The organism is Campylobacter sp. CFSAN093260, assembly GCF_012890095.1.
In the GTDB taxonomy this organism is placed as follows: Bacteria; Campylobacterota; Campylobacteria; order Campylobacterales; family Campylobacteraceae; genus Campylobacter_D; species Campylobacter_D jejuni.
Map to the genome: position 1 here is coordinate 690,700 of NZ_CP040618.1, position 57,671 is coordinate 748,370.

45 protein-coding genes, 2 tRNA genes, 3 rRNA genes and 3 pseudogenes (2 of these 53 only partly in view) are annotated in these 57,671 nt (G+C 31.6%); 36 read left to right on the forward strand and 17 right to left on the reverse strand.

All coding sequences use genetic code 11. From position 1 onward, the window contains the following. The 3 genes in view from FBF22_RS03570 to FBF22_RS03580 are tightly spaced (at most 3 nt apart) and all read left to right on the forward strand, a layout consistent with a single transcriptional unit that may run on beyond the window. Positions 1–355, forward strand: partial view of an ABC transporter permease gene (locus FBF22_RS03570; protein WP_002781812.1) — the 3' end only. Its footprint begins 425 nt before the window's first position; the window shows 355 of its 780 coding nt (coding positions 426–780); its start codon lies beyond the left edge, outside the window; its stop codon occupies positions 353–355. 3 nt (positions 356–358) lie between these two features. Continuing rightward, positions 359–1,348 carry an ABC transporter ATP-binding protein gene (locus tag FBF22_RS03575; protein WP_002776579.1) on the forward strand — a complete coding sequence of 330 codons (990 nt, stop codon included), beginning with the start codon at positions 359–361 and terminating at the stop codon, positions 1,346–1,348. Next, positions 1,345–1,983: an HAD family phosphatase gene (locus FBF22_RS03580; protein ID WP_165433243.1), complete on the forward strand. Its 639-nt coding sequence runs from the start codon at positions 1,345–1,347 to the stop codon at positions 1,981–1,983. The genes FBF22_RS03575 and FBF22_RS03580 overlap by 4 nt, the downstream gene beginning before the upstream one ends. A 23-nt stretch (positions 1,984–2,006) precedes the next feature. On the opposite strand, the gene FBF22_RS03585 is transcribed toward FBF22_RS03580, so the two are convergent. Further along, entirely contained in the window at positions 2,007–2,762 is a 756-nt protein-coding gene (locus FBF22_RS03585) for a basic amino acid ABC transporter substrate-binding protein (RefSeq protein WP_002874569.1), read from the reverse strand. 596 nt (positions 2,763–3,358) lie between these two features. On the opposite strand from FBF22_RS03585, the pseudogene FBF22_RS03595 reads away from it, so the two are divergent. From FBF22_RS03595 to FBF22_RS03650, 16 genes and pseudogenes are all read left to right on the forward strand, one after another. Then, positions 3,359–5,656, forward strand: a pseudogene (locus FBF22_RS03595) (hypothetical protein). An 11-nt stretch (positions 5,657–5,667) separates the two neighbouring features. After that, positions 5,668–5,841, forward strand: coding sequence for a hypothetical protein (locus tag FBF22_RS08480; RefSeq protein ID WP_237914587.1), 174 nt, complete (start codon positions 5,668–5,670; stop codon positions 5,839–5,841). A 72-nt stretch (positions 5,842–5,913) separates the two neighbouring features. Further along, the gene (locus FBF22_RS08485; RefSeq protein WP_237914591.1) at positions 5,914–6,087 is read left to right on the forward strand and encodes a filamentous hemagglutinin N-terminal domain-containing protein; all 174 of its coding nucleotides are present in this window, start codon (positions 5,914–5,916) and stop codon (positions 6,085–6,087) included. 1,178 nt (positions 6,088–7,265) lie between these two features. Continuing rightward, a pseudogene (locus tag FBF22_RS08385) lies at positions 7,266–8,198 on the forward strand (hypothetical protein). Between the two features lie 474 nt (positions 8,199–8,672). Then, entirely contained in the window at positions 8,673–8,810 is a 138-nt protein-coding gene (locus tag FBF22_RS08490) for a hypothetical protein (protein WP_285895013.1), read from the forward strand. A 40-nt stretch (positions 8,811–8,850) separates the two neighbouring features. Beyond that, complete coding sequence (locus FBF22_RS08495; protein ID WP_237914589.1) at positions 8,851–9,006, forward strand: hypothetical protein; 156 nt, start codon at positions 8,851–8,853, stop codon at positions 9,004–9,006. 251 nt (positions 9,007–9,257) lie between these two features. Next, a complete protein-coding gene (locus FBF22_RS08500; protein WP_079264898.1) occupies positions 9,258–9,575 on the forward strand; it encodes a hypothetical protein in 318 nt (105 codons plus the stop codon). 153 nt (positions 9,576–9,728) lie between these two features. Beyond that, positions 9,729–9,983 (forward strand): hypothetical protein, encoded by a 255-nt coding sequence (locus tag FBF22_RS08505; protein ID WP_002867991.1) that lies wholly within the window; start codon positions 9,729–9,731, stop codon positions 9,981–9,983. Between the two features lie 510 nt (positions 9,984–10,493). After that, a 16S ribosomal RNA gene (locus tag FBF22_RS03620) occupies positions 10,494–12,006 on the forward strand. A 102-nt stretch (positions 12,007–12,108) separates the two neighbouring features. Next, a tRNA-Ala gene (locus FBF22_RS03625) sits at positions 12,109–12,184 on the forward strand. A gap of 8 nt (positions 12,185–12,192) precedes the next feature. Continuing rightward, a tRNA-Ile gene (locus FBF22_RS03630) sits at positions 12,193–12,269 on the forward strand. A gap of 536 nt (positions 12,270–12,805) precedes the next feature. Continuing rightward, a 23S ribosomal RNA gene (locus tag FBF22_RS03635) occupies positions 12,806–15,712 on the forward strand. A gap of 256 nt (positions 15,713–15,968) precedes the next feature. Then, positions 15,969–16,085, forward strand: a 5S ribosomal RNA gene (gene rrf, locus FBF22_RS03640). Together the 16S, 23S and 5S rRNA genes with 2 tRNA genes alongside form the textbook arrangement of a ribosomal RNA operon. A gap of 1,063 nt (positions 16,086–17,148) precedes the next feature. Beyond that, positions 17,149–17,243: pseudogene (locus FBF22_RS03645) on the forward strand (hypothetical protein). A 432-nt stretch (positions 17,244–17,675) separates the two neighbouring features. Further along, positions 17,676–17,939 (forward strand): hypothetical protein, encoded by a 264-nt coding sequence (locus FBF22_RS08510; protein ID WP_002780047.1) that lies wholly within the window; start codon positions 17,676–17,678, stop codon positions 17,937–17,939. Positions 17,940–17,943: 4 nt separating this feature from the next. Then, the gene (locus FBF22_RS03650) at positions 17,944–18,489 is read left to right on the forward strand and encodes an RNA-guided endonuclease TnpB family protein (RefSeq protein WP_002874194.1); all 546 of its coding nucleotides are present in this window, start codon (positions 17,944–17,946) and stop codon (positions 18,487–18,489) included. 100 nt (positions 18,490–18,589) lie between these two features. Here FBF22_RS03650 and FBF22_RS03655 read toward each other — a convergent pair whose 3' ends face one another. Further along, entirely contained in the window at positions 18,590–19,273 is a 684-nt protein-coding gene (locus FBF22_RS03655; RefSeq protein ID WP_002859789.1) for an energy transducer TonB, read from the reverse strand. 323 nt (positions 19,274–19,596) lie between these two features. On the opposite strand from FBF22_RS03655, the gene cfrA reads away from it, so the two are divergent. The 11 genes from cfrA (at position 19,597) to FBF22_RS03710 (ending at position 34,616) form a co-directional block, all read left to right on the forward strand. Then, a complete protein-coding gene (cfrA, locus tag FBF22_RS03660) occupies positions 19,597–21,687 on the forward strand; it encodes a TonB-dependent ferric enterobactin receptor CfrA (protein WP_002874193.1) in 2,091 nt (696 codons plus the stop codon). Positions 21,688–21,987: 300 nt separating this feature from the next. Continuing rightward, positions 21,988–22,782 (forward strand): HrcA family transcriptional regulator, encoded by a 795-nt coding sequence (locus FBF22_RS03665; protein ID WP_079263663.1) that lies wholly within the window; start codon positions 21,988–21,990, stop codon positions 22,780–22,782. Continuing rightward, the gene (gene grpE, locus FBF22_RS03670) at positions 22,779–23,309 is read left to right on the forward strand and encodes a nucleotide exchange factor GrpE (RefSeq protein WP_002874191.1); all 531 of its coding nucleotides are present in this window, start codon (positions 22,779–22,781) and stop codon (positions 23,307–23,309) included. The genes FBF22_RS03665 and grpE overlap by 4 nt, the downstream gene beginning before the upstream one ends. Positions 23,310–23,331: 22 nt before the next feature. Beyond that, positions 23,332–25,203: a molecular chaperone DnaK gene (gene dnaK, locus FBF22_RS03675; protein WP_002856760.1), complete on the forward strand. Its 1,872-nt coding sequence runs from the start codon at positions 23,332–23,334 to the stop codon at positions 25,201–25,203. A 138-nt stretch (positions 25,204–25,341) separates the two neighbouring features. Further along, positions 25,342–27,252 carry an N-6 DNA methylase gene (locus FBF22_RS03680; protein WP_002869373.1) on the forward strand — a complete coding sequence of 637 codons (1,911 nt, stop codon included), beginning with the start codon at positions 25,342–25,344 and terminating at the stop codon, positions 27,250–27,252. Continuing rightward, positions 27,249–28,517, forward strand: a complete 1,269-nt coding sequence (locus FBF22_RS03685) for a restriction endonuclease subunit S (RefSeq protein ID WP_002856872.1) — start codon at positions 27,249–27,251, stop codon at positions 28,515–28,517. Before FBF22_RS03680 ends, FBF22_RS03685 begins: the two co-directional genes overlap by 4 nt. Positions 28,518–28,544: 27 nt before the next feature. Beyond that, entirely contained in the window at positions 28,545–29,210 is a 666-nt protein-coding gene (locus FBF22_RS03690) for a DUF4145 domain-containing protein (RefSeq protein ID WP_002869344.1), read from the forward strand. Between the two features lie 15 nt (positions 29,211–29,225). Beyond that, positions 29,226–30,215, forward strand: a complete 990-nt coding sequence (locus FBF22_RS03695; protein WP_002857153.1) for a DUF4917 family protein — start codon at positions 29,226–29,228, stop codon at positions 30,213–30,215. 16 nt (positions 30,216–30,231) lie between these two features. Continuing rightward, positions 30,232–33,147, forward strand: a complete 2,916-nt coding sequence (locus tag FBF22_RS03700; protein ID WP_002856920.1) for a DEAD/DEAH box helicase family protein — start codon at positions 30,232–30,234, stop codon at positions 33,145–33,147. Positions 33,148–33,173: 26 nt separating this feature from the next. After that, positions 33,174–34,205 carry an MBL fold metallo-hydrolase gene (locus FBF22_RS03705; RefSeq protein ID WP_002869342.1) on the forward strand — a complete coding sequence of 344 codons (1,032 nt, stop codon included), beginning with the start codon at positions 33,174–33,176 and terminating at the stop codon, positions 34,203–34,205. Between the two features lie 69 nt (positions 34,206–34,274). Continuing rightward, positions 34,275–34,616: a cupin domain-containing protein gene (locus FBF22_RS03710; RefSeq protein WP_002857179.1), complete on the forward strand. Its 342-nt coding sequence runs from the start codon at positions 34,275–34,277 to the stop codon at positions 34,614–34,616. A gap of 49 nt (positions 34,617–34,665) precedes the next feature. On the opposite strand, the gene FBF22_RS03715 is transcribed toward FBF22_RS03710, so the two are convergent. From FBF22_RS03715 to FBF22_RS03785, 15 genes are all read right to left on the reverse strand, one after another. Continuing rightward, positions 34,666–35,835, reverse strand: coding sequence for a pyridoxal phosphate-dependent aminotransferase (locus FBF22_RS03715; protein ID WP_002857062.1), 1,170 nt, complete (start codon positions 35,833–35,835; stop codon positions 34,666–34,668). Positions 35,836–36,006: 171 nt separating this feature from the next. Then, a complete protein-coding gene (cysE, locus tag FBF22_RS03720) occupies positions 36,007–36,645 on the reverse strand; it encodes a serine O-acetyltransferase (protein ID WP_002857174.1) in 639 nt (212 codons plus the stop codon). Then, positions 36,646–38,481: a biosynthetic arginine decarboxylase gene (speA, locus tag FBF22_RS03725; RefSeq protein ID WP_165433288.1), complete on the reverse strand. Its 1,836-nt coding sequence runs from the start codon at positions 38,479–38,481 to the stop codon at positions 36,646–36,648. It lies immediately after the preceding gene. After that, positions 38,478–39,704 carry a histidine--tRNA ligase gene (gene hisS / locus FBF22_RS03730; RefSeq protein WP_002885130.1) on the reverse strand — a complete coding sequence of 409 codons (1,227 nt, stop codon included), beginning with the start codon at positions 39,702–39,704 and terminating at the stop codon, positions 38,478–38,480. The genes speA and hisS overlap by 4 nt, the downstream gene beginning before the upstream one ends. Then, a complete protein-coding gene (tmk, locus tag FBF22_RS03735) occupies positions 39,701–40,279 on the reverse strand; it encodes a dTMP kinase (RefSeq protein ID WP_002852526.1) in 579 nt (192 codons plus the stop codon). The genes hisS and tmk overlap by 4 nt, the downstream gene beginning before the upstream one ends. Continuing rightward, positions 40,270–40,746: a pantetheine-phosphate adenylyltransferase gene (gene coaD, locus FBF22_RS03740; RefSeq protein ID WP_002852633.1), complete on the reverse strand. Its 477-nt coding sequence runs from the start codon at positions 40,744–40,746 to the stop codon at positions 40,270–40,272. Before coaD ends, tmk begins: the two co-directional genes overlap by 10 nt. A 39-nt stretch (positions 40,747–40,785) precedes the next feature. Next, positions 40,786–41,349: a UbiX family flavin prenyltransferase gene (locus FBF22_RS03745; protein WP_002885129.1), complete on the reverse strand. Its 564-nt coding sequence runs from the start codon at positions 41,347–41,349 to the stop codon at positions 40,786–40,788. Beyond that, on the reverse strand, positions 41,346–42,008 hold the full coding sequence (gene flgA, locus FBF22_RS03750; protein WP_002885127.1) for a flagellar basal body P-ring formation chaperone FlgA: 663 nt from the start codon (positions 42,006–42,008) through the stop codon (positions 41,346–41,348). The genes FBF22_RS03745 and flgA overlap by 4 nt, the downstream gene beginning before the upstream one ends. Before the next feature lie 83 nt (positions 42,009–42,091). Continuing rightward, entirely contained in the window at positions 42,092–42,868 is a 777-nt protein-coding gene (locus FBF22_RS03755; protein ID WP_165433287.1) for a MetQ/NlpA family ABC transporter substrate-binding protein, read from the reverse strand. A gap of 9 nt (positions 42,869–42,877) precedes the next feature. Then, a complete protein-coding gene (locus tag FBF22_RS03760) occupies positions 42,878–43,648 on the reverse strand; it encodes a MetQ/NlpA family ABC transporter substrate-binding protein (RefSeq protein ID WP_052777769.1) in 771 nt (256 codons plus the stop codon). A gap of 47 nt (positions 43,649–43,695) precedes the next feature. Then, complete coding sequence (locus tag FBF22_RS03765) at positions 43,696–44,469, reverse strand: MetQ/NlpA family ABC transporter substrate-binding protein (protein WP_002872575.1); 774 nt, start codon at positions 44,467–44,469, stop codon at positions 43,696–43,698. Between the two features lie 189 nt (positions 44,470–44,658). Continuing rightward, positions 44,659–45,570: a methionine ABC transporter permease gene (locus FBF22_RS03770; RefSeq protein ID WP_002852518.1), complete on the reverse strand. Its 912-nt coding sequence runs from the start codon at positions 45,568–45,570 to the stop codon at positions 44,659–44,661. Next, complete coding sequence (locus FBF22_RS03775) at positions 45,567–46,577, reverse strand: methionine ABC transporter ATP-binding protein (protein WP_052777768.1); 1,011 nt, start codon at positions 46,575–46,577, stop codon at positions 45,567–45,569. Before FBF22_RS03775 ends, FBF22_RS03770 begins: the two co-directional genes overlap by 4 nt. Before the next feature lie 3 nt (positions 46,578–46,580). Further along, the gene (locus FBF22_RS03780; RefSeq protein WP_002885164.1) at positions 46,581–49,193 is read right to left on the reverse strand and encodes a valine--tRNA ligase; all 2,613 of its coding nucleotides are present in this window, start codon (positions 49,191–49,193) and stop codon (positions 46,581–46,583) included. A 22-nt stretch (positions 49,194–49,215) separates the two neighbouring features. Beyond that, positions 49,216–50,235, reverse strand: a complete 1,020-nt coding sequence (locus tag FBF22_RS03785; protein WP_002885166.1) for a hypothetical protein — start codon at positions 50,233–50,235, stop codon at positions 49,216–49,218. Positions 50,236–50,363: 128 nt separating this feature from the next. On the opposite strand from FBF22_RS03785, the gene FBF22_RS03790 reads away from it, so the two are divergent. The 6 genes from FBF22_RS03790 to napH all read left to right on the forward strand — a co-directional run. Continuing rightward, on the forward strand, positions 50,364–52,394 hold the full coding sequence (locus tag FBF22_RS03790) for an ATP-dependent helicase (RefSeq protein WP_002885168.1): 2,031 nt from the start codon (positions 50,364–50,366) through the stop codon (positions 52,392–52,394). Positions 52,395–52,434: 40 nt separating this feature from the next. Further along, complete coding sequence (gene peb2, locus FBF22_RS03795) at positions 52,435–53,175, forward strand: AcfC family adhesin PEB2 (RefSeq protein WP_002867970.1); 741 nt, start codon at positions 52,435–52,437, stop codon at positions 53,173–53,175. Positions 53,176–53,273: 98 nt separating this feature from the next. Continuing rightward, positions 53,274–53,801 (forward strand): thiol peroxidase, encoded by a 528-nt coding sequence (tpx, locus tag FBF22_RS03800; RefSeq protein ID WP_002856712.1) that lies wholly within the window; start codon positions 53,274–53,276, stop codon positions 53,799–53,801. A 246-nt stretch (positions 53,802–54,047) separates the two neighbouring features. Continuing rightward, entirely contained in the window at positions 54,048–56,822 is a 2,775-nt protein-coding gene (gene napA, locus FBF22_RS03805) for a periplasmic nitrate reductase subunit alpha (protein ID WP_002852404.1), read from the forward strand. Between the two features lie 17 nt (positions 56,823–56,839). Then, the gene (gene napG, locus FBF22_RS03810; protein WP_002852504.1) at positions 56,840–57,580 is read left to right on the forward strand and encodes a ferredoxin-type protein NapG; all 741 of its coding nucleotides are present in this window, start codon (positions 56,840–56,842) and stop codon (positions 57,578–57,580) included. Beyond that, positions 57,577–57,671: the 5' portion of a quinol dehydrogenase ferredoxin subunit NapH gene (gene napH / locus FBF22_RS03815; RefSeq protein WP_010891886.1), read on the forward strand. It continues 688 nt past the right edge of the window; the window shows 95 of its 783 coding nt (coding positions 1–95); its start codon is at positions 57,577–57,579; its stop codon lies beyond the right edge, outside the window. The genes napG and napH overlap by 4 nt, the downstream gene beginning before the upstream one ends.

Below are 57,671 nucleotides of genomic sequence, written 5' to 3' on the forward strand. Positions count from 1 at the left end.
TACTATAGCTTTGCCTTTTATATATAGGGCTTTAGATAATGCTATGTCTAATGTCAATTTAAATGAACTCATCGCATCTAATGCTATGCTTGGAGGTTCTTTAATGGGAGCGATTTTTAAGCTTGTCTTGCCTAATTTAAGAAATGGAATTTTGGTGGCAGTTTTTTTAAGTTTTTCTTTTTTAATAGGCGAATTTTTATACGCAAATATTCTTGTAGGAAGTGCTTATGAGACTTTGCAAGTTTATCTTTATAATATCAAAAATCAAAGTGGGCATTATTCTAGTGCTTTGGTAATAGTTTATTTTGTGTTAATTTTTATAACAACTTTTATAGCTAGTTTGATTAAGGAGTAAAAAATGGCTTATTTAAAGATTAAAAATTTTAAAAAAGCTTATGGGGATAAAATTATTTTTGAAGATATTAATTTTAGTGCTAAAAAGGGTGAGTTTATAACCCTTTTGGGCCCAAGTGGCTGTGGAAAATCCACTCTTTTAAGGTGTATAGCAGGGCTTAGCCAAATTAATGGAGGAAAAATTTCTTTAAATGATAAAGATCTTACTAAATTAAGTCCTCAAAAAAGAAATATAGGTATGGTTTTTCAAAATTACGCTCTTTTTCCAAATCTTAACGTTTTTGAAAATGTAGCTTTTGGTTTAAAGATCAAAAAAATGGATAAAAAGGACATAGAAAAAAGAGTGAAAAAAATGTTAAAACTCGTCGAGCTTGAAGAATACGCTAAAACTTATCCACATAAGCTTTCAGGCGGACAAATGCAAAGAGTGGCTTTAGCAAGATCTTTGGTGACTAAACCTGATTTACTTTTGCTTGATGAGCCTTTATCGGCACTTGATGCTAAAATTCGTAAGCATTTAAGGGTGCAAATTAAAGAAATTCAAAAAGAACTTGAACTCACCACTATTTTTGTAACGCACGATCAAGAAGAAGCTTTAGAGTTATCCGATAGGATTATTTTAATGAATGAGGGTAAAATCATACAAAATTCCAACGCAAACAATCTTTATCTTTTGCCAGAATCTCATTTTGTGGCTAGCTTTATAGGAAATTACAATATTTTAAGCCCTAAAGAGCTTGATAGCTTGGGTTTAAAACACGATTTTAAAAAAGATATAGCCTTGCGTCCTGAAACCATAGAAATTTCTAACGAAGGCTTAGAGGCTAAGATCAAAGAAAAATCATTGCTAGGTAATATCATACGCTATAGGGTTAGAGTGCAAGAAATTGAATTTAAGGTAGATACTTTAAATTTTAGCACTCATAGTACTTATGAAGCAGGTGATAAAATCGCTTTAAAATTCAATCTTTCTTTAGCAAAAGAGTTAAAATGAAGCTTGTTTTATTTGATTTAGATGATACTTTAATACAAGGCGATAGTGCTAAACTTTGGCTTAAATTTTGTGTTGAAAAAGGTTTTTTACCTCAAGAATATTTAGAAAAAATCATTTTTTATCAAAAACAATATCAAGAAAAAAAGCTTAATATGGATGAATTTATGACTTTTTTTCTTCAAAGTGTTAAGGGTAAAAATGAAGATAGAATTTCATCTTTAGTAGATGAATTTATAAAAATTTATATAAAACCTTATGAAAAAGCTAAAGAACTTATAATCAAATATCAAGACCAAAGGTGTATTATAATTTCAGCTACGGCTGATTTTTTAGTTAGAAAAATCGCCTCTTTTTTGGGAGTGAGAGAAAGCATAGCTATAAAATGTGAGCGTGTGGGTAATAAATTTAGCGGAAAAGCTTATGGGATTTATAGCTTTAATGAAGGCAAGGTTTTAAGACTTAAAGAATATTTGGGTAAAGATTATCAAAAATGGATGAAAGATTCTTATTTTTTTAGTGATTCTATCAATGATTTACCTTTACTAAAGTCTGTTAGCAAAGCCTTTGTATGTAATGGTGATGAAAAAATTTTAAAAATTGCAAAAGAGAGAAAATATGAAATTTTAACTTTTTAAGCTATAAGCGTGAAAATTCACGCTTATTCTAATTCATATTTTTTAATTAAAGTATTATAAAATCCATCAGTTTTTGCTTCATCTATGCCTTTGTTAAATATTTCAATAATATCTTTTTGTTTATTTTTATCAAAAGCAAAACTAAAGCCTTCTCCTCCATCTGTTTCTTGGTAGAAACTTACCAATTCTGGATTTTCAGCTAAAAAACCTTTAGCAGTATCTTGATCAGCTACAATAGCATCGATTTTGTTGTTTTTTAGTGCTAAAACAGCTATGTTTAAATCTTTATTACTTTGTACTTGTGCATTTTTGATAGCTTTTGCAGTATTTTCTTGTAAAGTTCCTAGTTGAACTCCTATTTTTTTACCTTCTAAATCATTTTTCGTTTGAAGAGAGTCGTTGTTTTTTAGCTTAAGATAAAGATTTTTACTCATATAGTAAGGTTTGGTAAAATCAACACTTTGTCTTCTTTCTTCAGTTGCGCTCATAGCTGAGGCAATCATATCGATTTTGCCAGCTTTTAAAGCAGGAATCAATCCATCGAAATTGGTTTCAACCCAAACAATTTTAATACCATTTTTTTTGGCAATCTCTTCAACCAAATCAGTATCAAAACCTGTAAGTTTTGAGTTTTCTTTATAATTAAAAGGTTTATAATTTGGAGCAGTTCCAACCTTTAATTCTACACTTGCATTTGATTCTTTATTTTTAGAATCACTACAAGCACCTAAAAATAAACCAACTAAAGCAACTAGAGCAATGCTTAATATTTTTTTCATTTTTTTCCTTTGATATAAAATGTTTTAAAATTATACTTATTTTAAATTTATATTTAATTAAGTCTGGATCAATTTTTAGAAAAGTTATATTAATGTTGTGCTTTTAGATAATATTTAAATAATTATAAAAGTATTTTTTTAATATTTAAAATAAAATTTTATTTAAGAATATATTAATATAAAATTTGTTAAATTTTCATTAAATTTAAATATTGAAAAATAAAATATCAAATTAATATTTTATTTTATAATCAACTCAGGACATACGGGATAGTGTTGCAAATAATCAATTTGCGATAAATCAAAAGGATTTATTTTAGTGAGAAATGAGATGAAAAAATATTTTAATATTTTTAAAAATTTTTACAAATAAGACAAATGCAAAATTTGGATTGGGCGTTTGTAGTGTGGTTTTATCTTCTTCGGTTTGTTTTGCGGCGGTTCAGGCTACAAGCAAGGATGGAAAAATTTTTTATATTTCTGAACATTCTTTTAAGGATAATCAAGTTTATGATCTTCAAGCAGAAATTTTTAAAAAAATTAATGGAAAAAATTTCTATGCTTCTAAGTCAAAACACCCTATATTAAATTTAACTATGATTTATAATAACCCTAAATCTGGAAATAAAAATTTATCCAAGCTTGAAATTTTAACTCCGGATATTTCAAAAGAAGAGATCATAACAGCTTTTAGCACTTTAGGAACCGTATCTTCAGATACTCAAGCCGTTCCTAGTTCTTTTATACCTTTTATTGTAACAGCTTATGCTCAAAATACAAATGCAACAAATAATAAACTTATATTAGAAAATGGAGAATTATCTTCTGTGTATTTTTGCAAACCAAGCATAGGGGATTGTGGAGTGCCTAATAATTCTCAAAAAGGTGATCGTTTTAAGTATTTAATTACTGCGGCGTTTACTGACGAGGGCGGGGGATTTAACAATCAAACCATTTTAAAAGAAAACCCCTATATCAATATGGGTGTAGAAAATATCTACACCTTGCCCTTAAATGGAGCTCCTTATATTTCAGGATCTTTAGCTTTTGATGGTGAAGCTAAAGACAATAAATTAATCTTAGAGTCAAATACAAAAATTGACCTTCATAATTCCCAGTATTTTTCAGATGAAGAAGGTAAGGATATTTATGATGAAAGAATTACTCGTTTAATGGGAGTTTTTGGCATAAATTCTAATTTACAAAACAATAAAGTTCTTATCGATTCAGCCAATATCGTCCTTCATGGGCCAGATGGTGAGTATACAGCTCGTTCGACCTTTGAAATTTTAGGTGCTTTAGCTGATGTAAATAATCTTAAAAAATACAATGCAAGCAAAAATTCTGTAATAATTAAAAATTTAAATTTAGATTTAATGGTGAATTCGCAAAATAAAATAACTTTTTATGATGCTGTTTTATTTGGAGAAATTTATGGTGGAAGAACATTACAGGGTAATGCAGAGAAAAATTCTATAGAAGTTTATCATTTTAACTCATTAGATCATCTTAATAAAAACATTAAAACACATGCATCGTTAAACCTCTATGGTGTGTATTCTAATGATGGTGAAGCTAATGGAAATAAAATTGTATTTCGCCTTAAAAAACCTTTAAAAATCAGTGATAATTTTTATGGAAAAAATTATCACAATCTTTACGGAGGTTTTGCTACGGAGGGTGCGAATTTTAATGTTATTGATATACAAAATGATTTAACCTATGAAAAAGTTCCACAAAATTATTCTGATAAATTTACCGTATATGTGGCAAGAACTTTAAGTGGAAAAGCAAATAATAACACCTTAAGTATAAAAGATTCTGTTATTTCATTGCCTTTATATGCTTTTATTACAAGTGAAATTACGCTAGATGGTATAGACTATATCGCTGATGAATCAAACAATAATGAAGTAAATTTTGAAAATATTAAATCATCTAAAAATTTAAGTTTGATGATCAATGCTAAAAATGTTTCAAATAATAAAATAAATTATAATCTCATTCAGAGTCTAATCGAAGCGAGTTCTTTAGGAAAGGGTTTAAAAATTATTTTAAAAGCAGCTCAAAATGCAAATAACAACCTTATAAAGCTTAAAGATTGTTCTTCTGGAAAGTTCGTGCATCATAAAAGCAGATAAAGAAAGTGCTTTTAATAAAATCATCATCAACAACACAGTTTTTAGTACTGCCTCAGATAAAAGACAAGGTTATGCGGAGTTGATAGCTGGAGTGTCTGCAAATTCTCATGATAATATCATGGAATTTGTTAATTTAAATATAGATGAGTATAAAAATCAAGATGCTATATTTTTAGCTCCATCTGGAAGATATTTCAAATTTTAAATCTTATAACAATACTTTATATTTAGGCGGAGAGTTAAATTTCTTTAAAGATGTAAATATCGATTTGCTTTCTGGTTCTGTTTTTCATGAAGTAAATAAAAAAGGCAAAATAATCACTCAAATTCTACCGCATCAAGAAGATTTTTCTAAAAATAATCGTTTGATTATAGATACTCAAGATGTCAAATCAGAAGTGGTAAATAACTTTGAAAATTTTACTTATTTTACCAAATAAAATAAAAAATCCTATCTTGACTATAGAAAAACTTATCAATCTTCCTGCAAATGGAAGTATGGAAATTTTTACTAAAAATAAACCAACAAAAGGAAAATATATTCTCATACAAAGTGATGTTGGAATTTATGATGGTGACAATGGATTGTTAAATCAACAAGAATTAGAAAATTTGTTAGAAAAAATGAAAAATAATAAAAATAAATTTAATTACAACAAGATAGAAAAGTTGGCTAAAAGTACATTGAAAAATGTAAATTTTAGCTTTGAAGTTTCAGATGATGCAAAAATAATTTATATCAACATACTTTAAAGGAGAGTAACATGAAAAAGATGAGTAAACATATAGTTTTATCATTTGCGGTGGGTTCTTTGCTCTTTTCTCAAGCTTATGCTGTACCACGAGGAGGTAAATTTACTCATGGTACAAGTGGGACTATCCACACCTCTGGAAATATTGTAATGATTACAGGAAAAGGACAAAATCATGTTATCTAATGGGGTGGTGGTTTTAATATAGCTCAGGGGGAAAGTGTAAATTTTACAACTTCTGGTAAAAACTACCTAAACATTGTTTATCACAAAGATGCTTCTAAAATAGATGGAGCTTTAAATGGCGGGAATAACAATATCTTTTTAGTTAATCCTATGGGAGTTTTGATTGGTCAAACAGGAACTATTACTGCGGGAAAATTTGTAGCTAGTACGACGCCTTTAAATGATGAGAATGTTAAAACTTTTTAAAGCAAGGAGCTAGTTTTTCTCCAGCATTTGATGTAAGCAAGCAAGGAAATATTATAAATCTTGGAAAGATCAATGCAGATAATATTGTTTTAATAGGAAATAAGGTTGAAATCAATAAAGGAAAAATTACTTTGGATGTATTAAAACTTGAAGGTAATAAAGTTTATGTTGATGCTGGAGTGGTAAAAGATACAAAAAATATCGTAGCCAAAGCAGAGCAAGAAGTTATCATTCAACAAAGCATAACAAGTTTTGAAGAAGATGGAGCTTTATTGGGTAATTCTAGTAGTAAATTTAGTTTTGATGATAGTAGTAAAGTTAAAAACTGGACTAAATATGGAAGTATTGCGGATGCAACAGAATGGAATAAATTTGCTGATTTTTGGAATGTAAATAAAGAAAAATTTAGAACAGCTTTTGATCGTTTTCGTTTGATTGATGATATTGATGCTAGTGGCGTGAAAACATACATAGTAGGTGATAATACAAGCAATGCTTTTGCTAAATCTTTCGATGGTTCTGGTTATGCTTTAAAAAATGTTAATATTAATTCATCAAATCAATATGTAGGAATTTTTGGAGTTGTTCAAAATAGCTATATAAGAAACCTTAATATTCAAGGATTGAAAATTGCTTCAACTGGTTATGATGCTTATGTTGGAGGTATAGTAGGGCAAAATATTGCAAACAGTTATACGGGTTTTGAAAATGTGACTGTTAATGATCTCGTTATTAATACAGCTGTAAATACTAAAGTTGGCGGAATAATAGGCTGGGGAAATGGTAGTGGAGGGAATAACACTATCAATTTTACAAATGTTGCTATTAATAATATAAGTATAGTAGCAAAAGAAGGTTCTTATGTGGGTGGCATAGGCAGACAAATTGATGGTGGTAATTTTAATAATGTTGTGGTTAATGACATAGAAAAACTTATAACTTCTGGGAATGATAGTAAAACAGGAGGATTTACTGGAAAAGTTGGAAATTTAAAGATTAATAATGCTTACTTATTTTATAAAAATGGAGCAATTTTGAGTGCTGGAAACTATAAAACACAAGCTGGAAAAGTTATTGGTGATCCTGGAATTAGTGTAAATAATAATTTTAGTAATATTTATGTTTATCATAATTTAGAAAATGGTTACATTGATGAAGGACAGAATTTTTTTAAGTCTGTGCAATATAATAATGAAGTAACAGGAAAAAAAGATTTTGATAGCGCTGTAAGAAAGAAATTTAACGATATAAAATATCTTGATAATAATTCTTATGCTTTTGCTGATTCTTTTACCAAGGTAACAGATGCTGTGAAATTATCCAAAGACGACTTTGACCCTAAGTTGCTTCAAAGAATTTTAGATGATTTGATGAATGGAAAATACACTTATGATTTTGATACCAAAACTTGGACTTACGCAGATAGCAAGGGTGTGGCAGGGGAAAATGAAGCCAGTGAGATCACTCAAAGTTTAAATTTCTTAAATGCATTTAAAGATACTGGAGTAGAACAAGAATTTTTAAAGTTATGGCAAGGTTCGCAAGAACAAAGTTATAAAAATTATACCAATCTTTATGAAAAATGGACGCAAAAGAAAACTGCTATGGATAAAATCAAAACCGGCAAAGGTTGTTTCGCTAGTTTTAAAGAAGAATTATAAAAATACCAAGAAGCCTTAGCTCAACTTGACAAAGAAAATAAAAACTATGAAAAAATCAAAGAATCAGGCTTAGTTAGCGATGAAACGCTTAGAGTTATGTATGCAAAACTTTTAGAACAAAAAGAAGCTCTTGAAAAGCAGTTTGCGGATCTTAGTGGAAATGAAGGATTTCACTATAAGCTTGAAAATGAGATTCTAAATTCTCAAGGTTTTGCTATAAATGGAAGCGATGTAGATGGTAAAGTGTACACTGGAAAATATAATTTTGAAGGAAAATTAGCCTCATTGCCAGAAAAATCAAATATATCTATCTATGAGCCAGATAAACAAAAAAAAGAGGGAGGGGGTGAAGATCCAGACAAACCTTCTGTATTACCGCCTGAAATTCCTGAAAAGGTTGTAGAAGCTCCTATAAAAATTCAAACTAAAGTAGACACAAAAAAAAGATGATGATCAAGTGGACATAGGAGAAGCAGATGCTAGAAGTAGTGGTTTGCGTTGTATTGTAAGTGATAATTTTAAGACAATGAACATTTGTGTAAATGCAAAATAGGAAATAAAAATGAGAAAAATTTTAGTTATTTTAATCTTATTGTAAGTATTTTCACATGCTGAAGAGCTAAATAATAATAAAATAAGAGAGCTTATAGAAAGCTCTTCTGAAGCAAATGGACCACAAAATAAAAATTAAAAAATACATTAAAAAATCAAAAAAGCCCTGTAAATTTTAAAGAGCAAAATACTACAAATATTGCAAATTTACAAACTGATCAAAATGAAGCTAAGGTTTTTGTAAGAGAGTATGTTTTGCATATCGATAATAAAGATTTGACATTTAAAAAATTAAGAATTAGCGAAAAATAAATTCAAGATGCAATAGCTGAATATCGCAACCAAGAATTAAGCTTACAAAATTTAAAAGATATAACAAACATTATAGTTTATTATTGTCAATTAAGTAGCCATCCTTCGGCAACTGCTTATATACCACCGCAAGATTTAAGTTCTAACAAAGTGCAAATTAACATAGTTTTTGGAACTTTTAGGAAAAGTAATTATTAAAAACAACTCAGGTGTCAGAGATTATGCTTTAGAGAGTAAATTGAACAAAAATCTTAAAGGGAAAGTTATCACAACTAAAAATGTGGAAAATGAAATATACGGAATCCAAACCAATGCTAATTTACAATCAGGTGATGGTTGTGGAGAAAGCGATGTTATTATAGAAGTAAACAAAGGTGAGATAGTGCAACTTTAACTTTATATTCTAACAACTATAGGGCTAAAGAAACAGGTCGTTTTAGAGCAGGAATGAGTCAAAGTTTAAACAATATAGCAAGATAAGGGGATAACTTAAATTTTTATCTTCAAGATAGTGATGAAAATCAAACAGATTATGGGATTAATTATAGTACTTTTATAGGGAATTTAAAAATTACTCCATTTGCAACTCAAGGACATTATGTTCCTGGCAGAATTTATAGAAATCTTAGTTTTTATAGGGACTCTATGAATGTTGGAGTAAATTTTTCTTATCCTGTGTTTTTATATACTGAGTATTCTTTATATCTTGTTTCGGGTTTTACTCATAAAAAGATTAAAGATTATTATCTTGATGGTTTAGTAAGCAATGAAAAAGCGAGAAATAGTGTAAATTTGGGCATAGAAAGAACTTATAAAGGTTTGGAGAATAATGTCCTAAGTTATACTTTAAATTTTATATATGGTAATGTTGAAAATGATGGTAATTTTTCTGGATTTAATGGAGTAAATTTAGGAAATTTTGGAAAAATGAATTTAAATTTAAGCAACAAATATCAATTCTAAGAACGCTTAACTCACATTTTTCAACTCAATTATCAAAAAGTTATCAGCGATGCTGTTTTAGATAGTAGTGAATCCGTATCTTTAGGTAGACCTTGTGGTGTATGTGTTTGTTTAGAAGGTGAGGGAAGTACGGATAATGTTGTTTCTGGCACCTTGGGAATAAGGTTTCAAACACCTTTAGAAGGGCTTTACTCGACTCCTTTTTATGATATAGGGTATTCTTGGTATGAAAATAAAGAATATCAAAGTGAAAATCATTATCTTATGGATGCAATGGGTATACAAATACTCTATACAAGAAGTGCTAATTTTTATGTAAAAATGGATGCTGCAAGAGCTGTTCATCGGTTTAAACACGATGGAGAACATCGAGCAAGAGTTTATGCAAGCCTAGAAAAATACTTTTAACTTTGGGGTGATTGGAAAATTCCCCCCCCCCCTCCCCCATTTTTAAACCCACCAAATACTTATATAAATACTTACACAAATATTTATACTATTTAATCCTTTGTTTAATCCCCTTTTAAGTTTAATTGGTTATACTTTCATTTCCTTTTTTTGAAAAAAGGACTTAAAATCTTTTAAATTATAAAGTTTCACTAGCTTAGTAGATTTTATAAATTAACTCTTTTGGTTTTTATCTTATAAACTAAAAGCTTTTTTATAAATCTTGTTTTTTAATTTAAAAACTTTTCTTTTAAAAATGATTTTTTGTTTTGTTCTTTTAACTTAGTATTGTTATTCAAATCTTATTAGTCAATCTTTGAAATCTAAATAAGTGATCGATTGAGCCAGAAAGATTTAGGCATAAGTAATTATGTAAAATCTATTCAATCTAATAATTAAAAAGATTAAAAGTTTTTCTTTTAATCTTTCATAACTTTTTCTTTGAAGAAAAAGATTAAACTATCTATAATTTTTATGGAGAGTTTGATCCTGGCTCAGAGTGAACGCTGGCGGCGTGCCTAATACATGCAAGTCGAACGATGAAGCTTCTAGCTTGCTAGAAGTGGATTAGTGGCGCACGGGTGAGTAAGGTATAGTTAATCTGCCCTACACAAGAGGACAACAGTTGGAAACGACTGCTAATACTCTATACTCCTGCTTAACACAAGTTGAGCAGGGAAAGTTTTTCGGTGTAGGATGAGACTATATAGTATCAGCTAGTTGGTAAGGTAATGGCTTACCAAGGCTATGACGCTTAACTGGTCTGAGAGGATGATCAGTCACACTGGAACTGAGACACGGTCCAGACTCCTACGGGAGGCAGCAGTAGGGAATATTGCGCAATGGGGGAAACCCTGACGCAGCAACGCCGCGTGGAGGATGACACTTTTCGGAGCGTAAACTCCTTTTCTTAGGGAAGAATTCTGACGGTACCTAAGGAATAAGCACCGGCTAACTCCGTGCCAGCAGCCGCGGTAATACGGAGGGTGCAAGCGTTACTCGGAATCACTGGGCGTAAAGGGCGCGTAGGCGGATTATCAAGTCTCTTGTGAAATCTAATGGCTTAACCATTAAACTGCTTGGGAAACTGATAGTCTAGAGTGAGGGAGAGGCAGATGGAATTGGTGGTGTAGGGGTAAAATCCGTAGATATCACCAAGAATACCCATTGCGAAGGCGATCTGCTGGAACTCAACTGACGCTAAGGCGCGAAAGCGTGGGGAGCAAACAGGATTAGATACCCTGGTAGTCCACGCCCTAAACGATGTACACTAGTTGTTGGGGTGCTAGTCATCTCAGTAATGCAGCTAACGCATTAAGTGTACCGCCTGGGGAGTACGGTCGCAAGATTAAAACTCAAAGGAATAGACGGGGACCCGCACAAGCGGTGGAGCATGTGGTTTAATTCGAAGATACGCGAAGAACCTTACCTGGGCTTGATATCCTAAGAACCTTATAGAGATATGAGGGTGCTAGCTTGCTAGAACTTAGAGACAGGTGCTGCACGGCTGTCGTCAGCTCGTGTCGTGAGATGTTGGGTTAAGTCCCGCAACGAGCGCAACCCACGTATTTAGTTGCTAACGGTTCGGCCGAGCACTCTAAATAGACTGCCTTCGTAAGGAGGAGGAAGGTGTGGACGACGTCAAGTCATCATGGCCCTTATGCCCAGGGCGACACACGTGCTACAATGGCATATACAATGAGACGCAATACCGCGAGGTGGAGCAAATCTATAAAATATGTCCCAGTTCGGATTGTTCTCTGCAACTCGAGAGCATGAAGCCGGAATCGCTAGTAATCGTAGATCAGCCATGCTACGGTGAATACGTTCCCGGGTCTTGTACTCACCGCCCGTCACACCATGGGAGTTGATTTCACTCGAAGCCGGAATACTAAACTAGTTACCGTCCACAGTGGAATCAGCGACTGGGGTGAAGTCGTAACAAGGTAACCGTAGGAGAACCTGCGGTTGGATCACCTCCTTTCTAGAGTACAAAGTAATAAGTCTCACAACTATTACTTCAATATATAAACTCAATTGATTCTTGTTTAGATTTCAAAGATTGATGATAAAGCTAATTGTTTATGGGGAATTAGCTCAGCTGGGAGAGCGCCTGCTTTGCACGCAGGAGGTCAGCGGTTCGATCCCGCTATTCTCCACCATTTATTAAGGGCCTATAGCTCAGCTGGTTAGAGTGCACCCCTGATAAGGGTGAGGTCACAAGTTCAAGTCTTGTTAGGCCCACCATAAAAAAGATTTGAATAAAGAAGCTTTAAAATCTAAAGCAAGTATATAAAATAGATTAAATATAAAATATAAACTCTATACTTAGATTTATTTTTTATCTTTAACTATAAAAGAATATACTTTAATAGATATAAGTAGCATATACATTATGCATTTATATTTATAATGAATTATGTTAATATATATACTTCCTTTAGGTTTTAAACCTAAATGTTCTTTTTAATTATCATTGTTAAGAGTCACAAGCAAGTTTTAATAAAAACAATTTTACAGGACTTGTTAAAGGATAAAACCTATTTATCTTTTCTTTAGTTTAACTTAACTTTTAGCTGTCTTTATTTCTATAAATAAAGAGAATATTAGATTTAAGGATTATAAATTAAAGACAAGTTTCAAACTCACAGCTTAGTTGAGACTAAATCATTTAGTTTTATATTAAGTGTTTGAATGCTTTCCGTCTTAAGATAAAGAAGTCTTATCATAAAAACTTTAACAAGGAAGTGATGCGTTTTAGAATCAATAATAAAAGGTAAAAAAGGTAAGCTACTAAGAGCGAATGGTGGATGCCTTGACTGGTAAAGGCGATGAAGGACGTACTAGACTGCGATAAGCTACGGGGAGCTGTCAAGAAGCTTTGATCCGTAGATTTCCGAATGGGTCAACCCAATGTATAGAGATATACATTACCTATATAGGAGCGAACGAGGGGAATTGAAACATCTTAGTACCCTCAGGAAAAGAAATCAATAGAGATTGCGTCAGTAGCGGCGAGCGAAAGCGCAAGAGGGCAAACCCAGTGCTTGCACTGGGGGTTGTAGGACTGCAATGTGCAAGAGGTAAGTTTAGCAGAACATTCTGGAAAGTATAACCATAGAGGGTGATAGTCCCGTATGCGAAAAACAAACCTTAGCTAGCAGTATCCTGAGTAGGGCGGGACACGAGGAATCCTGTCTGAATCCGGGTCGACCACGATCCAACCCTAAATACTAATACCAGATCGATAGTGCACAAGTACCGTGAGGGAAAGGTGAAAAGAACTGAGGTGATCAGAGTGAAATAGAACCTGAAACCATTTGCTTACAATCATTCAGAGCCCTATGTAGCAATACAGGGTGATGGACTGCCTTTTGCATAATGAGCCTGCGAGTTGTGGTGTCTGGCAAGGTTAAGCAAACGCGAAGCCGTAGCGAAAGCGAGTCTGAATAGGGCGCTTAGTCAGATGCTGCAGACCCGAAACGAAGTGATCTATCCATGAGCAAGTTGAAGCTAGTGTAAGAACTAGTGGAGGACTGAACCCATAGGCGTTGAAAAGCCCCGGGATGACTTGTGGATAGGGGTGAAAGGCCAATCAAACTTCGTGATAGCTGGTTCTCTCCGAAATATATTTAGGTATAGCGTTGTGTCGTAATATAAGGGGGTAGAGCACTGAATGGGCTAGGGCATACACCAATGTACCAAACCCTATCAAACTCCGAATACCTTATATGTAATCACAGCAGTCAGGCGGCGAGTGATAAAATCCGTCGTCAAGAGGGAAACAACCCAGACTACCAGCTAAGGTCCCTAAATCTTACTTAAGTGGAAAACGATGTGAAGTTACTTAAACAACCAGGAGGTTGGCTTAGAAGCAGCCATCCTTTAAAGAAAGCGTAATAGCTCACTGGTCTAGTGATTTTGCGCGGAAAATATAACGGGGCTAAAGTAAGTACCGAAGCTGTAGACTTAGTTTACTAAGTGGTAGGAGAGCGTTCTATTTGCGTCGAAGGTATACCGGTAAGGAGTGCTGGAGCGAATAGAAGTGAGCATGCAGGCATGAGTAGCGATAATTAATGTGAGAATCATTAACGCCGTAAACCCAAGGTTTCCTACGCGATGCTCGTCATCGTAGGGTTAGTCGGGTCCTAAGTCGAGTCCGAAAGGGGTAGACGATGGCAAATTGGTTAATATTCCAATACCAACATTAGTGTGCGATGGAAGGACGCTTAGGGCTAAGGGGGCTAGCGGATGGAAGTGCTAGTCTAAGGTCGTAGGAGGTTGTACAGGCAAATCCGTATAACAATACTCCGAGAACTGAAAGGCTTTTTGAAGTCTTCGGATGGATAGAAGAACCCCTGATGCCGTCGAGCCAAGAAAAGTTTCTAAGTTTAGCTAATGTTGCCCGTACCGTAAACCGACACAGGTGGGTGGGATGAGTATTCTAAGGCGCGTGGAAGAACTCTCTTTAAGGAACTCTGCAAAATAGCACCGTATCTTCGGTATAAGGTGTGGTTAGCTTTGTATTAGGATTTACTCCGAAAGCAAGGAAACTTACAACAAAGAGTCCCTCCCGACTGTTTACCAAAAACACAGCACTCTGCTAACTCGTAAGAGGATGTATAGGGTGTGACGCCTGCCCGGTGCTCGAAGGTTAATTGATGGGGTTAGCATTAGCGAAGCTCTTGATCGAAGCCCGAGTAAACGGCGGCCGTAACTATAACGGTCCTAAGGTAGCGAAATTCCTTGTCGGTTAAATACCGACCTGCATGAATGGCGTAACGAGATGGGAGCTGTCTCAAAGAGGGATCCAGTGAAATTGTAGTGGAGGTGAAAATTCCTCCTACCCGCGGCAAGACGGAAAGACCCCGTGGACCTTTACTACAGCTTGACACTGCTACTTGGATAAGAATGTGCAGGATAGGTGGGAGGCTTTGAGTATATGACGCCAGTTGTATATGAGCCATTGTTGAGATACCACTCTTTCTTATTTGGGTAGCTAACCAGCTTGAGTTATCCTCAAGTGGGACAATGTCTGGTGGGTAGTTTGACTGGGGCGGTCGCCTCCCAAATAATAACGGAGGCTTACAAAGGTTGGCTCAGAACGGTTGGAAATCGTTCGTAGAGTATAAAGGTATAAGCCAGCTTAACTGCAAGACATACAAGTCAAGCAGAGACGAAAGTCGGTCTTAGTGATCCGGTGGTTCTGTGTGGAAGGGCCATCGCTCAAAGGATAAAAGGTACCCCGGGGATAACAGGCTGATCTCCCCCAAGAGCTCACATCGACGGGGAGGTTTGGCACCTCGATGTCGGCTCATCGCATCCTGGGGCTGGAGCAGGTCCCAAGGGTATGGCTGTTCGCCATTTAAAGCGGTACGCGAGCTGGGTTCAGAACGTCGTGAGACAGTTCGGTCCCTATCTGCCGTGGGCGTAAGAAGATTGAAGAGATTTGACCCTAGTACGAGAGGACCGGGTTGAACAAACCACTGGTGTAGCTGTTGTTCTGCCAAGAGCATCGCAGCGTAGCTAAGTTTGGAAAGGATAAACGCTGAAAGCATCTAAGCGTGAAGCCAACTCTAAGATGAATCTTCTCTAAGCTCTCTAGAAGACTACTAGTTTGATAGGCTGGGTGTGTAATGGATGAAAGTCCTTTAGCTGACCAGTACTAATAGAGCGTTTGGCTTATCTTTAATAAAGCATCACTTCCTTGTTAAGGTTTTTAAGAAGACTTTGAATATAGATAATATTTAGAGTTTAATAGAAATCTTTCAAGTAGAGTTTGTATTAGAACTTGCTCTTAACATTGTTTTTTAAGTATTCTATATAAAAACTTATCAAAGATAAAAGATAAGAAAAGAAGAAAGAGAATAAAGAAAAAAGTAAAGAAATAAAAGATTAAGCTTTATTTTTTAAATTCAATCTTTCAAAGAATATTTAAATAACAATGTCCGTGATTATACAGATGTGGAAACGCCTTGCTCCATCCCGAACCAAGAAGCTAAGCACATCGTGGGTGATGATACTACGCCTTACTGGCAGGGGGAAAGTAGCTCATTGCGGACTTGTTAATTCTGCTTTATCTTATTCTTATAGATTTAAAATCTTAGTTTTTATATGTCAATCGTTGTTTTTATATTTAATTATTTTTTTATGTTTATAGGTTTAATTAGCTTGGGTTGATTTAATTTGTAGTTTTATATTTAAATTGATTTGTTGTATTGTCAGCTTAGCTATGGTTGTTGATTGGCTTGGGTTAATTTAATGGTTGTTTGAGTTGTTTAGTTTATATGTTTTTATATCTCAATTATTCTTTTTATTTATTGAATCTTTTGTATCAATAATTAATCTTTATGTTTACTTGTATAGGTTTATTTATTCAATCTATTTTTATGTGTCAATTGTTCTTTATATGTCTAGTTTATATTTTATTATGTAAGTTGGGTTTGTTCAATAATTGGGTTGGATTTTTAATCACTCAAGTTTATTTTATAGTGTTTATTGAGGTTTATGGGTTGGGGTTGTTATACACTTCTTGGTTGGGTTAGGGGTTAATGTTGGGTTAGGGTGGATAGACTATGATTGTCTATTCTTGTTGGCGAGAATGAATGTTATACTTGAGATAAATTTTTTATCATCGATAGTCTTGCTATTTAATTGATGTTTGTAAAAAAGTGTGTGTAATTTATGGCTTGTTTGGGTTTGGGTGGGATTAGCTTAGTTAATTTATGGTTTTTTATTGTTAATCTTATAAATTAAATTTATTAGTTTAATCAATTAAATTAATTATGCTTGCTTGATTTATTGCTTTATGGGTCGGTTGAGATTGTTTTTGTCTGGGTGATTGAGATTTATTGTTTGCTTGTTCTTTACCAATACTTTTATTTTATAGTGTTTATTGAGGTTTTATGGGTTGGGGGTTGTTTATGATGAAATAAATATTGCTGTAAATACATGCAAGGGTTTAGTGTTGTCTAAAAAAAGATTACTTGCTTTAAATTTATCTTTTTTTATTCAATAAAACTCTCACTTCTTAAGTGGGAGATGAATTGCTTACAGTGTTAGTTGTACGGCTCTAGTTAGGTATTTGACATAATCAGTAATTTTTATAGAATACCTATGCGGAATAATGCTAGAAACTCTTAAAAAATATGCAGAAAATCAAGTCATAGAAGATAATTACCCTAAGAAAAAATATATAACCAAAAAGAAAAAAAGCCCTAATGAAACAAAGCAATGCAAATAACCAAAGGTTTTAAATATAGAATTCTACCTAAACAAAGAACAACAAAAGCTTATTAATCATCAATGTTTCATCATCTATATCAAGCCTATAATATTTGTTTAAATTTACAGCAAGAGCAGTGGGATAAAAATAAGAATTTAGATAAAAAAGATAGGAGTTATTTAAAGGCAAGTAAGATAGATAATCAATAAAACTAGCCTTATAAAAGCAAGAGAATTAAGCTATAAAAGTGTTGTAACCCAACAAGCAAGGATTAATCTTCTTGTGCCTTAGAGCAAGCAATTAGAGATAAAAATAAAGGCTTTCCCAAATTTAAAAACTCTAAATTTGCAAAGCAAAGCTTTAATTGGAATAATCAAGCCTACAAAATCAAAGATAGTGATACTACTAAGTTTAAGATATTTAGACTTATGAATACATTTTTTAAAATGCGTTATCACAGAGATTTACCAAATACTTATAAGTTTAATCAAATCACTATTATCAAAAATCACAATAAATACTATTTAGCTTTTAGTATCATTTATGATGAATCAAATGTTTCTTTAATATCTAGCAAAGATTTTGATATTAAAAAAGCAGTTGACATTGATTTAAATATCAATGAGATTACCTTAAGCAGTGGAGAGTTAATAGCTACTAACTCAAAGCTACTTAGTAGAGCTGAATATTAAAAGATTGCAAAGAAAACAAAGCAGGAGAATATTAAAAACAAAAAAGGAGAAAACAAAGTTAAGCCATAATTTCAAAAAAACACAATTAAAATTAAATAAAATCTATGAAAAAAGTTCAAATATCAAAAAGGATAGTTATCACAAGATAACTTCAAAACTCATACAAGAATTTGACTTGCTAGCAGTTGAAGATTTGCAAATTAAGAATATGTGTAAAAGAGCTAAATTAAAGAATATAAAAGCTAAAAGTGGTTTAAATAAATCTATTCTTAATACTTCATTCTATCAATTCTCTCAATATCTAGAGTATAAAGCAAAGCATAATGGCAAATTCTTTATAAAAGTCAATCCACAATATACAAGCAAAACTTGTAGTGTATGTGGAAATATCAAAAAAAATCTTATGTTTAAAGATAGAGTGTATCTTTGTGAAAAATGTGGCAATACTTTACATAGAGATATTAATGCTGCAAATAATATCTTAAAGCGTGGATTAAAGTTGTTTGGGTTAGGAATTAGCCTTGAGGACTATAAACTCAAAGCCTTTTAAATTAGCTAATACTAGTTAGCTTTAGCTAGGAAGCTTCTACTTCTAAGCGTTAGCAAAGCTGGAGTGATTTGTATTAAAAATAGAGTATATTGTGAAAGATTTAGCTTAATTTATATACCAATGGTATTTTTATATGAAAAGTTTTTTCATATTGTGGAAATTTTTTAGAAGCTATGCGTATAGTTTCTAAAGCACTTTTATTTAGAAAATCATATTTTGAAGGCTTAAGTATTTTTAAATTTTCTAATTTCTTTTCTTTTGTCCAGGTAAATTCTACAAGAACCTCCCCACTCATACGCATTTTTCTAGCTTGTCTAGGGTAGATTAGGGCTTCATCGATTGCTGATTTTATTTCTTTTAAAAGCTCACTATTACTAGTTAAAGATACGCTTTGGTAAGAGCTGGCTTGTGGAGTTTGTTGCTGCATGTTTGTATCTTTTTTGGGTTGACTTATTGCCTTTGCATTTGCTGGAGGGATTATTTTTTTAGGTTTAGCGATAGGTTTTTCTTTTCTCGGTTTTATTTTTTTTATTTCTTGCACAGGTTCTTTGGGTTGCACATTCGAAGGCTCTTGTATAGTTTGTGTGGGTTGTGTCGGTTTCATATCGGAGGAATTTTGTACAAAATGTTTGATTGCCATATTAAATTTATTTTCTTTAATAGTTTCATTGGGTTGTATGTGTAAAAAATCTTTAGAATAAAGAAAAACAAAAAATAAAGGTGTAAAAACAAATAAAGTGATAAAAGAAGATTGGTTTTTATGATTGCTTATAAATGTTTTCATCTTTTACTCCGTTATGATTTTATTTTTTGATTTAAATATCTTTATTTCTTAAACACATTCTATGGTAAATTGTTTAAAAAGATAAATTTTGAAACAAATTTCACAGAGAAAAATAACAATCAAATAATCAAGCTTGTATCTAAAAGATATTTAATTTTTGCTATTTACTTCTCTAAAAAAACTTATATTTTTAAGAATTATAGCAAGAAAAAATAAATTTTTAATTAATACTAATTATCACAATTGATACAAAATTTATCTTAAATTAATAATTATTATCATAATATTCTGATTTCTAATTAATATTTAACAAAAGGAGAAAAATGAAGAAATTATGTCTATCAGTTTGCGCCATTGGTCTCTTAAGCTCCAATGCCATATCGCAAAATGTAGAACTAGATAGCTCAATCGTTAGTGCTTCTGGCTTTACCCAAGATATTAAAGAAGCTCCTGCTACTATCAATGTTATCAGTAAAAAAGAATTACAAAGTAAGCCTTATAGAGATGTTGCAGAGGCTATCGCAGATATCCCAGGCGTTGATTTATATGCTAGCAAGGGAAAAACAGGTTCTTATAATATCACTATGAGGGGTATTACTGGATATACTTTGGTTTTGATTGATGGGCGTCGTCAGGGTATTGGCGGAGAGGTGGGCCCTAATGGTTTTAATGAAATTTCAAATTCTTTCTTACCTCCGATTTCTAGTATAGAAAGGATAGAAGTTATAAAAGGTCCTATGAGTACTTTATATGGCTCTGAAGCTTTAGGCGGGGTGGTAAATATCATTACCAAAAAAGTAAGTGATAAATGGGAAACTTCTGTAAGTTTGGATGCTCTTTTAAATGAAAATAAAGACTGGGGCAATACTTATGGAACAAGTATTTATTCTAGTGGTCCTTTGATGAATGACAAATTGGGTCTAATGCTTCGTTTTAGAGAATTTTACAGACAGCAATCCAATGTTGAATTTACAAATGGAAGTGGACAAAGAGTTCCAGGAGATCAAGCTCAAAGTCCTACAAAGGCAAATAATTTTAACATAGGAACAAGAGTCAGTTATTTGGCTAATGATTATAATACCTTTATATTTGATATAGATTTTTCAAGAAATCATTATGATAATAAAAAAGGTCAATTAGGAACTATTACAAAACCAGGTGATACAAAAGGTAGTTTAATAGGTGGTTATACTGATATAATGGAAGTTGATAAATTTGTGACTTATTTAAGTCATGAGGGTGTTTATGAAAACTTTTCTATCACTTCTGGTTTGCAGTATAATAGAGTAAGCAATAATGGACGCGAAGTTGTAGGGCAAGCTACACAGCCGTTTTTGGGAGAAAATAGAGATATAGTCGCAGAAGATATTATCTTAGATACTAAGTCTGTTATTCCTCTAGGACAAAGTCATATTTTAAGCGTAGGCGGTGAATATAGGCTTGAAAAAATGCAAGATAAAATAGCTAATCCGACCAATTTTGATCAGTATTTATTGGCAATATTTGCAGAGGATGAGTACAGCATAAAAGATAACTTAAGATTTACTTTTGGAGCAAGATATAATCATCATGAAATTTTTGGAAACAATGTTTCGCCAAGAGCTTATCTAGTTTATAATCCTACTGATGAACTTACTTTAAAAGGCGGTGTATCTACAGGCTTTAGAACCCCTTATGCAAATCGTTTGATAAATGGAGCTTATAATTATAGTGGTCAAGGTAGATTTCCTATATATGGAAATCCTGATTTAAAAGAAGAGACATCTTTAAATTATGAAATAGCAGCTATTTACAATAATGATTTGTTTTATGTTTCTGCGACAGGTTTTTTAACAAATTTTAAAGATAAAATTTCAACCCAAAGATATGACAAAAATAATATGATTCCAGGAATTGGTACTTGTAATGCTGATAGATGTTTTAGAGCGATCAATCATGGTAAGGTTGAGTACAAAGGTGTAGAGCTTGGAGCAGGGATAAGCCTTCTTGATAATTTAAATGTAAATTTTGCTTATACTTATCTTGATAGTGAGGTTAAAGAAGCACAAGATAAAAGTGTGATAGGTAAACCTGAGCAGGATAGTTTAAAACACAATATCATGTTAAAAACCGAATACAGCTTCTATAATAAATTCACTCCTTGGATAAAAGGCGAGTGGCAAATAGATCGCTATATGGGTGATACTAATATCAATAGAGAATATTACAAGGATATCTTTTTAGCTTCCATGGGTGTGCGTTATGATATCAACAAACAATGGAGTATCAATGCAGCTATTTATAATCTTTTTGACAAAAGCTTTACAAATGGCTGGGAATCTTATGCAAGTGGGAGTGGTAGCACTTGGGTAAATACCTATAACCGCATAGAAGAAGGAAGAAGAATGTATATTTCTATCAATGGTAACTTTTAAGCTTTGATAGAAGAACCAAAGAGCTTTCAAAGGCTTCTTTGGTTTTTTGTTTATAGCATCTTGTGCTTTTAAAAAAGTTAAATTATCGAATCTATTTAAAATTTCTTATCTAATTATCACCCTGTTTACCAATCTTGAAATATATCCTATCCTTATAAAAAAGTAACTAATAAAACTTTAGTTATATAGACTAAATAAAATTAAGTATATTTTTTTATATTTATACTTGACAAAATAACACTCAATGTTGTATAATACTTCTAGCAATCAAAAAATAGAGTGCTAGCTTTAAAGGAAAACATGATGAAAAGTCGAGATAAAAAGGATTTGATTTTAGAGTCTATTATCCAAACTTATCTTTTGGATAATGCACCTATTGGTTCTAATGAATTAAATTCAAACCTTTGTATACCTGCTTCGACTATACGCGTTTATCTTAAAAGACTTAGCGATGAGGGTTTGATCACTCAGCTTCATATAAGTAGTGGTAGAATTCCTACTATTTTAACGATGCAAAATTATTGGCAAAGTTTTTGGGAAAAAGAACAAGATAAAAATATCCATATCAAAAACGAAAGCTTTTTGAAAGAGTTAAGTAAAGAATTTGAAATTTATTGTCTTGTTTATGGAGGTAGAAGTTTAGTACTTAAAGAAGTGCTAGATCTTAATACTAAATTTATAGTGCTTGATTTTGAAGATGAAGAGCTGGTTTTAAAATACGAAAAAGAAGCGTGGAATTTTTTACAAAGTCTTATAGGGCTTGATCTTTCTAGTATAGAAAAAATAGCTTTGAGAGTTCATTTTATAGATCTTGTAGAAAAAATAGCTAGCTTAAGACAAAATTTGATTTGCTATAGAAGCAATGAAGAAAGAGCTTATCAAATTTATCAAAATGATGAATTTGTTAAGCTCTTAGATTGTGGAGTTCATCGTTATTTTAAAGAAAGTCTTGAATTTGAACCTTTATTTAAAGAAGGTTTTATGGGGCTTAAGGTGGATGCGCAGTTTTTGGGCGAAGATGTAAATATTATCTTAGCAGGTAGTGTTTATACGGATTATAAAAAAATATTACAATATATAAAGGAGGCGGCGTGAGCGAGCAAAAGCAAGAATTTGAAAACGAAAACGCAGAAAATTCTGAACATTTGCAAGATGAGAATTTGCAAAATATCGAAGATGTTGAGCAAAACAAATTGCAAAAAGACTATGATGAATTAAAAGACAAATATATGCGTGCAAACGCTGAATTTGAAAATATTAAAAAAAGAATGGAAAAAGAAAAGCTAAGTGCTATGGCTTATGCAAATGAAAGCTTTGCAAAGGATTTGCTTGATGTTTTAGATGCTTTAGAAGCAGCTATCAATGTCGAATGTCATGATGAAATTAGCTTAAAAATCAAAGAAGGAGTGCAAAACACTTTAGATTTGTTTCTTAAAAAACTTGAAAAGCATGGAGTGGCTCTTATCAAAGAAGAAAAAGAGTTTGATCCTAATTTACATGAGGCAATGTTTCATATAGATAGTGAAAATCATCAAAGTGGTGAAGTGGTTACTGTGCTTCAAAAAGGCTATAAAATAGCCGATCGCGTAATCCGCCCAACTAAAGTTAGTGTAGCAAAATAAATTTTAATAAAAAGGATAAAAAATGAGTAAAGTTATAGGTATAGATTTAGGAACAACCAATTCTTGTGTTGCTGTGTATGAACGCGGTGAGAGTAAAGTAATTCCAAATAAAGAAGGTAAAAATACAACCCCTTCTGTGGTGGCTTTTACAGATAAAGGCGAGGTTTTAGTAGGAGATAGTGCAAAACGCCAAGCGGTAACTAACCCTGAAAAAACTATTTATTCTATTAAAAGAATTATGGGTTTGATGATCAATGAAGACGCGGCTAAAGAAGCTAAAAACAGACTTCCTTATCATATCACTGAAAGAAATGGTGCTTGTGCTATTGAGATTGCAGGGAAAATTTATACTCCGCAAGAAATTTCAGCAAAAGTTTTAATGAAACTAAAAGAAGATGCTGAAGCTTTCTTGGGCGAGAGTGTTGTAGATGCGGTTATTACTGTGCCTGCATATTTTAACGATGCGCAAAGAAAAGCGACAAAAGAAGCAGGAACGATAGCAGGACTTAATGTATTAAGAATTATCAATGAGCCTACTTCAGCAGCTCTAGCTTATGGACTTGATAAAAAAGATAGTGAAAAAATCGTGGTTTATGATCTAGGTGGGGGAACTTTTGACGTTACTGTGCTTGAAACTGGCGATAATGTAGTAGAAGTTTTAGCAACAGGTGGTAATGCTTTCTTAGGGGGCGATGATTTTGATAATAAACTTATTGATTTTCTAGCTAATGAATTTAAAGATGAAACAGGCATAGATCTTAAAAATGATGTTATGGCTTTACAACGCTTGAAAGAAGCAGCAGAAAATGCTAAAAAAGAATTAAGCTCAGCTAATGAAACTGAAATTAATTTACCATTTATCACAGCAGATGCAAGTGGGCCAAAACACTTGGTTAAAAAACTTACTAGAGCTAAATTTGAAGGTATGATTGATTCTTTAGTGGCTGAAACCATCACTAAAATCAATGAAGTAGTAAGTGACGCAGGTCTTAAAAAAGATGAGATTAAAGAAATTGTTATGGTAGGGGGCTCTACTCGTGTTCCTTTAGTGCAAGAAGAAGTGAAAAAAGCCTTTAATAAAGATCTTAATAAGTCTGTAAATCCTGATGAAGTTGTGGCTATTGGTGCGGCGATTCAAGGTGCGGTTATAAAAGGCGATGTTAAAGATGTGCTTTTACTTGATGTTACTCCGCTCTCTTTGGGTATAGAAACTCTAGGTGGGGTAATGACTAAGATTATCGAAAAAGGTACAACTATTCCAACTAAAAAAGAGCAAGTTTTCTCAACCGCTGAGGATAATCAAAGTGCTGTAACTATCAATGTTTTACAAGGGGAAAGAGAATTTAGTCGTGATAATAAATCTTTAGGAAATTTCAATCTTGAAGGAATTCCACCAGCACCACGCGGTATGCCACAAATCGAAGTTACTTTTGATATCGATGCAAATGGTATTTTAACTGTTAGTGCAAAAGATAAAGCAACAGGTAAGGCTCAAGAGATCAAAATCACAGGTTCAAGCGGACTTAGCGAAGAAGAAATTAATAATATGGTAAAAGATGCCGAACTTCACAAAGAAGAAGATAAAAAACGTAAAGAAGCTGTAGATGCTAGAAATGCAGCTGATAGCTTGGCCCATCAAGTAGAAAAATCTTTAAGTGAGTTGGGTGAAAAAGTTGCTGCTGCTGATAAAGAAAATATCCAAAAAGCTCTTGATGATTTGCGCGAGACTTTGAAAAATCAAAATGCAAGCAAAGAAGAGATTGAAAGCAAAATGAAAGCTTTAAGTGAAGTTTCTCACAAACTAGCTGAAAATATGTATAAAAAAGATGAGCCAAACACAGCCAATGATAAAAAGAAAAAAGATGACGATGTAATCGACGCTGAAGTTGAGTAATCTTTCAAAATCAAAATCTTCATTCAAGCCTTGTTAAAAGGCTTGAACTCAATTCTATTTTATCTTATTTAATTTTTAAAAATTTTTTAGTAGTGATTTTATATAATATATTATTAATAAAAATATAAGGAACACATCATGGAACAAAGCCAATTCCAGCCCATTGTCAACTTTATATGGAGTGTGGCAGATGATTTGCTTCGTGATGTTTATGTAAAGGGTAAATACCGCGATGTTATCTTACCCATGACAATCATAAGAAGAATTGATGCGGTTTTAGAGCCTACAAAAGATAAAGTTCTTAAAACTTACAATACCTATAAAGATGAATTTGAAAATTTAGAATCTTTGCTAGGTGGAAAACAAGGGAATAAACTAGGCTTTTTTAATTATTCTCGATTTAATCTACAAACCCTTCTAAACGATCCAAAAAACATAAGAATAAATTTTGAAAATTATCTTGATTGTTTTAGTGAAAATATCAAAGATATCATTTTAAAATTTAAATTCAAAAACCAACTCGATACCTTAGAAGAATCCAATATACTTTTTGGTGTTATAGAAAGATTTTGCTCGCCTAAGGTAAATTTCGGTATAGAAGATATTTTAGATGAAAAAGGTAATGTTATCCATAAAGGCTTGAGTAATCTTGGCATGGGGTATGTTTTTGAAGAGCTTATCCGTAAATTTAACGAAGAAAATAATGAAGAAGCCGGAGAGCACTTTACCCCAAGAGAGATTATAGAGCTTATGACTCATCTTGTATTTTTGCCTGTAAAAGAGCAGATCAAACAAGGAACATGGCTTATTTATGATAATGCTTGTGGAAGTGGTGGTATGCTAACAGAATCAAAAGAATTCATCACAGATCCTGAAGGACTTATACAGTCAAAGGCAAATATTTATCTTTACGGACAAGAAATCAACCCTGAAACTTATGCTATATGCAAAGCAGATATGTTAATAAAGGGCGAAGATCCAGATCATATAAAATTTGGTTCTACCTTAAGCAATGATCAACAAAACTTACAATTTGATTTCATGCTTAGCAATCCGCCTTATGGTAAGTCTTGGGAAAATGATCAAAAAATTTTAGGCGTAGAAAAGAAAGGCTCAAATTCAACTTGCAATGACCCAAGATTTAGCGTAGGTATCACAAGCAAAAGCGATGGGCAAATGATGTTTTTACTCAATATGCTTAGCAAGATGAAGTTTGACACCCCTTTGGGTTCTCGTATCGCAAGCGTGCATAATGGAAGCTCACTTTTTAACTCAGATAGCGGTATGGTAGCTATAAGAAAGCATATCATAGAAAACGACTATCTTGAAGCTATAGTCGCCCTACCTACTAATATGTTTTATAACACCGGTATTCCTACTTTTATATGGATCATCACCAACAAAAAGCCAGAACACAAAAAAGGCAAAGTCCAGCTTATAAACGCTACAAATGAAGAGTATTTTTCAAAAATGAAAAAGTCTTTAGGCTCTAAACAAAATGAAATGACTAAAGAACATATAGAAAAAATCACTAAATTATTTTTAGAAAATGCAAGCAACAAAGATTGCAAGATTTTGGATAATGAAGACTTTGGCTATACTAAAATCATCATAGAAAAACCAAAAAGCATAGAAGCTTTAAAAGATGATGAAAAATTTGCAAAACTCAAAGACAAAGATAAAATTTTAGAAAAATTAGAACAATTAGAACAAAATCTACAAGACTTTAAAAACAGAGAAGAATTTATCAAATTTTTAGGTGTAAAGCTTAAAAAAAGCGAAGAAAATCTTATCATTGATAGCGATAAAACTAACAATACTGAAAAAATTCCACTCAAAACAAATATACAAAACTACTATGACACAGAAGTAAAGCCTTATGTAGCAAACTCTTGGATAGCGTGGGAGAGTGCAAGTGTGGGCTATGAAATACTTTTTAACAAATACTTTTATATCTATACTCCACCAAGAAAACTAGAAGAAATAAACAGCGAATTAGAAAAGCTAGAAAAAGAAGTGCAAGATCTTTTAAAAGAGATCATGCAATGAAAAATTTCAAAGATAGTGGCATAGAATGGCTTGGGGAAATTCCGGAGCATTGGAAGTTGATTAAGTGTAAAAATTTTTTTGTTTTAAAGAGTATACCTATAGGTGATTTGTGGAATAAAACAAAATTACTATCATTAACTTTAAATGGAGTTATAGAAAGAGATATTAATAATCCGGAAGGAAAATTTCCAAGTGATTTTTCTACTTATCAGATAGTTAAAGAAGGCGATTTAATTTTTTGTCTTTTTGATGTAGCAGAAACCCCTAGAACTATAGGATTATCAAAATTAAATGGAATGATTACTAGTGCTTATACTATATTTGAGATTAAAAATCAAGAAAAACGATTTTTAGAATATTTCTTTATTGACCTTGATAACAGAAAAAATCTTAAATTTTTATATAGAGGTTTAAGAAATACAATATCAAAAGAAGATTTACTGAATCTTAAAATTCCACTTCCACCACTAAAAGAGCAAGAACAAATCGCAAATTTTTTAGATGAAAAATGCGAGCAAATTAAAAATTTCATAGAGAAAAAAGAAAAACTCATCACACTTTTAAAAGAACAAAAACAAGCCTTTATAAACAAAGCAACCACAAAAGGACTTGATAAAAATGTAAATTTCAAAGATAGTGGCATAGAATATCTCGGAGAAATTCCACAGCATTGGAAATTGGTAAGACTTGGGTTAATATTAAAAACAAGTAGTGGCACTACTCCAGATAGTGGTAATGATAAATATTACAAAGGAGGACAAATTGTTTGGATTAACTCAGGAGATTTAAATGATGGATTTTTGAAAGATAGTAAGAGAAAAATAACTCAAGATGCTCTTGATGATTATTCGGTTTTAAAAATTTTTGATAAAGATTCTTTAATTATAGCAATGTATGGAGCAACTATTGGAAAAACGGCTATATTAAAAGTGAATGCCTGTGTTAATCAAGCTTGTTGTGTATTGGAAAAAAGTGCTTGGTATAATACTTTTTATTTGTTTTATTTATTTAATAGATATAAAAAAGAACTTATTTCAATGGGAAGTGGAGGCGGACAACCAAATATTAGTCAAGATATAATTAAAAATCTTAAAATTCCACTTCCACCACTAAAAGAGCAAGAACAAATCGCAAATTTTTTAGATGAAAAATGTAAAAAAATAGATTTATTGATAGAAAAAACCGAAAAACAAATAAAACTCATAAAAGAATACAAAACCACACTCACAAACCAAGCGGTTTGTGGTAGGATAGGAAAAAGTTAAAATAACTATAAATTTGGAGGTTAAATTATGAATAAATACACTAAGCCATGTTTTAAAGGAGCGGCATTTAATTGTCCTCATTGTGGAGTATATTCGCGTATGGAGTGGGATGGTTTTTATAATGGGTATAATAATAGGATAAAACAAGTAGAAGGATATTCTTTTTCTGAATCTACTTGTTATCATTGTGAAAGGAGTGTTATTTGGTATTTAAAAGATGAAAATCCAAAAATATTTTTTCCAAGGGAAGTTGCCATTCCTCCTGAAGAAAATATGCCTGAAAATGTTAAAGAAATTTATGAAGAAGCATCTTTAGTTTTAGGTGACTCTCCTAGAGCTTCATGTGCTTTATTGCGTCTAGCCTTGCAAGAATTAATGAAGTATCTTAAAGAAAATATTCAAATATATAATGGATTAAAAAATAGAAATATTAATGAAGATATCAAAGAAATTATAAATATTGGAAATTTTTATCAAGAACAAAAAGAGAGTTTAGAAGAAGCTATGAATTCTATCAGGTTGATTGGCAATAAGGCTTCTCACCCTTCTGAATTAGATATTAATGATAATTCAGAAATTGCAAATATTCTTTTTGAAATGATTAATTTTATCGTAGGAGAAATTATTACAAAACCAAAAGAGAGGGAAGAAAGATTAAATAAATTAAAAAGTGCTATAGGTGAAAAACAATAAATCATAAGGAAAAATATGGAAAATAAACTATTTGAATACGATGAAGTTTTAAAACAAACAGATGAAAAAAGACACCTTCTTTTAGGAAATGGTTTTAGTATGGCTTATGATAAAAATCGCTTTTCATTTACAAGTTTGTTGCAAAGTGCTATTGATAATGGTATTATAGAAGAAAATTCAAATATTCATAAAATATTTAAAAATAACAATACTAGTGATTTTGAAGAAGTTGTTAAAATCTTAGAAAATACTTCTAAAATTTTAAAAATTTATACTCAAGATGAAAGATTATGTGAGCAATTATCGAACGATTCTGAAAAATTAAAAAATTTTTTAGTTGATATTATTACAAACAATCATCCAAATAAAATACAAAATCAAAAAAAATTAAACTCAACAGCTCAATTTATAGAAAATTATCAAAAAATATTTACATTAAATTATGATTTATTATTATATTGGGTTATTCATAAAATAATGCAAAATAGAAAAGATTTTAAAGATGGTTTTGGTGGTAATGATGGAGAATATGTTGTATTTGATGAAAGTAAAAAAGATATAACTTGTTTTTATTTGCATGGTGCTTTACATATTTTTGATAATGGTAATAAAATAATTAAAAAAACTTATTCAAGAACAAAAAAGCCCTTAAAAGAACAAATTACAGAAGAACTTAACAATAATAGATATCCAGTTTTTGTATCGGAAGGCACATCAGAACAGAAAAAAGCAAAAATTATTCACAACGCATATCTAAACCATTGCTATAAAAGTTTATCTTATATAGATGGAGATTTAATTGTTTTTGGAACAATGTTAAAATCAAACGATGAACATATACAAGATGCTATATTAAAAAGTAAAGTTAAAAATATATATTTTGGTGCATCAAGTTTAGAAAAAGGTAAAAATGACTTAAATAGTTTTATTGAAAAAAATAATAATTTAGAAAAAAATAAAAAGCAAATTTTCTTTTACGATTATAAAAGTGTAAAAATTTGGTAAAAAACAAGGATTAACAATGACCAACTACAAAGAAAAAGATTTAGAAAATTTCATAGAATCATATTTGTTAGAAAACCATGCCTATATCAAAAGAACAAATGAAAATTACGATAAAAATTTATGTTTAGATGTAGAACTTTTTGAGAATTTCTTACAAGCTACGCAAAGTGTAGCACTTGAAGAGCTTAAAAAGCGTTGTGGGCAAAACTATAAAAAAGAACTTTTTGATCGTATTTTCTCACAGATCAAAACCAAAGGCATAGTTAAAGCCTTGCAAGGCTATGTAGAGATCAAAGGCATCAAAATTTACCTAGCCTTTGCCAAGCCAAATACCAATGCAAACGAAGAAAGCGTGAAAAAATACGAGCAAAATAGCCTTTCTATCATACGCCAGCTTCACTATAGCACGCAAAATAAAAACTCCCTTGATATAGTGATCTTTTTAAATGGCTTGCCTCTTATCACCATAGAGCTTAAAAACCATTTCACAGGACAAAATGTCTTTCACGCTATAAAGCAATACAAAAAAGACAGAAACCCAAAAGAAGCTATATTTAACTATACGATAGTGCATTTTGCACTAGATAATGATCTTTGTTACATGAGTACGAAATTAGATCAAGATGCGACTACATTTTTACCTTTTAACCTTGGTTTAAATAATGGTAGTGGCAAAATAGGCTTAGCAAATGGAGCAGGTAATCCGCCAAGTGATGGTATAAAAACAGCTTATTTGTGGAAGAAAATCTTTAAAAAAGATACTTTGCTAAATTTATTTTTTAATTTTGTGCAAGTTGTAAAAAAGAAAAATGAAGAAATCATCATATTTCCTAGATACCATCAATTCGATGTAGTAGAAAAGCTACTCGCCCATGCAAAAGAAAACGGCACGGGGCAACGCTACTTGATCCAGCATAGTGCAGGAAGTGGCAAGAGTAATTCTATATCTTGGCTTGCGCATAATCTCGTAAGCTTGCATAGACTTGAAAAAAATATCTTTGATTCTATCATCGTAGTAACCGATAGAAAAGTGCTTGATAGCCAAATAAGAGAAAATGTAAAATCCTTTTCACAGACAAAAAATTTAGTAGAAGCCATCACTCATGGAAGCAAACAGCTTAAAAACGCTTTAGAAGAAGGTAAGAAAATCATCATCACAACCATACAAAAATTTCCTTTCATTTTAGATGAGATCAAAACTTTAAAAAGCAAAACTTTTGCTATCATCATCGATGAAGCACACTCTAGCCAAAACGGAAGCAATGCTCAAAAAATGGCAGAAGCCATAAGGGATAAAAGTGGCGATGAAAGTCAAAATTTAGATGATGAAATTTTAGAAATCATAAAAAATAAAAAACTCCAAAGCAATGCTTCTTATTTTGCATTTACCGCTACGCCTAAGCCAAAAACCTTAGAAATGTTTGGTATGCCTTGTGATGTTAATGGAGAACAAATGTTTATCCCTTTTCATCTTTACTCGATGAAACAAGCCATAGAAGAAGGATTTATACTTGATGTATTAAAAGGCTATACAACCTATAAAAGTTACTATAAAATCATATCTTGTACAAATGATAATCCAAAATACGATAAAAAAAGAGCAAGTGTAAAACTAAAAGCCTATGTCCAAAACAATATCAAAACAATCGAACAAAAATCACAAATCATGTGTGAGCATTTTTTCCAAAATAGCTTTAAAAAGATAAATGGTAAAGCAAAAGCTATGATTGTAACAAGCTCAAGAGAAAATGCTGTAAAGTATTATCTTGTTTTTAGGGAATATTTAAGAAAAAATTATCCACATTTTAAAGCCATTGTAGCTTTTTCAGGTGAAGTAAATTTAGAAGGTGAAATTTATAGCGAAAGTGGTTTAAATGGTTTTGCGGAAAATGTTTTAAAAGATGAGTTTAAAAAAGATGAGTATCGTTTTTTAATCGTTGCGGAAAAATACCAAACCGGATTTGATGAGCCATTATTACATACTATGTATGTGGATAAAGCATTAAGTGGGGTAAGTGCAGTACAAACTCTATCAAGACTAAACCGAACTTGCAAAAACAAAGAAAACACTTTTGTGCTAGATTTTGTAAATACTCATGAAGATATAGCAAAATCTTTTAGTGTGTTTTATGAGCAAACTTATTTAAGTGAAGCCACAGATGATAATAGAATTTTTGATTTAAAGGCAAATCTAAATGAGTATGAAATTTATACCCAAGAAGAAATAGATGATTTTGCAAATGCTATTTTAAGAAAAGAAAAAGAAAATATCATTCATGCAAAATTGGACATAATGCTAGATAGATTTAATCAAAAAAGTGATGATGAAAAATTAGATTTTTATAATAAAGCAAAAACTTATCTTAAAGAGTATTCTTTTCTTGCACAAATATTGCCTTATGAAGACATAGAGCTTGAAAAACTCTATATATTGCTTAAAAAACTTGCTAGTAAGATCATCTTGCCTAAATCAGAGGATTTAGCTAAAGGAATTTTAGATAATGTGGATTTTGATAGTTATCGCTTACAACTTGATAAAACACAAGACATCGTTTTACAAGGAAATGGAGAGCTAAAGCCTTCGTTCGCAGATGGTTCGAGCAAAAGTGTTGAAGCTGAATTAGAAGAACTTTCAAACATCATCAAAGATTTTAATAACAAATACGCAAATATAGACTTTAATGAAAGCGATAAAATCGCTAAAATCTTATACGATATAAAAGATGATATAGCAAAAAATGAAAGAATACGTGAAACTTTTAGCAAATCCGATATACAAAATTCTCGTATCGAGTTTGATGCGCTTTTAAAAGATAAAATTCAAGATATCTTGGAGTTAAATTTAGAACTTTTTAAACAATTTAATCAAAATATAGAATTTAAAGACAAGATAGCAAATACCATGTTTAATATGGTTTGTAATGATTTTTAAAGTATAAAATTGTCAAAAAAGGATAAATGTTTGTGAGTGTAGATTTTTTTAAAACCTTTGATATTTCAAATAGTGAAAGATTAAAAGCTAAAAAAGTGCAGGGTAAAAAATATGAAATTTTTCTTAATGAAAATGAGCAAAGTCTTATAACTCCTAAAGTGTCTTTTAAAGAAATTTTGAGGTATTATTATCTTTATCCAAAAAATGCCATTCCTTCTTTTAAATTACCTTTTTTCAAGCCTGATTTGAGTGATTTTAATACTCCGCATATTACTTGGCTTGGACATTCTTCGCTTTTTATAAGTTTTAAAGAATATAAAATTTTGATTGATCCTGTTTTTAACACTCATGCTTCGCCCATTTCTTTTATCAACAAGGCTTTTAAAAATGCTCCTGTTTATAATATAAATGATTTTAATGAAATTTTTGCTGTGATTATCACGCATTCGCATTTTGATCATTTAGATGCTAAGAGTATAAAAGCTTTAAAAGAAAAAGCACGATTTTTTATCACACCTTTAAAAGTGGGAAATTATCTAAAAAGCTATGGGGTGAGTGAGAAAAAAATCATAGAGCTTGATTGGTGGAGTGGAGTAGAATTTGATGATTTAAAAATCATTGCAACACCTGCACAGCACAGTTCAAGTAGGGGAGATGGTAAAAACAAAACCCTTTGGGCTTCTTTTGTGATGGAATTTTTAAGTGTAGATAAGAGAGTGTTTTTTAGTGCAGATGGAGGATATTTTACACATTTTAAAAAAATAGGTGAATATTTTGGAAGTTTTGATCTAGCTTGTCTTGAAAGCGGACAGTTTAATATCGCTTGGCCATATTCACATTCTTTTCCTGAACAAATTTTAAAAGAGGCAAAGGATCTTAATGCAAAAGCTGTCATGCCTATACATTGGGGGAGATTTTTAGCAGGAACTCATGCGTGGAATGAGGTAGTAAAATTTCTTTATGAAAATTTAGATTTACCCCTTATCACACCAAAAATGGGCGAGGCTTATGAAATAGGGGCTAAATTTAAACAGGATTTTTGGTGGAAAGAAGGATAAATTAACACAAGTTTATAATTTATATTTTGGTTTTTGCTATAGTTTTATAAAACTAAAAAAGGAGATTTTGTGAAAATCATTCAATGGAGTAGGGCGGAATTTAGCCCAAAAGAAGTGAAAATCAATGTTTTAATTGACAATGAAAAAGGTAAAGAAATTCAAATTTTATTAGCTAAAGATAGTGTGATGAAAGAGCATAAAGCTCCTTTTGCTATACATATTCAAGTTTTAAGCGGTAAAATTTGGTTTGAAGTGGAAAAGGAAAAATTTGAATTAAATGCTTTAGATATGATAAGCCTAGAGGCAAATGTAGCGCATTCTTTAGGTGGATTAGAAAATTCTATAATAAGATTGAGTTTAAATAAATCAGATAGTATTCAAAGAGTAAATGCTGTGCTTAAAAAGCCTTGATTTTATAAGGTTTTAATTTGCCTAAATAATTCTAGGCTTTAACCTAGAATTATTTATAGTTTTTAATGAAATTTGCTATTCTTTCTAAACCTTTTTTGATAAGCTCATCGCTTGTGGCATAAGAAAGTCTGAAGTATCCATCCATTCCAAAACCTATACCTGGGACAACGGCAACTTTTTCTTGTTCAAGCAATTTTTGGCAAAATTTCATAGAATCTTTTTCTATTTTTTGTATATTTACAAAAAGATAAAAAGCACCTTCTGGTTTATAAACACTGATATTTGGGATTTGTTTAAGTATGTCTAAGGCTAAGTTACGGCGTTTTTCAAAGGCTTGACGCATTTTTTCTATATCTTTATCACATTCTCCATTTAAAGCAGGAATGGCTGCATGTTGAGTGATGGAGCAAATATTTGAAGTGCTTTGTCCTTGAAGTCTTTTAACGGCTGAAATTAGGGCTTTATTTTTACTTGCCATATAGCCAAAACGCCATCCTGGCATAGCTCCACATTTGCTAAGTCCGTTAATGGTCACAGTGCGTTTTAAAGCATCTTCGCTTACACTTGCAAAAGCTACAAAATCAAAACCATCATAGCGAAGTTTTTCATACATTTCATCACTTAAAACAGTGATTTGTGTTCCTTCTAAAACTTTTGCAATTTGAGTTAATTCTTCTTTAGAATAAATTGATCCCACAGGATTTGAAGGAGAATTTAACATCAAAACCTTGGTTTTAGCTGTGATAGCTTTTTTTAGTTGTTCAGCGGTAATTTTAAAGCCATTTTCTTCCAAGCCTTCTATAAATACAGGTTTTCCACCTGCAAATTTTACCATTTCAGGATAGCTTACCCAGTAAGGACTAGGGATAATGACTTCATCATCTTTTTCTACTAAACATTCTATACATTCAAAAAGAGAGTGTTTTGCGCCTACATTGGTGATAATTTCGCTTGTTTCATAATCAAGATTATTATCTTTTTTAAATTTGGTTTGAATAGCTTTTAATACTTCAGGAATTCCCGCAACAGCAGTGTATTTTCCACATCCTTTTTCAATAGCATTTATAGCGGCATTTTTGATGATTTGTGGTGTGTCAAAATCAGGTTCGCCTGCTGAAAAACTAATGATATCTTCGCCTTTAGCTTTAAGTTCATTGGCAAGTGCAGTGATGGCTAAAGTGATAGATTCTTCTAAAACTTGAGATCTTTTTGTAAGCATTTTTCAATCCTTAATAGTTTTTGTTTAATTTTAGCAGAAAATTGCATTTTTACAATAAATTTAATTTAAAAATGAGTTATAAATTTTAATAAATGTGAAAATTTGTATTAATTTTTAGGAAAAATTAATACGCATAATAATACATATAATTTTATGTATTATAAAAAATTATTATTTTTGTGATTCAAGTTGTTTTAATATAAGATTTTCAAGTTCTAAAATTTTCTTTTCTAACTTTTCTAGTTTGTCATCGCAATTTGCATCTATAGCTCTAATATTTTTATTTTTACGCTCTTCAATAATATAAGCAGGAATTCCAACGGCAGTTAAATTTGCACCTACATCTTTAACTACTACAGCATTTGAGCCTATTTTGGCATTTTCTCCTATGGTGATATTGCCAAGTACTTTTGCACCTGAGCCTATGATCACTCCTTTTTTTATGGTTGGATGGCGTTTAGTACCTTTTTCAAGGCTTGTTCCACCTAAAGTAACGCCTTGATAAATTAAAACATCATCTTCTATAATTGCTGTTTGACCTATAACCACTCCATTGGCGTGATCTATAAAAACACGCCTTCCAAGTTCTGCGCCAGGGTGTAAATCTACCCCAGTTAAGAATTGTGAAATTCCACTAATCATTCTTGCAATACGTTTAAAATTTCTTATATAAAAAAAATGTGCAAAGCGGTAATTTACTACAGCCCACACTCCAGGGTAATTAAAAAAAAGTTCTATACAAGAATTAAAAGCTGGATCTTGTGCCTTTGGCTGAGAAAAATCTTCTTTTATAATACCCCAAAAATTCATCTAAACTCCTATGCTTTTTAAATAACCATTATCATTTAAGAAAAGATAAAGTTCCCCTAAAATATGCTTTTTTTGCTTGTCATTTACAAGCTTAGAATTACTTATGCGTTCATTAAGTATATCCATGATAGCGTGTATATCATAGTCTAAATCTTCTAAGGCATCAAGTATGGATTGTGCTTCTATAATCCCCTCAACTTCATAGCCTTTTTCATTGATACTTATAATAGCTTCAGTGGGATGAGTAAAAAGATTGTGTTTCATTCCAAGTACTTCTTGATAGGCACCTACAAGAAAAAACCCTAGAAAATAATTTTCTTTTTCTACATCTACATCGTGTAAAAATAAAGGTTGATCTTTAGAGTATGAAATTTCTCCATCGCTATCGCAGGTTATATCCCAAATGCTCGCACTTCGAGTCGGTTCTTCATCTAAGCGATCAAGTGGCATGATGGGGAAATTTTGTTCTAAGCCCCAAAAATCAGGTATGCTTTGAAAGAGCGAAAAATTTACCAAATACCTTTCTTGCACTTCATCTTGTATGGCAAGTAAATCCGCAGGATTTTGCTTATCGCCTAAAAGCAAGATAGCTTTTTTTGTAATCAAATGAGTTAAAATTTCAGCATTGGAACGATCTTGCAAATCCACATAGCCCAAATCAAAAAGAGTTAAAATACTCTCTAAATGATCTATGCTATCGTGCAAGTATTCTAAAGCATTGGAAGGTTTTATGCTTTTATAAAGATCGTAAAGCTCATCGATAAGTTTTGGATTTTGTTTTTTAAGTATGAGTTTGTTTTCTGCGTATTCTTGAGAAAAAAGTTCTAATACAGGAGCGATTAAAACAGCGTGATTGGCTGCTACAAAACGTCCACTTTCTATGAAAATATCAGGCTCTAAATCTTTTTTTTGTTCGGCTATGTTTTTTAGGATAAAAACTACATCGTTAGCGTATTCTCTTAGGGTGTAATTTCTACTTTTTTCATTTTTAAATTGTGAGTATTCCACAGCTAAACCGCCACCAAGATTGATAGCTTTTAGATTTTTAGCTCCCATTTTTCTAAGTTCTGTGTAAATATTTCCTGCTTCATTTAAGGCTTTTTTCAAGGGATGAATCTCGGTAATTTGTGAGCCTAGATGAAAGTGAATCATGGTAAATTGTTCTAAAAGTTTGTTTTCTTTGAGTAAATTTACCGCTTCTATAAGTTCAGTGGATGTAAGTCCAAATTTAGAATTAATCCCACCACTTTTTGCCCAAATTCCAACTCCAGCAGAATGCAAACGCACGCGTAAGCCTATATTTGGTTTAGGTTTAAAGCGTTCTTTGGCTATGTCTATGATAGCTTCAAGTTCATTAAGTCCTTCTATGGTTAAAGTGATATTATGTCCCATTTCAGCTGCGATAAAGCCTATATTGATAAGTTCTCTATCTTTAAAGCCATTTACTGTAATAGGTGCACCTTCATTATTATAAGCCATGGCGAGTAAAAGCTCTGCTTTAGAACCTGCTTCAAGTCCGTAGTTATAGTCTTTTCCAAGCTTTACAAGATTTTTTACAAAACCAGGGTATTGATTGACCTTTAAAGGATAAACAGCGTTAAATCCTCCTTTATAGCCAAATTCCTTTCTTGCTTTATTGAAATTTCCGTAAATATTTTCAATTTGTTTTTGGATAAGATGAGGAAATCTTAAAAGTAAAGGCCCCTTGTATCCATCATCTCTTAATTCTTTAACTATATCAATAATAGCAGGTTTTTTCTCGTAATTGATACAAACTTTACCATTTTTGATAATGAAATTTTCATTTCCCCAAATATCAATACCATAATCCATCATAAAACCTTCTTTAAGTCTGAAATTTTAATCATTTTTTCTTCTTTTTTTGCTAAATTTTTATAAAACAAACTTTCATTTTGTGCTTCATTTTCTCCCATGCAAAGAAAAATTTCAGTATTATTTTTATCCGCGTTTTCAAGATGTTTGGCTAGTTTTCTTGCTTCATAGCTTAAAAGTACTTTATATTCTTTTCTTAAATTTGTAGCGATATGCAAAAGTTTTTGGATATAAATTTCATCCATAGCACAAAGATAAATTCCTTCTCTTTGAATCTTTTCTTCTTTTTGTTCTAAAATAGTTATAATTCTTTCTATACCCATGGCAAAACCTATACCATAGCCACTTTTTCCACCTAAATACTCTATAAGTCTATCGTAGCGTCCTCCACCTGCGATAGCAGCCTTTGCTCCTATTTCATCGCTTATAAATTCAAAAGCCGTTTTAGAATAATAATCCAAACCCCTCACAAGTTTTGAATCTAACTCAAATTTAACTCCATTATCCTTTAAAATTTGTTGCAGTGTTTCAAAGTCTTTTTGGCAAGAGGTGCATAAATTATTGATCAAAAGCGGAGCATTTTCAAGCAAATTTTGACAATGCTCATTTTTACAATCTAAGACACGAATAGGATTTAAATTTTTTCTACGCAAACAATCTTCACAAAAACCTTCTTTGGAATCTAAGAATTCAACGAGCCTATCGCGGTATTTTGGCAAGCATTGTGAGCAGCCTAAAGAATTAAGTTGAAGTTTAAAATCAATACCAAGGCGTGAGAAAATTTCTACTAGCATTAAAATAATGCTTGCATCTTCATAAACATTAGGTATGCCAAGGCTTTCAACTCCAAATTGATGAAATTCTCTTAAGCGACCCTTTTGAGGTCTTTCATAACGAAACATAGAACCATGATAAAACCATCTTTTCACACTAGTGTTTTTATCGAGTTTTTTTTCTATATAGGCACGCACCACCCCAGCAGTTCCTTCAGGACGCATGCAAACATGATTTTCGCCTTTATCGATAAATTCATACATTTCTTTACCTACTATATCAGAACTTTCTCCTACGCTTCTTTTAAAAAGGGTGCAAAGTTCTAAATGCGGTGTATTGATAAAAGTAAAGCCATAGTTTTTAGCTGCTTCTTCGCAGGTTTTAATCACTTTTTCATAATAATATGCATCTTTATCTAATAAATCTTTCATTCCTTTTAAAGCGTTAATCATTGTAAAAATTCCTTTATTTGTTGGTGTAATTTTTCTTTACTTTCTTTTGCGTCAAGTGTTAAAATTTCTACAGAAATTTTTTCTTTTAAAAAATGAAGCACTTTTTCGAGTTTGTCCTGTACACTTAAAAAATACTCAATGCCACGTTTTTCTATACTATCTAGTTCTTTCTGACTGAGGCGTTCTTGGATAAGGTTTGCATCTCCTTTTAAAAAGATAATTTTTTGTGGAAAAAAATTTTCTAAAGCAAAACTATTTAAAGCAAAAAGCAAATCGTTTTCAAAATCTTTGGCATAAGCCATGCCTGAAATAAAACTTCTATCGCTAATAATGAGTTTGTTTTGATTGGTTTTTAAGATTTCTTCAAAATGTTGAGCACGATCAGCTAAAAAAAGCAAGAGTTCAGCTCTTTTGTTAATAGGATGAGTTTTATTAAGTAAAATTTCTCTTAAATGTTTTCCAAGTTCTGTTCCGCCAGGTTCGAGTGTGAAAATGGCGTCTTTATAAATTTCTTTTAAAAGTGAAATTTGCGTACTTTTTCCTACGCAGTCAATACCTTCAAAAACTACATACAAGATTGATCCTTTAAAAAAGGTAAAATTTCTTTTGGAACAAGAGAACTTACATCACCCCCATGTGCTACTATAGAACGCACAATAGAACTTGAAATAAAAGCATGTTTTAGACTTGGCATAAGATAAATGGTTTCCATATCTTCCCAAAGTGCGTGATTTGCATAGCCAATTTGCAATTCGTATTCAAAATCACTCACCGCTCTAAGTCCACGGATTATAGTATTAACTTTTAATTCTTTGGCTAAATCTACAAGTAAATTATCAAAAGCAATAATTTTAACATTTTTTAAATTTTGTGTTGCGAGCAGGGCTAGTTCTTTGCGTTTTTCTAAATCATAGCAAGGTTTTTTATGTTCACTTTTTGCTATGGCAACGATGACTTCATCAAAAATTTTTAAAGCTCGTTTTATAACATCTAAATGTCCATTGGTAATAGGATCAAAAGTCCCAGGATATAAACAAGTCATTTTTGCTCCAATTTTTTTTAAAAATATAACAAATTTAAACTAAAAATTTTGCCATTTTTCATATAAATTGTGTTTTATTTCTAAAAGATCTAGCCATTTACCTACGATAAAATTTTCCATTTGCTCTAGATTGTTTGCTTTAGAATAGCTTGCGATAATAGGAGGTGCGATAATAACTCCCATTTGGCTAAGTTTTAACATATGTTCTAAATTTAAAGTAGAAAAAGGCATTTCGCGTACGCCTAAGATAAGTTTTTTTCTTTCTTTTAAGGCCACTGCTGCAGCACGCATTAAAAGAGTGTCTGCAAAACCAGCGTGAATTTTTGCTAAACTTGAAATAGAACAAGGAGCAATGATGGTTTTTTCTATTCCAAAAGATCCGCTTGCTACACTTAGACTTAAATTTTTATCATCTAAAAAATGAGTGTATTTAAAATTTTCTTGACAAATTTTTTCTAAATTTGCTTGATTTTCAGCTTTGAAACTAAGTTTTGCACCTTGGGTTAAAATGCAATAAAGTTCGCATCGGTTTTCTAAATTTTTTAATAATTTTAAGCCTAAATTGACACTGCTTGAACCAGAAATTCCTAATAAAACCTTCATTGTATAATCATCCTATTTTTATCCACTACGATGCCTTGTATAACTTTACCTTCTTTGTTTTTTGCACGAATCCTTTCGCCCATATTTGCACTTTGCAAAGCCACAAGTTCGATTAAAACATCAACATTTGCTTCGCTTAAAATCCCGATTATAGGATCATTTCGGCGTATTAAAGCTGTGGTTTTAAACATATTTGCTCTTAAAATGGCGTTTTTGTTAATATTGCTTTTAGCTACAAGATTATCTACATCATCTAAGGTTAAGGCATTTAAAGGAACTTTATCAAAATCAATCAATACGCTTTTATAGTCAAAAGCTCCAAGTTTATCTCCTCTTTTTATAGCGCGTTCGCTTTTTAAAACTTCTAAATTTGCTTGAATGAAATATCTAAAAAATACATTTTTTTGTATATTTTGCGGAGTTTTAAATTCAGCCCTTAAAAAGCCTTGTGCTTGATTAAAACGCCCATTAGCGATTCTTAGAAATTCATATTGATCAAAATCTTTAGGCAATGATGTTATTTTTAAATCAATTTGAGAAATTATAATTTTAGGAAAATTATTTCTAAATTCTTTAGCTAGTGCTGTTTTGATTTCTTCTAAACTAGCTGCTTGGATATAATTTATCACAATAAAAAAAGTTAAAAAAATAATTTTCATTTTTATCCTAAGAATTATAATGCAATAAATAGTATTTTAGCTTTTATAAGTTTAACAAAGCCTTTAGAAGGCTTTGTATAGAGTTAAAAAGTAGGGATAACAGAGCCTTTGTATTTTTCTATGATAAAATTTTTAATTTTATCGCTTGTTAAAATTTCTTTAATAACAAGACTTTTTTGACTTGTTTCTTCACCTTTTCTTGTAGCTAAAACAATAGCATATAAACTATCTTTATCTTCCATAAAAATACCATCTTTTAAAGGGTTTAAGCCTGCTCCAAGAGCATAGTTTGTGGTAATAATAGCCAAATCAGTATCATTTAGGGCTCTTGGAAGTTGTGCGGCTTTAAGCTCTATAAATTTAAGTTTTTTTGGATTTTTACTTATGTCAATAGGGGTTTTAAGGGTGCTTTGACTTTTAAACTCTATTAAATTTGCTTTAGCTAGTAAATCAAGAGCTCTGCTTTCATTGGTAGCATCATTAGGTATAGCGATTTTAGCACCATTAGGAATGTCTTTTATATCTTTTATGGAGTTAGAATATATAGCCATAGGAACTAAAACAATAGCACCTAAAGAACTTAAATTTGTTCCTTTGTGGGTATTAAAATCATCTAAAAAAGGTTTATGCTGATATAAATTTGCATTTAAATCTTTCTCATTTAAAGCGATATTAGGTATATTATAGTCATTAAATTCCTTAACTATCAACCTCCAACCTTTTTCTTGAAATAAGGGTTTAGAGAAATTTAAAATTTCAGCATAAGGCGTTGGTGTTGCACCTATGATTATGGTTTTATCTGCCCCAAAACTAAGGCTAATTGTAAATAAAACACTTAAAAATATTTTTTTAATATTCATGCTATACTCCTAAAAAGCTGGGATTAATATATCTTTATAATGTTCATTAATGATGGCTTTAAATTTATCGCTTCTTAAAATTTCATCAATTACTTTGGTTTTTTCGCTATTTTTATCTTCTGAGCGTACCACAACATAATTTACATAAGGGCTATTTTTATCTTCCCTAAAAATAGTATCTTTACTTGGATTCAGACCGGCTCCAAGTGCGAAATTAGAATTAATTATAGCAATATCAACATCATCTAAAGCTCTTGGAAGTTGTGCGGCTTTAAGTTCTATAAATTTAAGTTTTTTTGGATTTTTGTTTATGTCCAATGGGGTTTTTAGAGTATTTTTGTTAAGCTCTATTAATTTTGCTTTCTCTAAAAGCTCTAAAGCTCTGCTTTCATTGGTCGTATCATTAGGTATAGCAACTCTAGCACCTTCTTTAAGATTTTCTAAATTTTTGATTTTTTTACTATAAACTCCTACTGGAGCTATAAGTACAGGCGTTGTTGCAATTAAATTTGAACCTTTTTTTAGGTTGTATTCTTCTAAAAAAGGTTTGTGTTGATATAAATTTGCATCAAGTTCTTTTTCCTCTAATGCACGATTGGGCAAAATATAGTCTGAAAATTCTACTATTTTAAGCTCATACCCTTTGTTTTTAAAATCATCTTTCATTAGTTCTAGTAAGCTACCAAAAGGATTTGGAGTGGCTCCTATAGTAATGTTTTGTGCAAATAGGCTAGATAAATTTAGAATGCAAGCGAGTATAATAATTTTAAATAAATTCATAAAAACTCCTTTGTATTTAAAAAAAAGTCCCTAGGTAAGGGACAAAATTAAAAAGCAGGTAAAACAGATCCGTTGTATTTTTCTATGATAAATTGTTTGATTTTATCACTTTGTAGAGCTTGGATTAAGGCTTTGATTTTTGGATCGTTTTCATGTCCCACTCTTACAACAAGAATGTTTGCATATGGGCTTTCTTTATCTTCGATAAATACGCTATCTTTTGCAGGATTTAGATTTGCAGAGAGAGCGTAGTTGGAATTAATTACAGCAAAATCAACATCATCCAAAGCTCTTGGAAGTTGTGCGGGCTTTAATTCTACAAATTTAATTTTTTTAGGATTGTCTATAATATCAAGAGGTGTTTTTAAAGCCTTATCTTTAAATTTTACCAAACCTTTTTTTGCAATAATATCTAAAGCTCTACTTTCATTGGTTGGATCATTTGGAATGGCGATTTTAACCCCTTCTTTAATATCATCTAGACTTTTGTATTTTTTGGAGTAAACAGCCATAGGTTCTATGTGTATGGCAGCTACTTTGATAAGTTTGGTGCCTTTGTTTTTATTAAATTCTTCCAAATAAGGAGTATGTTGGAAAAAATTTGCATCGGCTTCTCCGTTATCAACAGCTAGATTAGGTAAAACATAATCCGTAAATTCTTTGATTTCAAGTTTATAGCCTTGTTTTTCTAAATCAGGTTTTACTTGTTCTAGGATTTCAGCATGAGGGACGGGAGTTGCTGCAACTGTGATGGTTTCTAATGCATTTGCATTAAGACTTAATGTTAAAATACTTGCTATAAATAAAGATTTGATTTTCATTTTTTTCCTTTTTAGTCATTTTGTGCTTGCTTTAATCTTAATAAATTCACTCTGACTATCAGGAAGAAGCATATAAAAACTTGTTGATAGTCAGATTAACGCATCTGATACATCATTTTAATTCCTTTAATTTTTTTTAAATTTTACTTAAAAAAACTTATATTTATCTTAAAAGGAGATATAATCTCCTTATTTTTTGAAACCTTTATAAAGCAAACTTCCTAAAAATAAGATAAAAACAATTACTTGCCAAAAGAAATTTTCATCATTGTTTATATTGATAACTATACTAACTCCAAGTAAAATCAATAGAGTGGCAATGATATATGTAGTTTTACTATTTTTAGCCCAAGTATAAAATAAATTACCTAGAATTTGAACTAATTGAACTAATATAAGTAAAATAACTACAGTTTGAATCATAACTTCTTTGTTAAATCTTTCATAACCATAGCGAATAGCTACATCTCCTAATCCTCCACCACCGACAGTTCCAGCAAGAGCAGAAAAACCAATGGTAAAGATCAAAGTTAGGGTAATTCCGCTAATTATAGCAGGAAGGGCTTCACTAAAGATAACCTTGAAGATAATTTGAATATTGCTAGCACCATAACTTTTTGCTGCTTCTATAATTCCTTTGTCTATTTCTTTAAAAGCGCTTTCAAGCATCTTTGCCAAATAAGGAGCTATTCCGATAGCTAAAGGAACTATGGCAGCATTTGTACCTATGCTTGTGCCTACTATGATTTTAGAAAGTGGTAAAAGAACAACTATAAGAATTAAAAATGGAAAGGCGCGTAATATATTGGTAATAAAATCTAAAATACTATAAGCGATTTTATTTTCTTTAATTCCATTTTTATCCCAAATAGCAAGTAAAATTCCAGGAATGATAGCCAATAAAAATCCAAATAGTACAGCCATTAAACTCATATAAATTGTTTCATTAAGTGCAGGTTTTAAAATGTTTTCATAATTTTCATTGAAACTCGTGATAGAACTTAAACTCACTTCTTTAATATCCTGCCAAGAAAATTCATTAAAAAATTGAGAAATTCTACTAAAAAAAGCACTGACAATAGAGATGTTTTCTTCATTCATGATGCCACCTCCCATAATACCCCACTTTTTTCTATGTAATCAAGAACCTTGTCTTTATCCTTTTCATTTATATTTATAACTAAATTTCCCAAGGCTTTTCCATTCAGTTTTTCTATTTTACCCCAAACTATGTTAAAGTCTATATTTAGAGTTCTTGCCATATGAGTGATGACGCTATTTTGGGCAACTTCTTTTGGAAAGTAAAGTTTGATATTAAGTCCGTGCTCAGGCAAGAAGTCGCTTTCTCCTAAAAATTCTTTCATTTTGGCATTAGGCCTTAAAAAAAGCTCATCAATTGCTCCACTTCCTATGATTTGTCCATGTTCAAGTAATAAAGCTTTTTGAGCTATGTCTTTTACCACATCCATTTCGTGAGTTACTAAAACAACAGTAATCCCAAATTCAGCATTGATTTTAGATATAAGCTCTAAAATATTTTTTGTAGTGTTTGGATCAAGAGCCGAAGTAGCTTCGTCACTAAGTAAAATTTTTGGGTTTAAAGCTAAGGCTCTAGCAATAGCAACGCGTTGTTTTTGCCCTCCGCTCAGTTCTCTTGGGTAGGATTTGTTTTTATGATCAAGCCCTACGATTTCAAGTAAGGAATTGACTTTTTGGGCAATTTCTTTTTCGCTCATGTATTCTTTATTAAAAAGCTTGGCATGAAATTTACACTGAGTATAGTGTGTTCTTAAAGGCATAGCAACATTTTCAAATACATTTTTGCGCTCCATTAGGGCAAAATTTTGAAAAATCATCCCTATATTTTTTCTAAGCACTCTTAGCTCTTTTGATTTTTTTTGACTTAAATCTTTAATTTCTTGATCAAAGACTTTTAAGCTTCCTTCTTGATAATTCTCAAGTCCATTGATACATCTTAAAAGAGTGGATTTTCCAGCTCCACTATGACCTACTATGGCGTAAATTTCACCCTTTTTAATCTCCAAAGAAACATCGTTTATCACGAGTTCCTTGCCATAATATTTTTTTAAATTTTTTATTTTTATCAAATTTTAACCTCTTAGATTTTGAAGTTCAACTGATATTTTTTCAAGTTGAATTTTTAAATTTTCTAGAGCTTCTTTATTTTGCTCCACCACCTCTTTAGGTGCGTTAGCGATGAATTTTTCATTACAGAGCATAGAATTAAGCTTAGCACTTTCTTTTTCAAGCTTATTTTTTTGATTTTCAAGTCTTGTTAAAATACCGCTTAAATCAACATTTTCAAGCGTAATAAAAATTTCTAAATTCTCGCTGACATCACATATTGCCTTTGGTAATTTTTCTTCACTAAATTCTATTTGCTCGCACTTTGCGAGCATCATGATAAAATTCATATAAGCTTTGATTTCATCTTTGATTTTTTTATCGTTAAATTTGATATAAGCTTTTTCTATTTTAGAATTTCCAAGATCGATTAAACTTTTAGCACGGCGGATACCAACTATGCTTTCTATGAGTAAAGAAAAGATTTTTTCTATATTTTTATCTTGTTCTTTAAATTTTGGATATTTGCTTATCATAATAGAAGGGCTTGTTTTAAGTTCTGTATCGCTTAGTTTGTGGTATAAATACTCGCTGATAAAAGGCATGAAAGGATTTAAAAGTTTTAAAGCTTCTTTGAAAACACTACCAAGTTCTTTAACGCTTGATTTTTCGGCTTTGCTAAGCTCTATACCCCAATCGCAAAAATCATCCCAAAAGAATTTATATAGAGTATTAGCTGCATCATTAAAGCGATAATTGTCTAAATTTTCTCTTACATCCTTAACACAAGTTTGAAATTTGACATAAATATATTTTGCTAATTCTGAATGAAGTGTGATATTTTCCAAATCTTCAAATTTACTTTCATTTAAAAGCAGATAATTTGTAGCATTATAAATTTTATTTGTAAAATTTCTAACTTGTAAAAGTTTATCATTGCTAAGTTTAATATCGCGTCCTTGTATAGCAAGAAGTGCTAAAGTAAAGCGTAAAATATCAGCACTATATTCTTTAATGCTTTCATTTGGATCGATGACATTTCCAAGGCTTTTGCTCATTTTTCTACCTTGCTCATCTTTCACAAGAGCATGTAAATAAATATCTTTAAAAGGAAGTTGATGTAAGGCATTAGTGCTTTGAAACATCATTCTAGCCACCCAGAAAAATAAAATATCAAAACCTGTAATGAGTAAAGAATTGGGATAAAAATCTTTTAAATCCTTTTCAGACCAAATTTTATCTTTACCCCAATTTTCATTCCCCCAGCCTAGAGTACTCATAGCCCAAAGTCCTGAAGAAAACCAAGTATCAAGTACATCTTCATCTTGTTTGAAATTTTGACTTTGACATTTTGGACAAGTTTTAGGCGTATGTTGGCTTGCCCATTCATGAGAGCATTCGCAATAATACACAGGAATTTGATGCCCCCACCAAAGTTGTCTTGAAATACACCAATCTCTTAAATCTTTCATCCAAGCATTAAAGCTATTTATCCAGTGATTTGGGTAAAATTTACTTTCTCCAAGCGCAACTTTTTCTATACTTTCTTGGGCGATTTCTTTTTTTACAAACCATTGTTTGGAGATATAAGGTTCAACTATATTGTTGCAACGATAACAATATCCTATTTGATTGTTATACTCTTCTATTTTTTCTATAAAACCAAGACTTTCAAGTTTGGCTACGATTTTTTCTCTTGCTTCTAAGCGTTCTAAACCTTGAAACTCTAAACAATGTTCGTTTAAAATTCCTTTTTCATCAAAAACACTTATAAAATCTAAATTATGTCTAAGTCCTACTTCATAATCGTTCATGTCATGAGCGGGAGTAACTTTTACAACTCCTGTTCCAAATTCTTTTTCTACATGTTTATCGGCTATGATTTTAATGGCTTTTTTGCTTATAGGCAAAATCACTTCTTTGTCCACAAATTTAGTATAGCGTTCATCATCAGGATGCACCATAACTGCAGTATCGCCAAAAAAAGTTTCAGGACGCGTTGTGGCTACTACTAAAAATTCATCGCTATCTTTTAAAAAGTATTTAATATGATAAAGTTTTCCTTTGTTTTCTTTGTATTCAACTTCTATATCACTTAAAGCGCCATCATGAGTACACCAATTTATCATGTAGTTTCCACGTACAATAAGTCTTTTATCATAAAGTTCTACAAAAGCTTTTTTTACGGCATTAACCAAACCTTCATCCATAGTAAAACGCAAGCGACTCCATGCAGGAGTGATGCCTAGAGTTCTCATTTGGTCTAAAATTTTTCCACCGCTTTGCTCTTTCCACTCCCAGACTTTTTCTATAAATTTCTCTCTACCTAGTTCTTCTTTTTTAATGCCTTGAGCAAGGAGTTGTTTTTCTACAACATTTTGAGTGGCAATACCTGCGTGATCAAGCCCTGGTTGATAAAGAACCTTATAGCCATCCATTCTTTTATAACGCGTCATAATATCTTGTAGAGTAAAAGTTAAAGCATGTCCTATGTGTAAAACTCCAGTGACATTAGGAGGAGGCATCATAATGCAGAAATTTTTATCTTTTTCTTGTATGGTTTTATTGCCATCGATTTCAAAATATCCGCGTTCTTCGCAAATTTGATAATACTCTTTTTCTAAATTTTTATCATACATTATTTGCCTTTATTGTTTTAGCTTATTTAATAGAGCTAATTTCTATAATTTCACAAAACGGGAAGAAATATTGTGCTGTATTAAGTCCAGTTTTCAAACTTTTGATATGTTTAGAAAAATCACTTCCTTTGCCGTCTTTTTTAATTTGAAGTTTAAGTCTTTCTAAAATTTCTTCACGTGCTACATGTTCATTTAATTCTTTTGGATTGTTTAAATATGGGCTTAATCTATCTAAACTAATATATTTATAAGCTTTTTTCATATCTGAAAAGATAATTTCTTTGTTATAGATAGTTAATTTCATTTCCCCTTTTGGTAGCATTTTAACAAAAATACTTAGATAATAATCTTTTGCATTATCTTGTATAACGCTTAGCATATCTTTTAACAGATTGATTCTGTATTGGCTTAAAAATTTTCCATCTAAAATGTAAACTTTCATATTTTCTGTGCTAAGCTCAGGTTCTAAACGACTGTTTTTTCCTATGCTTAGATACTCTCTAGCGGTATTTAGATATTTATTTTTGTTTGATTTGTTTGATTGAAGTTCTTTTTTTACAGCTCTTTCTCTTTCTAAGATCTTTTGTTGTTTGTTGATTTCTTTTTTAAGAGCTTCTATTTTGGCTTGTTTATTTTCTTGTTTTAATTTTTCTTTATCCGTATCTAAAATTTGCTTATTTTCATTTGTATTAATATTATTACTTGTATTGGTGTCATTATTTAAGCTTTGATTGTTTTCGCTTATTGATGTATTAAATGTATCGTTATTTAAGCTTTGATTTTCATCTAATGGGTTTGTTTCTTGCTTTTGGATGGTATTGTTATTAATATTTATATCTGATGAACTATTGTTGGTTTGGATCGAAGGTGAATAGGAATTATCGTAGTTATTGGTATACGATTTTTGTTCGGTGTAAGTGTTGGTATTTAAGGTGTAATTCTTTGGTTTTGAATATTCAAAAAGATAATAATATGTTCCACCTAATATCACAATAACAGCAATTAATATGCCAACAATAATAGAAAAAATTTTCAAATTCATTTGCTATCCCTTAAAAACAGAAAGTTAAATAATTTTAGCATTGTACTATAATCTAATATAAAGTAATTTTAAATTTTTATATTTTTAAGTAATTTTTTTTTATAATTTTAACTTTTATAAGGAAAATAATGCCACTTTCAAAATTAAATAATGAACAATATCTTGCTGCTACTGCTGATTTTGGACACAATCTTGTTATTGCAAGTGCAGGGACGGGAAAAACTTCTACTATTGTTGCAAGAATTTCTTATCTTTTAAGCAAGGGAGTGGCACCTCAAAAAATCATGCTTTTAACTTTCACAAATAAAGCCAGTAAAGAAATGATAGGGCGTTTAGGGAAATTTTTTGATAAAAATATTACCAGTAAAATACTTGCAGGAACTTTTCATAGTACGGCTTATACCTTACTTAGAAATGCGGATAAAAATATAGCCTTAAAGCAAGCAAGCGAGTTAAAAACTCTACTTAAAAGTGTCTATGAAAAAAGAACTTTTAGGCATTTAAGTGATATAAAACCTTATCAATCAAGTTATTTATATGATCTTTATTCTTTGTTTCAAAACAAAGCGCACAATCAAGATTTTTATACTTGGTTTTGCCAAAACTACGAAGATCAAAGTATTTATGCTGAAATTTATGAAGATATTTTAAAAGAATATGATAATGAAAAAAAGCGTTTTAATTATGTAGATTTTAATGACTTGCTTATCAATCTAAAAGATCTTTTAAAAGAAGAAAAATATGAATTTGATGAAATTTTAGTAGATGAATATCAAGACACAAATACTTTGCAAAGTTCCTTAATAGAGGCTTTTCATAGTAAAAGTTTGTTTTGCGTAGGGGATTATGATCAAAGTATTTATGCTTTTAATGGAGCGGATATTAATATCATAGGTGGGTTTAAAGATCGTTTTAAAGATGCAAAAATTTTTTCTTTAAATAAAAACTACCGTTCATCAAGAAGTATTTTAGCTTTGGCTAATAAAGTGATTTTAAATAACGAAAGATTATATCCAAAAGAACTTATTGTTACAAGAAATGATGAGTTTAAAGCCCCATCTTTGCTTACTTTTGAAGAATTATTTGATCAGTATCAAAATATAGCCAAAATGATACTTACAAGCGGAGTAAGTTTGGAAGAAATTGCCGTGATTTTTCGCAACAACTCAAGTTCTGATGGGGTTGAAGTAGCTTTAAGGGAGCAGGGCATTGCAAGTGTGAGAAAGGGAAGTGGAAGTTTTTTTGAAAGTTTAGAAGTTAAAGCTTTTAGCTCTATGCTTGCTCTTGTGGTAAATCCTAAGGATATTATGGCTTTTATTCATTTGGTTCAATACACCAAAGGTGTGGGTGGGGTTTTAGCAAAAGAAATTTTTGACGCACTTTTAAAATTAGGGCATGGAAATTTAATAAAAGGTTTTTTAAATCCTGATAAAAATGTAAATTTGCAAAATCATCAAAAAAGAAATTATCAACTTGGGCTTTTTGCGGATTTAGAAGAATTAGCCAGCGAAACTCGTTTTAAATTTGAGAGTGAATTTGATGCACATCCTATTTTAAAACTTTCAAAAATCAATGATTTATGTGCTAGAAATTTAGAAAAAATTTATCTTTTTTTAAAAAAAGCTATGGAAATAAAACATTCTTTGACTTTGGTAAATTTAATTTGTGAAAATTCTTTTTATAGAGAAATTTGTGAAGAACTTGCAACCAAAAGAGCAACAAATAAAGCAGGACAAGTGGATTTATTAAGAAAGAGTGAAAATTTAGAAAAAATAGAAACAAAATTCAATGTCTTAAAAGAGCTTACAAAAAATTATAGCGATATTTATAAGTATTATAATTTTCTAACTTTAGGTGCAAGTGAAATGAGTAGTGGCAAAGGAGTTAATTTGCTTAGCGTACATGCAAGTAAGGGCTTGGAATTTGATCTTGTTTTTGTGATTGATCTTGCGCAAGGTCGCTTTCCTAATCAAAAGCTTATGGGAATGGGTGGAAGCTTAGAAGAAGAAAGAAGGCTTTTTTATGTTGCAGTAACTAGGGCAAAAAATATACTTTATTTAAGCTATGCTAAATATGATAAAAATAAAAAAACTTCTTTCGCCCCTTCTCGTTTTCTTATAGAAGCAGGGCTTTGCAAGGGAGAGTTAACTATAGATTGATAAAATTTCCTTTATATTATTATAAAGAAAGGTTTATTTTATGAAAAAAATATTAATTTTAAGTTTAGCAGCAGCAAGTTTTTTAAATGCTGAAATTTTAGTTTATGGTCCAGGTGGTCCCGCTCCTGTGCTAAAAGAGCTTGCTTTAAAATTTGAAGAAAAAACAAAAGAAAAGGTGATTGTAACCGCAGGTCCAACTCCAGCTTGGATAGACAAAGCAAAAGAAAATGCAGATTTGATTTTTTCAGGCAATACTTCAATGATGGATGATTTTGCTAAAAAAATTCCAAGTTTAAGTTTGGAAAATTTAAGCGTTTTAAATGTGCGTCCATCAGGTATTATCGTGCGTCCAAATAATCCAAAAAATATTAAAAATTTTGAAGACATTTTAAAAGATGACATAAATGTTATGGTGGTTGATGGCGCAGGACAAGTTGGACTTTATGAAGATATGGCTTTAAAAAGTGCAAAAAGAGAAAATTTGGTAAAATTACGTAAAAATATAAAAATTTATGCTAAAAATTCCAAAGCTGCTGTAGATGAGTGGAATAACAATCCAAATATTGATGCTTTAATCATTTGGTCTCATTGGGCAAAGGCTTTAGGCGATGATAAAGCTTTATTTATCAAAGATAAAAATGCAGTGATTTATCGTGCAGCTGAAATTGCTCCTACAAAAAAAGGTTTAGAAAATAAAAAAGCTTTAGAATTTGTAGATTTTATTAAGAGTAAGGAAGCTCAAAAAGTGTGGAAAAAATATACTTGGAAAGAAGTAAAATAATTTTGAGTGAAATTAAAAAATAATTAATATTTATAGGATATAATCACTCCTAAAACATTAATTGCAATAATGTTTAAAATATCAAAAAAGGAAATTAAATGAGTACAGTAAATTTTAAAGGAAATCCTGTAAAACTTAAAGGAAATTCAGTAGAAGTTGGAGCAGATGCTCCTAAGGTAAATCTTAAAGCTAAAGATTTAAGCGTGATTGAAATCGGTGCAGCGGGTAAAACTCAAATCATTTTAAGTGTTCCAAGCTTAGATACACCAGTTTGTGCTACAGAGGCTAGAGAATTTAATAAAAAAGTAGCCAGTTACAATGGTGCTGAAGTGATTGTAGTAAGTATGGACTTACCTTTTGCTATGGGAAGATTTTGCAGTACAGAAGGTATTGAAAATTTAAGTGTTGCAAGTGATTTTGTGGCAAAAGAATTTGGTGAAAAATATGGTGTTTTGATAAATGAAGGTGCTTTAGAAGGGCTTTTAGCTCGTGCCGTATTTGTGATTAAAGAGGGTAAAGTGGCATATAAAGAACTTGTAAATGAAATCACAGAAATGCCAGATATTGCAAAACTTGATGCATTTTTTGGTGGTTCTAGCTGCTGCGGTGGTTGTGGTTGCCATTAATTTTGATTAAGCCCATTCTTAGGGCTTAATTTTTATATCTTCATTTTTTTATTATTTTAAGTTGATTATATTTTAATTGTTAAGTTGATTATTTTTAATATTTATTTTGTGTAAGAATAATATAAAAAGGACAATAAAACTCCTATAAAATAGAGCTTTAAAATTATTATTTTTATTAAAATTTCAAGAGATTTTTATACTTCATTTTTTATAATAAGATGATTTTTTTATTTTGGAGGAATAAGGATGAATAGAAGGGATTTTATTAAAAATACCGCTATTGCAAGTGCTGCTAGTGTTGCAGGGCTTAGTGTTCCAAGCTCTATGCTTGGCGCGCAAGAAGAAGATTGGAAATGGGATAAAGCTGTTTGTAGATTTTGTGGAACTGGCTGTGGAATTATGATAGCTAGAAAAGATGGCAAAATCGTAGCAACAAAAGGTGATCCTGCAGCACCCGTAAATCGCGGACTTAATTGTATCAAAGGTTATTTTAATGCTAAGATCATGTATGGTGAAGATCGTCTTGTTATGCCTTTGCTTCGCATGAATGAAAAAGGCGAATTTGATAAAAAAGGCAAATTTCAACAAGTTTCTTGGCAAAGAGCCTTTGATGAAATGGAAAAACAATTTAAAAAAGCCTACAATGAACTCGGCGTTACAGGTATAGGGATTTTTGGTAGTGGGCAATACACTATCCAAGAAGGTTATGCTGCTTTAAAGCTTGCAAAAGCGGGTTTTAGAACAAATAATATCGATCCAAATGCAAGACATTGTATGGCCTCTGCAGTGGTTGGTTTTATGCAAACTTTTGGTGTAGATGAGCCATCAGGCTGTTATGATGATATAGAGCTTACAGATACTATTATCACTTGGGGAGCTAATATGGCTGAAATGCACCCAATCCTTTGGTCAAGAGTAAGTGATAGAAAACTAAGCAATCTTGATAAGGTTAAAGTTGTTAATCTAAGCACTTTTTCTAACCGTACTTCAAATATTGCTGATATTGAAATTATTTTTAAACCAAATACAGATTTGGCTATTTGGAACTACATAGCAAGAGAGATTGTTTATAATCATCCAGAGGCTATGGATATGAAATTTATCAAAGATCACTGCGTATTTGCAACTGGTTATGCTGATATTGGTTATGGTATGAGAAATAATCCAAATCATCCAAAATTTAAAGAAAGTGAAAAAGATACGGTTGAAAAAGAAAATGTAATCACTTTAGATGATGAAGAGGCTACTTCTTTATCTTATCTTGGCGTTAAAGCGGGTGATAAATTTGAAATGAAACATCAAGGTGTGGCTGATAAAAACTGGGAAATTTCTTTTGACGAATTTAAAAAAGGTTTAGCCCCTTATACTTTAGAATACACTGCAAGAGTAGCCAAAGGTGATGATAATGAGTCTTTGGAAGATTTTAAGAAAAAACTTCAAGAATTAGCTAATCTTTACATAGAGAAAAATCGCAAAGTCGTAAGTTTTTGGACTATGGGCTTTAATCAACACACAAGAGGTTCTTGGGTAAATGAACAAGCTTATATGGTACATTTTTTGCTAGGAAAGCAAGCTAAACCAGGTAGTGGAGCCTTTTCTTTAACAGGACAGCCAAGTGCCTGTGGAACAGCTAGGGAAGTAGGAACTTTCTCACATCGTTTGCCTGCAGATATGGTTGTAGCCAATCCAAAACACAGAGAAATTTCTGAAAAAATTTGGAAAGTTCCTGCAAAGACTATCAACCCAAAACCAGGTTCTCCTTATCTTAATATCATGAGAGATTTAGAAGATGGAAAAATTAAATTTGCATGGGTGCAAGTGAATAATCCATGGCAAAACACTGCAAATGCAAATCACTGGATTGCAGCAGCAAGAGAAATGGATAATTTTATTGTTGTAAGTGATTGTTATCCTGGAATTTCAGCAAAAGTAGCTGATCTTATTTTACCAAGCGCTATGATTTATGAAAAATGGGGTGCTTATGGTAATGCTGAAAGAAGAACTCAACATTGGAAACAACAAGTCTTACCTGTAGGTGCTGCCATGAGTGATACTTGGCAAATTTTAGAATTTGCAAAACGCTTTAAGCTTAAAGAAGTTTGGAAAGAGCAAAAAGTGGATAATAAGCTTACCTTGCCAAGCGTTTTAGAAGAGGCAAAAGCTATGGGTTATAGCGAAGATGATACACTTTTTGATGTGCTATTTGCCAATAAAGAAGCAAAAAGCTTTAATCCAAACGATGCCATCGCAAAAGGCTTTGATAATACCGATGTTAAAGGTGATGAGAGAAAAATTCAAGGCAGTGATGGAAAAGAATTTACAGGCTATGGCTTTTTCGTTCAAAAATACCTTTGGGAAGAATATCGTAAATTTGGCTTAGGACACGGACATGATTTAGCGGATTTTGATACTTATCATAAAGTAAGGGGTTTAAGATGGCCTGTGGTTAATGGCAAGGAAACACAGTGGAGATTTAATACTAAATTTGATTATTATGCTAAAAAAGCGGCTCCAAATTCAGATTTTGCTTTTTATGGTGATTTTAACAAAATGCTTACAAATGGGGATTTAATAGCTCCTAAAGATGAAAAAGAGCACAGTATTAAAAATAAGGCTAAAATTTTCTTTAGGCCATTTATGAAAGCACCTGAAAGACCAAGTAAAGAGTATCCGTTCTGGCTTGCAACAGGAAGGGTTTTAGAGCATTGGCATAGTGGAACTATGACTATGCGTGTGCCTGAGCTTTACCGTGCTGTGCCTGAAGCACTTTGCTATATGAGTGAGAAAGATGGAGAGAAATTAGGCTTAAATCAAGGTGATTTGGTCTGGGTGGAATCTCGTCGTGGTAAAGTAAAAGCAAGAGTAGATATGCGTGGAAGAAACAAACCGCCTGTAGGACTTGTGTATGTGCCGTGGTTTGATGAGAATGTATATATCAATAAAGTTACTTTGGATGCGACTTGTCCGCTTTCAAAACAAACTGACTTTAAAAAATGTGCTGTAAAAATTTATAAAGCTTAATTTAGGGTTTTGATTAAATGAAAGGTAGAAGAGAATTTTTCGTTAGTGCCTTTAAGGCTGCATGTTTATGTACAGGAGGTGGATTTTTGGCTAATTTGGCTTTAAAAGCTGATGATAATTATGCCTTGCGTCCTCCTGGGGCTGAAAATGAAGCTAGATTTTTAAGTAAATGTATTCGTTGTGGGCTTTGTGTAAAAGCCTGTCCTTATGATACTTTAAAGCTTGCTAGCTTGTTAGATAGTCCAAAAAATGGTACGCCTTTTTTTAAGGCAAGAGAAATTCCTTGTTATCTTTGCAAGGATATTCCTTGCATTAGAGAATGTCCAACTGATGCTTTAGATAAAAAGCATTTAGAGCAGGGTATAGAATCTTTGAAAATGGGTATTGCTATTGTTGATAGTGCTTCTTGTGTGGCACACTGGGGAATTCAATGTGATGCTTGTTATAGAGCTTGTCCTTTGATAGATAGGGCTTTAAAACTTGAGCTTAAACGCAATGAACGCACCGCCAAACATGCTTTTTTACTACCTAGTGTGGATCATGAAGTGTGTGTAGGTTGTGGGCTTTGTGAACTGGCTTGTATTACTGAAAAACCGGCCATTCGTGTTTTGCCAAGGGAGTATGTATTGGGAAAAGCAGGATCTCATTATGTAAAAGGCTGGGATGAAAAAGATGAAGGTCGTATAAAAAATGCAGATACTTCAAAACATTTTAATGTTAAAAAAGCAACCAATTATTTAAATGATGGAGAACTGTGATGAAGTATTTAATTGCTAGACGCATCGTTCAGCTTGGAATTTTAGCGCTTTTTAGTTTTAAAGCTACAGATTTTATCTTGCAGGGAAATTT

Bases quoted from the DNA above. Each gene is read 5' to 3' on its own strand.
- FBF22_RS03575 (WP_002776579.1), top strand. From the start codon at position 359: ATGGCTTATTTAAAGATTAAAAATTTTAAAAAAGCTTATGGGGATAAA.
- FBF22_RS03580 (WP_165433243.1), top strand. From the start codon at position 1,345: ATGAAGCTTGTTTTATTTGATTTAGATGATACTTTAATACAAGGCGAT.
- FBF22_RS03585 (WP_002874569.1), bottom strand. From the start codon at position 2,762: ATGAAAAAAATATTAAGCATTGCTCTAGTTGCTTTAGTTGGTTTATTT.
- FBF22_RS08480 (WP_237914587.1), top strand. From the start codon at position 5,668: ATGAAAAAGATGAGTAAACATATAGTTTTATCATTTGCGGTGGGTTCT.
- FBF22_RS08500 (WP_079264898.1), top strand. From the start codon at position 9,258: ATGAATGTTGGAGTAAATTTTTCTTATCCTGTGTTTTTATATACTGAG.
- FBF22_RS08510 (WP_002780047.1), top strand. From the start codon at position 17,676: ATGAATACATTTTTTAAAATGCGTTATCACAGAGATTTACCAAATACT.
- FBF22_RS03655 (WP_002859789.1), bottom strand. From the start codon at position 19,273: ATGAAAACATTTATAAGCAATCATAAAAACCAATCTTCTTTTATCACT.
- cfrA (WP_002874193.1), top strand. From the start codon at position 19,597: ATGAAGAAATTATGTCTATCAGTTTGCGCCATTGGTCTCTTAAGCTCC.
- FBF22_RS03665 (WP_079263663.1), top strand. From the start codon at position 21,988: ATGATGAAAAGTCGAGATAAAAAGGATTTGATTTTAGAGTCTATTATC.
- dnaK (WP_002856760.1), top strand. From the start codon at position 23,332: ATGAGTAAAGTTATAGGTATAGATTTAGGAACAACCAATTCTTGTGTT.
- FBF22_RS03680 (WP_002869373.1), top strand. From the start codon at position 25,342: ATGGAACAAAGCCAATTCCAGCCCATTGTCAACTTTATATGGAGTGTG.
- FBF22_RS03685 (WP_002856872.1), top strand. From the start codon at position 27,249: ATGAAAAATTTCAAAGATAGTGGCATAGAATGGCTTGGGGAAATTCCG.
- FBF22_RS03690 (WP_002869344.1), top strand. From the start codon at position 28,545: ATGAATAAATACACTAAGCCATGTTTTAAAGGAGCGGCATTTAATTGT.
- FBF22_RS03695 (WP_002857153.1), top strand. From the start codon at position 29,226: ATGGAAAATAAACTATTTGAATACGATGAAGTTTTAAAACAAACAGAT.
- FBF22_RS03700 (WP_002856920.1), top strand. From the start codon at position 30,232: ATGACCAACTACAAAGAAAAAGATTTAGAAAATTTCATAGAATCATAT.
- FBF22_RS03705 (WP_002869342.1), top strand. From the start codon at position 33,174: ATGTTTGTGAGTGTAGATTTTTTTAAAACCTTTGATATTTCAAATAGT.
- FBF22_RS03715 (WP_002857062.1), bottom strand. From the start codon at position 35,835: ATGCTTACAAAAAGATCTCAAGTTTTAGAAGAATCTATCACTTTAGCC.
- cysE (WP_002857174.1), bottom strand. From the start codon at position 36,645: ATGAATTTTTGGGGTATTATAAAAGAAGATTTTTCTCAGCCAAAGGCA.
- speA (WP_165433288.1), bottom strand. From the start codon at position 38,481: ATGATGGATTATGGTATTGATATTTGGGGAAATGAAAATTTCATTATC.
- hisS (WP_002885130.1), bottom strand. From the start codon at position 39,704: ATGATTAACGCTTTAAAAGGAATGAAAGATTTATTAGATAAAGATGCA.
- coaD (WP_002852633.1), bottom strand. From the start codon at position 40,746: ATGACTTGTTTATATCCTGGGACTTTTGATCCTATTACCAATGGACAT.
- FBF22_RS03745 (WP_002885129.1), bottom strand. From the start codon at position 41,349: ATGAAGGTTTTATTAGGAATTTCTGGTTCAAGCAGTGTCAATTTAGGC.
- flgA (WP_002885127.1), bottom strand. From the start codon at position 42,008: ATGAAAATTATTTTTTTAACTTTTTTTATTGTGATAAATTATATCCAA.
- FBF22_RS03755 (WP_165433287.1), bottom strand. From the start codon at position 42,868: ATGAATATTAAAAAAATATTTTTAAGTGTTTTATTTACAATTAGCCTT.
- FBF22_RS03760 (WP_052777769.1), bottom strand. From the start codon at position 43,648: ATGAATTTATTTAAAATTATTATACTCGCTTGCATTCTAAATTTATCT.
- FBF22_RS03765 (WP_002872575.1), bottom strand. From the start codon at position 44,469: ATGAAAATCAAATCTTTATTTATAGCAAGTATTTTAACATTAAGTCTT.
- FBF22_RS03770 (WP_002852518.1), bottom strand. From the start codon at position 45,570: ATGAATGAAGAAAACATCTCTATTGTCAGTGCTTTTTTTAGTAGAATT.
- FBF22_RS03780 (WP_002885164.1), bottom strand. From the start codon at position 49,193: ATGTATGATAAAAATTTAGAAAAAGAGTATTATCAAATTTGCGAAGAA.
- FBF22_RS03785 (WP_002885166.1), bottom strand. From the start codon at position 50,235: ATGAATTTGAAAATTTTTTCTATTATTGTTGGCATATTAATTGCTGTT.
- FBF22_RS03790 (WP_002885168.1), top strand. From the start codon at position 50,364: ATGCCACTTTCAAAATTAAATAATGAACAATATCTTGCTGCTACTGCT.
- peb2 (WP_002867970.1), top strand. From the start codon at position 52,435: ATGAAAAAAATATTAATTTTAAGTTTAGCAGCAGCAAGTTTTTTAAAT.
- tpx (WP_002856712.1), top strand. From the start codon at position 53,274: ATGAGTACAGTAAATTTTAAAGGAAATCCTGTAAAACTTAAAGGAAAT.
- napA (WP_002852404.1), top strand. From the start codon at position 54,048: ATGAATAGAAGGGATTTTATTAAAAATACCGCTATTGCAAGTGCTGCT.
- napG (WP_002852504.1), top strand. From the start codon at position 56,840: ATGAAAGGTAGAAGAGAATTTTTCGTTAGTGCCTTTAAGGCTGCATGT.